Here is a 56,135-nt window from a genome sequence, read left to right as displayed (position 1 = left end):
AGGCCGTGGTGCCATTAGCGTGCCATTAGACGGGCACGAGCGCCCCGGCCGGGCCGTCGTCGTCTTCGTCGACCTGGCGCTGGCGTAGGTCGTGGAAGTGCAGCCCCGGCATGCCGAGCGCCTCGACCGCGTGCGGCCACCAGGCCAGGGCGGTGCGGGCCGGGCGCGTCGGCCTTGGTTAGGACGGTCTGTTTTGGCCCGTCCTGGCGGCTTGATCTGGCCCCACCGGTAGTGCTGCTTCGGCGGGCGGCTCCTGCGGGATCGGCCGGTTTTTGGGGTGCTGGATGGCTGGCTGGTGTGAGATGGTCTGGTGTGCGCGATGTTCCGGTTATCGACGTCGAGGCTGTCCGTGTGCGGCTGGCCAGGCGGTTTGGCCCGGAGGTGGCCGACTGGTGCGCGGGCCTGCCGGCGCTGGCGGATGAGGTCGCCCGCCGGTGGGGGCTGCGGCTCGGGGGGGTGTGGCCGAAGGGCGGGACGTCGGTGGTGATGCCGTGTGAGTCTGATGACGGCGAGCCGCTGGTGCTGAAGCTGACCCCGGACCTGAAGATTGCCGCTGACGAGGCGGCGGCGCTTGACGCGTGGATGGCCCGCCGGCACGTGGTGATGCTGCACGATGCGGACCTTGACCGCGGTGCGCTGCTGCTGGAGCGGGTGCTGCCGGGCACCCGGCTGGCGGATGAGCCTGACAGGTGGCCGCTGGAGGAGGCCGTGCCGGTGCTGTCGGGCTTGTGGCCGCGGCCCCCGCGCCTGGGTGGCGGGTCCGGGCTTCCGGAACTGCGGGAGCGGTCGGAGTTCGTGTTCGAGATGACCCGGCGGCGGCTTGAACAGCACCCGGCTGTTGCCGGGCGCGTGCCTCCTGACCTGGTGGAAGGCTCCCGGAACCTGGCCAGCGTGCTGGCTGCTGAGGGGCCGGTCCGGCTGCTGCACGGGGACCTGCACCCGGGGAACGTGCTGCGGGGCGGGGACAGGCGCGGGCTGGTGGCGATCGACCCGCGGCCGTGCCTGGGCGACCCGGCCTTCGACGCGGTCGACTGGGTGCTGGCCGACGGCGGCGGCGAGCAAGCGGTGCAGCAGCGTATTGACTGGCTGGCAGGCCGCGTGGACGGACTGGACCCGGGGCGGGCCTGGGCATGGTGCCGGGCGATGGCCGTGGTGCTGGCGGTCGCCCTGCTTATCGGCCGCGGTGATGACCCGGTGGGCGAGGCGATGCTCGCCCTGGCCCGGGCAGCCGCTGAAGGCAGTTAGCCCGAGGTGCTCAGGATCGAACCTTGTTGCATGGCATTTATGGCTGAACTATTGATGACTTGCCCGAATTGTTGCGCCCGGCGAAAGGTGTCCCCGGTGTCCCCGGCTGACCACTTCAGGCACGGTCCTGGCTGAGCTCGAATACGGCCCGGTCGCCCGGGCACAGCTCCCGAACGTCGCCTGGTATTCCAGCTCGTATCTCGTGGCTGGCGCCCTCGGGCTGAACCTCTAGCGTCAGCAGGTCGCTGTTGAGCGTGACCAGGATCGGGGCCTCCCGGAACTGCACGCGGAATGACAGGCCGCCGAGCCCGCTCGGGAGCCTGGGGTCGAAGTACAGGACACTGTCACGGATCTGGGCGCCCGCGTAGTGCCGCTGCACAAGGTCGAGTGTCCCGGCCATGACACCCAGGTGGATCCCTTCCTTCGTCGTGCCGCCCTGGATGTCGTCGACATCGCTGCCGAGCGCGACGAGAAAGCGGTCCCACGAGCTCTCCGGGTCGATGGCGGCGAGCACTCCCGCGTAGGTGACGAAGCTCAGCGTCGAGCCGTGCGACGTGCGCTGGTCGTAGTACTCGACGTTGCGCGCGGCGGTGTCGGGACGGTAGCCGTACCCGAGCCGCTCGAAGATCTCGCGCAGTTCCTCGTCTGAGAAGAGGTAGAAGAGCATCACCGTATCGGCCTGCTTGGCGATCTTGTAGCGGTCAGGGTCGTCGCCCTCCGCACGCAGGATCCGGTCGAGCCGCTGTATGCTGTCGTATTTCGCCCGGTAGACGTCCCAGTCGAGTTCTTCGAGGTCAACCCAGCCTTCGAACTGGCTGATGATGCCGTTCTCATGGATCGGGACGAACATCCGGCGGCTCATGTCCTGCCAGAGCGCCAGCTCATCGCCGGAGATGCTGAGCCGTGCCCGCAATCCTTCGGCGCTGCTCGCCGAAAGCAGCGACGGCAGCTTTGCCGCGATGTCGCACAGCCACGCCACCATGACGTTGGTGTAGGCGTTGTTGGCCAGCCCGCCCTGCTGTGCGCCCGGGTACTTCTCGTGGAACTCGTCGGGGCCCATCACGCCGTGGATCTCGTAGCGCTCCCGAGCGGGGTTGAAGTGAGCGATTGACGCCCAGAACCGCGCGATGTCCAGCATCATCTCCGCGCCGTAGTTCTCGAGGAACGCGTGGTCGTGGGTGGCCTGGAAGTAGTTCCAGATATTGAAGAAGATCGCGGCGTTAACGTGCCGCTGGTTGTGGCTGAGATCAGGCTCCCAGCGGCCTGACAACGGGTTGAGGTGGACGCGCTGGGTTTCCTCGATGCCCTCGCTCCCACTCTGCCACGGGAACATCGCCCCCCGGAACCCGGCCTCCCGGGCCGCCGCCCGTGCCTCCCCGATCCGGCGGTAGCGATACATCAGCAGGCCCCGCGCGACCTCGGGCAGCCGGACGTTGAGGAACGGGAACGCGTACATCTCGTCCCAGAACACGTGCCCGCGGTAGGCCTCGCCGTTCAGCCCGCGCGCGGGCATCCCGGCGTCGAGATCGGCGGTGTACGGGGAGCAAACCTGGAGCAGGTGCGCGGTGTGCAGCCGAAGCAGCAACTGGACCTGCTCGTTTCCTGACACGCGCCCGTCGCACGTCCGCCACAATTCTTCCCATGCGGCGCTGTGGCGGTCGAACGCCGCGGAGAAGTCGCTGTGGCGAGCCGCCGACCTGGCGGCCCGCATCAGCGTGTCGCTGACAGCCGGGTCCCGTGACGTGTAGAAGGCAACCAGCTTCTCGACCCTCGTCGCCTCGCCCTGGCGCACATCGAAGGCCAGGACCTGCTGGATGTAGTCCTCCATCTGGTCCAGCGTCCGCCCCGCCGGCAGCGACTCGCCGCCGCGAAACACGCGCGTGCGCGTCGCCTGGCTGATGTACAGATTCGACTGCCGGGTCTCGGCCTTCAGCGCGATGACCTCCGGCCCGAACGTCCGCGGGGAAATGGGGTTCAGATGACGGCCTTCGAGCCGCTGGTAGCGGGCGACGCCGGCGTTGCTCACCCGGGCGTCGAGCGCCGAGATGACCTCCACATGCCCGGACCAGTTCTCCGGGACGAGGGTCCACTCGATCCCGGCGTGATGCTGGTCCGCCATGCTGACGAACCGGCGGCTTGTCAGCGTCGTCTCCCGGCCGCCGCGGTCACGGAAGCGGAGGTGCCGAAGGACGGTCGCGTTCCGGATGTCGTATTCGTGCCGGTAGTCAAGCAGCTCGACATCTTCGAGCGTTATCGCATCCTCGCCTTCGATGCGCAGCTTGAGGACCAGCCAGTTCGGCAGGTTGACCAGATCCTCGTTGAGGACCGGCAGGCCGCCGATCATGGTCGTCTCGCGGTTGTAGCCTCCGTGCGCGTAGGTGCCCGGGTAGTGCACGTCGTCGGCGCCTTCCCACTCCGCCGCGCCACGCGTGCAGAGGTACCCGTTGCCGGTGGAGGTCAGCGCCTCCCGAAGTCCCTCGGCCTCTGAGTCGAAGCCTTCATAAGCGAGCAAGAAACCGTCCACGGCGCCTCCATCCCTGCCGTTCATGCTCCTGGACGGCATGGTCCAGGGCCGTAAGTCGCGCGGATCTGCCGCTCCGTTTCCTCTCGTGACAGGTAAACGTTCAGGTCCGTACCGGGTCCGGTACAGCGCTGAGCGCCCATCGCGTTCCCGTACTGGCAGGCCACGACATAGTCCCGGTATGCCAGGTACCCGTAGGCCAGTCCCGCGGCGAACGAGTCGCCAGCACCCGTCGTGTCCACGACGCGCTCCACCGGGACGGGATCAACGAAATCCTCGGTGACCCCGCCAGAACTGTCTTGGGAGAAGGACACGCAGCCATGCTCGTCGAGGGTCACGCACACCGCCCCGACGCCGCGGTCCAGGCAATGGTGCGCCAGGTCGCGCAATTCCTCGGTAATCTGCTTCTCCCCGGTAATCTGCTTCGGCGGATCAGCCGTCATCTCCGCCGACTCACCGAGCCACATTGAGCGCGCTTCATCCAGGTTCATCTTCAGGATGTCAACGTACGGAAGCCAGATGTCCTGGTCGGCCCACACCCTTGGCTGACGCTCGCCACTCCGGGTCAGGGTCGTCGTCGGGCCATGGGCGTCAAGCACGACGGTCGCGCCGCTGTGCTCCTTGATGTGCCGCAGCGTCGCCTGCCCCACCTCGTAGTCCGTAATCGGGACACAGACAAACACGTCCGCATCAAGCACCGCGGCGACGTCGGCCGGCAAGATCGGGTTCATGAAGCTCGTCTGCCGCTCGACGCGACGATTCTGGGTGGTATACCGCAACTCGACAACGTCTCCTTGGTCGGCCGACGATGTAATACCGGAGGTGTCGATGTTCGGGAACGATGCGAGGATCTGCTTGAGCGGACTCTCGTCTTTGCGGCGAACATGTGATACCGGGACGATCGTGTCGCCAGCATCCAGGAGCGCGGACAGGGCAACCGCCGTATACAACGCGCATCCGTACTTTTCGAAGCGCGCGCCGTCATCGGTCACGATCCGATCGCGAGGCATCGGCCCGAGCACTGCAACCTTGCGACTCTTCTGGCTCTTGGTGTCCGTCGTCATGAAAGCCTCCCGCTCTTGTCGCATTCGCCTCTGCGGGGGTCAGCACACTACAGGTCTGGTCCCCGGGGTCCGGGGCAGGGAAACCGCGCGGGACCGACGCGTTGTTGCGTCCGTGACGTGCCATTAGCGTGCCATTTGCACCCGGACACGCGGTATCTGACGGGTACTCACAGAGAGGCTGCACCGCTGGTCAAGCCGGTGATCCTCGGCCATCGGACGTTTCATCTCGAAGCCACCGGTCGAACCATGCACGCGTGCGCCTGAGCAGGTCGAGCTGGTGATTGCGCTCGGCGAACCCGTGTCCCTCACGCGGGTAGATGACGAATTCGTGCTCGGCCCCGTACCAGCTGAGCGCACGGTGGAAGTAGATCGCCTGGCTGACCGGCACGTTGGTGTCGTCCTCGCCGTTCACGATCAGCACCGGGGTGCGGATCTTCGACGCAAACGAGATTGGGCTCACTTGGTCGTGCGGGTGCGGGCCGCTGCCCTCCCAGCCGCAACTGCCGCTGAGCTCAGCTTCTAGGGTTCCCCCTTCGCCGGTCGCGACGAGCATCCCCCAGTCGCTGATCCCGGCGGCCATCATGGCTGCCTTGAACCGGTCGGTCTGCCCGATCGCCCAGGCGGCCATGAACCCGCCATGGCTGGCACCACCAATTCCAAGCCGGTCCGGGTCCGCGACCCCCTCGGCGATCAGCAAGTCGATCCCGCTGATGATGTCGCTCCATTCGCTGCCGCCGACGGAGCGCGCGACCGTCGCCGCGAAATCACGGCCATGACCCACCCCGCCCCGCGGGTTAGGCAGGAACACGGCGTATCCAGCACTCGCGAGCCACTGTCCCGAAGGATGCGGGGCGAGCATGAACTGGTCGGCATACCGGGCATCAGGGCCGCCGTGCACCAATGTGATGAGCGGGAACGGGCCGTCCGCGCGGTTGCGGCCGGGCGGCAATACGAGCAGGCCGTCGAGGCCGAGGCCGTCTGATGCCCGATAGGACAGGCGTTCTTGACTTCCCCAGCTGATCGCGCGCAGGGCCGGCTGGGTGTCACTGAGCCGGATGAGCTGGCCTCCGGGCGGTCCGGCATGGACGTTCACCGGCTCATAGGAGGTGCTGGCCAGCGCCGCGATCACCTCGCCGGAACGACACGCGGTGAGCGAGTCGACCAGGCCGTCAAGGGCGGACACGCGCTCGAACCGCAGCAGGTCAGGGTCGAGCCGGTAGATCGCGGTGTCGAGCCCGTCGGCGAACAAGGCGAGCGGCGGGCCGTCCGCGACCTGCGCCAGCTCAGTCGGGCAGACAGCCATGCCCGCGGTCAGGTCACGATGCACAGCGGCAGCCGCGGAGACGGCGACATCGTAGACGGCGTCGCCGCCAAACGGTACCGGCATTGCCAGGTAGGCCACGTGCCAGCAGCCGTCGGCCTGCCACCAGACCGGCGACCGCGCCGCAGTTCCGGTCCGCCCCAGATCACGGGCTGTCCCTGTCTCCAGATCGACCAGATGCAACTCGCTGGTGGTCGCGGCCCAGTCTGTCTCCGGGCTCGCCCAGCTGATCGCCGCCAGCGCGCCCCCGTCCGGCCGCGCCGACAGCGCCACGACGTGGCGGTCGCCGAGGCCGTCCACGGCACACAGCTCGCCTGTGGCCAGGTCAAGCACCCGCAGCCTGCCCCAGCGCAGCTGCTGTCCCCAGACGAACGCGTCGTCGCGCTCGGCGCGTCGGCGCTCGTCCTCCTCAGACGGCTCGTCCGCGGCCACCAGGGCGACCAGCGGGGCGTCCGCAAGCGGCCAGGCAGCAGAGATCTCGCCGCCCCAGTCCGTCAGGATCTCGGCCTCCCCGCCACCGACCCGCACCCGGTACAGCTGACTGGAGCCGGTGCGATCTGACAAGAAAAACACTGACGCCGAATCCGGCGCCCAGCGCGGATCAGAATCTGCCGCCGTACCCGCGGTCAGCTTCCACGGCGGTGAGCTGCCGTCAGCGGCGGCCACCCAGAGCGCGCACATACGACGCTCTCCCCCGAAGCCGACCGGAGCGACGACATACGCAACCCAGCGCCCATCTGGCGAGATCACCGGCTGCGACGGCACGGCCCCGTCCACCACCAGCTCCGCGGTTAGCTCCGGTGCGTCTTCACTCATGCAACGCGCCTCTCCGGCAAACATCTGCACATTCAGTAGCAGAGAGGCTGCCACAGCGGCCCTTGGGTCAGTCAACCTATTTGCAGTCCCCGGCCTTAGCTGGTGGAGGCCCTCGATCGACGGCGAGCAGGCGGCGGACAGCGGCGGAGACGGCCGCGGTGATGGGGATGACTGCCCGGTCCGTTGAGTTCGCCGGCTGTGAGCTTGGCGGTCTGCGGTGGACTGGAGGGAAGCTGTCAAGGACCCGGTTCGACAGCTGCAAGCTCCTGGGAGCCAGATTCGAGAACGTGACCCTGGACCACGTGGTCTTCGCCGACTGCAAGCTGGACTACGCGGCGCTCAGCCATGTCCGCACGGTGGGACCGGTGCTGTTCGTCCGATGCTCGCTGCGCGAGGCAGAGTTCCGCGGGTGCGATCTGACACGTTCGCTGTTCGAAGACTGCGACCTGGGACTGGCTGACTTCGGTCCAGGCGCCTACCGGGGGTGCGACCTGCGGGGCAACGACTTGTCCGCGATAAGCGGTGCGCAGCACCTGCGCCGCGTCGTTATCGACCGCGCCCAGCTGCTTCAGTAGCCGAGGCACTGGCGGCGGATCTCGAGGTTAGCTTCGGCGACGACGCCTGAGCCCGGCGATCTTGCCTGCGCTTCCGCTAGCCGTCCGCGTGACCCTGGCGCAGGCCGGCCCTGGCCATCACTTCGTCGGCTAGCTCGGCCGGGGTGAGCTTGTCCGAGCGCAGCATGAACGTCCCGCCCGGCTGGCGGGCCGCGGCAGCCACCATCTCATCCACGCCGGTCATGCCGAGCTTGCGGGCTCCCTGGTCCCAGGTTCCGCCGGGGTGCGTCACGCGGGCATTGAGCCGCTCGCGGAGCACCCCTGCGTCCAGCTCTAGGAAGACATGCAGGACCTCCTCGCCCGCGTCGGCTAGGCCACCGAGGATCTCGGACCGGTAGGCATCGCGGATCAGCGACATCGGCACGATGAGCGTCTCCGCATGGTGGATGCGCAGCGACACCGCCGTCGCGACGACCAGCTCCCGCCAGCTCGGCAGGTGCTGGAAATCACCGCCGGGCGGCAGCCACTTCCACAGCATGAGGCCGACGTCCTCCGGGTTATACACGACCGCGTCCGGAAGCCGCCGGTGCAGTTCCGCTGCGAGCGTCGTCTTGCCCGCGCCGAATGCGCCGTTAAGCCAGATGATCACCGGCCCAAGCTATCCGGATAATCCTCGGGCTGCCTTAAGAAACGGTCTCCCATCAAGTGAAGTCATGGCCCAGTGCCGCTTAGCTTGTTTCGGTACGGCGCTCTATCTCCGCCCGGCAAACACGGCAAATCGGGCGGATGGTGTCCCCGGCCTCCTGCCGTAGGTGCGGCAAGCCAAGGTATACCGAGTTGGGGAACAAACCGGACCAAATCGGGCGTGCTTTTGCTATATGTCTCTCCGTGCACCCTGTGCCCTCGGGGGGCGCCAACACGACCAGGAGTGCGGCCACCGCGCCCGCAAGCTGAAGCAATCGCCTACCGAGGGAGCGGAAGGCGCCTGCCAGCCTACGGTTCGGTCGCTGACGCCTGGAGCGCGTGGTGGTGGCGGACGACCTCGTAGATGATGAAGGTAAGAAACGTCTCGGCGAACTCCGGATCGAGTCGCGCGTCCTCAGCCAGGCGCCGAAGCCGTGAAATCTGGATACTCTCACGCTGCGGGTCGCTCGGCGGCAGTCCGTATTTGGCCTTCAGCCGTCCGACTTGCTGTGTGCACTTAAATCGCTCCGCCAGCAAGTGAATGATCGCCGCGTCCAGGTTGTCGATGCTGCCCCTGAGATCAAGCAACTGCTCTTGCGGCCCGTTGCCCGCTGCGTGTTCGCTCGTCACGCGCGTAGGGTATCGCGGTCAGAAGAGGTCCCCGCCCGTTAGCACATAGATGAAGGGAACCAGCGGGATCAGGCCGAAGATCGCCCACACTATCTTGGCGCCGGTGGACAGGTCGCGACGTGACAGCAGGTTGATCCACATGAGCACGACCGCCAGCGGGTGGAGAAAGCAGAGCAGGAGCTCCACAAGCTTCTTCATGACACCTCCAGGGGCAACAGTGTCTGCCTGCCCCGTGACGAAGGGGGCAAACGACCCGCACCCGGCCGTAACGGAGCCGTGCCGGGTCGGGTAGCCTCGAAGGCCTGGTCGCATGTTCTGGTTGCGATCATGGTGCGTTCGGGAGACCCGCACCCGTTGGGGAGAATAGATCTTGGCTTTCCCCTGTTTGCGATCTGGGACGTTGTTCTGGGTTTCGCGCTGAGTAAGGAGTGCTGCCGCGGTGTCGGTGACAGATGTTGAGAAGCGGCCTGCGGCAGGCGGAGCGCGCAGCGATGAGGTGCGCAACGAGGCTGGCAGGCGCCGGACATTCGCGGTGATCAGCCACCCGGACGCGGGCAAGTCCACGCTGACGGAGGCGCTTGCGCTGCACGCGGCGGCGATCAACACCGCGGGAGCGGTGCACGGCAAGGCGGGGCGGCGCGGTGTCACCTCCGACTGGATGGCGATGGAGAAGGACCGCGGTATCTCCATCACGTCGGCTGTGCTGAAGTTCGACTACGACGGGCATGTGCTCAACCTGCTCGACACGCCGGGCCACGCGGACTTCTCCGAGGACACCTACCGGGTTCTCGAGGCCGTGGACTGCGCGATCATGCTGCTCGACTCGGCCAAGGGCCTCGAGCCGCAGACGCTGAAGTTGTTCGACGTGTGCCGGTCGCGGCACGTCCCCGTGGTGACATTCGTGAACAAATGGGACCGGCCCGGGCGTGAGCCGCTTGAGCTGCTCGACGAGATCGAGCAGCGGATCGGTCTGCGGCCGACGCCGCTGAACTGGCCGGTTGGCATCGCGGGCGACTTCCGCGGGCTGATCGAGCGGACCTCAGGCGAGTACACCGCCTATACCAGGCAGCCGGGCGGCGCGCAGAAGGCGCTCGAGGAAGTCTTCAAGGACCCCGAGGAAGCCAGGAAGCGCGAGGGCGCCGCGTACGACGCCGCCGAGGAAGAGCTTGCGCTGCTCACGGAGATCGGCGCCGTCGTCGACATGCCGTCCTTCCTCGCCGGGGAGTCGTCGCCCGTGCTGTTCGGCGCGGCGCTGCCGAACTTCGGCGTGCGCCGGCTGCTCGACGCCATGTGCGACCTGGCGCCCGCGCCCAAGCCGCGTGCGGACGTCGAGGGCGACGAGCGGCCCGTCGAGGCGCCGTTCTCCGGGCTTGTGTTCAAGGTGCAGGCCAACATGGACCCGGCACACCGGGACCGGGTGGCGTTCGTCCGGGTTTGCTCGGGACGGTTCGAGCGCGGCATGGTGCTGACGCACGCCGCGACGGGACGGCCGTTCGCGACCAAGTACGCGCAGGCGATGTTCGGCCAGGAGCGGGAGACGCTGGAGACCGCGTTCCCCGGCGACGTGATCGGCCTGGTGAACGCGACCGCGCTGCGGCCGGGTGACACGCTGTACGCCGACCAGCCGGTCTCCTACCCGCCGATCCCGTCTTTCGCGCCCGAGCACTTCGCCGTCGTGCGGTGCCGGGACGCGGGCAAGTACAAGCAGTTCCGGCGGGGCATCGACCAGCTCGACACCGAGGGCGTGGTCCAGGTGCTCTCCTCGGACCTGCGCGGCGACCAGGCACCGGTGCTCGCGGCGGTGGGCCCGCTCCAGTTCGACGTGGTGATGCACCGGCTCGAGCACGAGTTCGGCGCCAAGTCGGAGCTGGCGCACCTGGACTATGAGCTCGCCAGGCTGACCGACGAGGCAGGCACGGAGGCGCTCAAGGGCGCTCGCGGCGCCGAGGTGCTGACCAGGCGGCTCGACGGTGCGCTGCTCGCCCTGTTCGCCGACAAGTGGCGGCTCAACGCCATCAAGCGCGACAACCCGTCACTGCGGCTCGACCCGCTGCTTGCAGGCACCGCCACCGAGTGAGCCGGGGCTCCGCGGAGCCCTTACCCCATCCGCGCCACGTCGATCTGGTCGAAGTCGCCGTAGGGATTGCGGACTCCGCCGCCGCCCGACCACTGCCACATCAGCGCGTACTTGCTCGACGACGACTGCCCGCCGAAGAACGTCGCGCAGGACGACGTGCCGCGCAGGCACCAGCCGTTCGGCGCGGCAGACAGGCTCGCGGTCTCCGGCGAATACGTCCACTCGTACGTGTTAGGCAGGCTGGCGTACGTGCCGTTGCCAAAGATGGATGGCCAGATCAGCGGGGAAGAGTAGACGCCCACCTTGTACTTGGAGTGCGAGGTCAGGTAGTTGGCGAAGCCGTTGAACACCGTCCGGTCGATGACTGCGGGCACGTAAAACTGCTTTTTTACGCCGCTGCACGGCGAGGTGTAGACGCTGTTCCAGCCGCTGTCCGGGGCGGGAGCGATGCCGGGCAACTCGATGTCGGCCCAGACCACCGGGTAGGGAATGTACTTGCCCTTGATCGCGGCGAGCGCCCATGACGCCTGCACCTTGCCCCACTGGAAGGCCTCGGTGGTGGTGCCGTTCCAGTGCGGGTCGACCCCCGGGCCTCCCATGTACCAGTAGACGCCGGTGCCGACGCCCACGTGATACGTCCGGAAGTTGGCGTTCGCCTGGCCTGCGTTGACCGGCGTCCAGGCGAGGAAGTTGCCGGTGCTGCAGCCGAGGGTGCGCGCCCAGTTCCCCGCCATGCCCATGTAGCCGCCGTAGCTGGTGCCGAGTACCGGTTCCTTGTACGGGCCGGTGCCGGTCACCGTCATGGGAAAGCTGTCCGTCCCGTACGCGAACCCGGACCCTGGGGTGACCGCGCCCGCGGCCGCGGGCGACGAGGTTGCCGCGGGCGACGAGGTTGCCGCGACCGCCGGGACCGTCAGCAAGCCGACAGCGGCTGCCGTGGCAAGCAGGCCGGTACTCAGCATCTTGGTAACCACGCGCATGTTGCCCTGCCAATCGTCGCGTCGGTCCGCTGCCGTCTCCTATGCCCCCTGAGACGCAGCCGCGGCAGCACTGGTTGGCCATGATATGCCGGCAATCACCCAAGCAGGGCGGGTGAGTAGGCGGGCGAACCCGGGCAAAGCGGGCGCGCGAGTCCGGAAAAGCGCAGGTCAGCGGGGGTGCTACTCGTGCTGCCCGCGTACTTCCTTGCCGCCGTCGCCGGGCACCGGGAGGTCAAGCTGGCTGATCGCCTGCCCGTAGGTGAGCGCGGCGAGCTTGGCGATGTTGCCGTGCGCGCCGATGGGCGCCGCGCACTCGGCGCCGATCGCGAGTGAGTCCAGGTCGCTGCGCGTCGCCTCCGGCCCGATGAAGCAGGGGGCGATGGCGAGCCGGCTGACCCCCATCTCCTTGAGCCGCAGTGCGCCCTCGTGCACCGACGGTGCGCTGTCCATGGACGCGGTGATGACCGGAAGCGCCAATCGCGCCGCGAGGAGGACCGAGGTGACGTTGGCGGCGGCGGCCGCGTCGGGTCCGCCGACCGTGGCGATAAGTACGCCGTCCGCAGAAGTCATGATGCTGAACAGCCGAACGCGGTCCTGGCGGGCGAGCCCGGCCTCGGCGAGCCGGATGTGCAGCGCCTCGGCGATCAGCGCGTTGGAGTTGATGAAGCCGCTGACGATTGCGTTGGTGCCGCTCGCCGCCACGGCCTCGCGCAGCCTGCGGATCACCGGCGGGTTGACGGTCGCGATCAGCGGGATCACCACGGCGCACGGAGCGCTGCTGTCCGTCCGCCGCTCGGCCGCGTCGGCGAGGACCGCGCGCAGGTCCGACGGGTCGTCGTAGCCGCCGCCGTCGATGCGGGCCGCGCGCACGTCCACGGCCGGGTTGTCCACCCGGAGTATGCTGGTTAGCTCGCCGGCCGGGCCGCCGCTGAGGTCGGCATCCCTGCCTGGCACGGCGAGGATGAGAGCCGGCGCGCTCTGCGGCAGGCTGGCCGGCACCGGGCGGCGGTGACGGCCGCCCTCGGTCCGTCGCGGCGGGCGCATGGCGGGCTGGCGAACAGGGAACGCCTCACGCTCAGGACCACGGGGCTCAAACCCGCGGGGCTCAAGCCCACCCCGCTCGGGACCGCCGCGGGCGGGCAGCTCGCCGGGGCTGAAGCTCGCTCGCTGTTCGAAATTGCCGGTTCTAGGAGGCAGGTCCGCCGTAAACTGCCGCGTGGGCAGCGCCGAAGCCGGCAGCGCCCCGCCCGACTGCCGCGAGGGCATGCCGTCGCTAGGCTGCCGCGTGGGGAGGCCTCCTGAGGGGTCGCGAACATCCGTCACGAGCAGGAAGCCTAGCCCTTAGACCTGCGTTCATGCCTCAAAAGTGCCGAAACAGGTGAAGAACGGAAGAGATCCGTTACCGATCCCTGGCGGACCGCGCGAGGATGTCCCGACGCCGTCGGGCGAGCCAAAAATAGGCCCCCCGGTTGGCGTGCCATCTTGCTACTGGCGAGTAACATGTAACTAGGCACCGAACACGCGGAGCGTTACATGAGCCACTACAAGAGCAATCTCCGGGACATCGAGTTCAACCTCTTCGAGGTGCTCGGCCGGCGGGAGATCCTGGGCACTGGGCCGTTCACCGAGGTGGACGAGGAGACCGCGCGGGACATGCTGGCCGAGGTCAACAGGCTCGCCCTGGGGCCGGTCGCCGAGTCGTTCACGGACGCCGACCGCAATCCGCCGGTCTTCGACCCGGCGACGAGCAGCGTGACGCTGCCCGAGTCGTTCAAGAAGTCGTTCCGCGCGCTGATGGACGCGGAGTGGTGGCGGCTTTCGGTGCCGCCCGAGCTCGGCGGCAGTGTGGCGCCGCGGTCGCTGCAGTGGGCGCTCGCGAGCTGCGTACTCGGCGCCAACCCCGCCCTGTGGATGTATTACAACGGGCCGACGTTCGCCGCCATCCTGTGGCACCTCGGCACCCCAGAGCAGAAGCGCTTCGCCGAGCTCGCCATCGAGCGCGAGTGGGGCGCGACCATGGTGCTGACCGAGCCCGACGCAGGCTCTGACGTCGGCGCCGGCCGGGCCAAGGCGGTGCGGCAGCCCGACGGCACCTGGCACATCGAGGGCGTCAAGCGGTTCATCACCGGCGCCGAGCACGACATGGCGGAGAACATCTTCCACCTGGTGCTCGCCAGGCCAGAGGGTGCCGCCGGCGGCACCAAGGGCCTGTCCATGTTCCTCGTGCCGAAGTACCTCGTGAACCCCGACGGCTCGCTCGGTGAGCGCAACGGCGTCAAGGTCACCAATGTCGAGCACAAGATGGGCCTGAAGGTCTCCACCACCTGCGAGCTGACGTTCGGCGGTGACCCGGGCCTGCCCGCGGTCGGCACCCTGATCGGCGACGTGCACGACGGCATCAGGCAGATGTTCATGGTCATCGAGCACGCGCGGATGATGGTCGGAAGCAAGGCGATCGAGACCCTGTCGACCGGCTATCTCAACGCGCTCGACTACGCGAAGAACCGGGTGCAGGGCCCCGACCTGACCAGGCAGCTCGACAAGACCTCGCCGCGGGTGACGATCATCCACCACCCCGACGTCCGGCGGATGCTCATGCTGCAGAAGGCCTACGCGGAGGGCCTGCGCGCGCTCGTCCTCTACACGGCCACCCAGCAGGACGCCGTCCAGCTCGCCACCGCGAGCGGCGCCGCCGACGAGGCCGCGGCGGCCCGCAACGACCTGCTGCTCCCCGTCGTCAAGGGCGTCGGCTCCGAGCGGGCGTACGAGATGCTCACGCTCTCGCTGCAGACGCTTGGCGGCTCCGGGTTCCTCCAGGACTACCCGATCGAGCAGTACATCAGGGACGCCAAGATCGACTCCCTGTACGAGGGCACCACCGGCATCCAGTCGCTCGACTTCTTCTACCGCAAGCTGGTCCGCGACCAGGGGGCCGCGGTCAGGTCGCTGCTCGGCGAGATCACGTCCTTCGCCGCGGCGAGCGACGCGGCGACGAGCGGCGACGGGCGGCTCAAGGCCGAGCGCGCGGCGCTCGCCGACGGCGTTGCCCAGGTCGAGGCGATGCTCAACGCGATGACCGGCTTCGTGATCGGCTCGTTCGAGCGCCCGGAGGAGGCACACAAGGTCGGCCAGCAGTCCGTGCGGCTGCTGATCGCCTTCGGCGACCTGATCATCGGCTGGCTGCTCGCCAGGCAGGCCGAGGTCGCGGGCCGTGCGCTGGACAACGCGGATGCGCTGCCCGAGACCGACCGGGACTTCTACGCGGGCAAGCTCGCGGTAGCCCGGTTCTTCGCCGCCACGGTGCTGCCCCGCCTGGAGAGCGACAGGAAGATCATCGAGGCGACGACCAACGACCTCATGGATGTCCCCGAGGGCGCGTTCTAAGTATTCGAAAAGCAGGATCCGGAACGGCGAGCTCTCTTTTCTGGCGTTGCTTCAGAGCGGCGTGACCGCCGAGGCCAGAAAAGAGAGCTCGTTCGCGGCTTAAACCGCCAGGCGAGTCATCTCGCTGGGCACGGTAAGCCAGCACCCGTTCCGCGTCTCTCCGGTCAGAACCTGAACTGGACCGCCACCCGCTGCGCCATGATCGGCGTGATGGTCCGGCTGATGATGTCGCGGTGCGCGGGATCGTCGCGGTAGGCGAAGAACCCGGCCTCGTCGTCGAAGTCGGCGGTCACGGCGAAATCGAAGTTCCCCGTGGCCACGCCGACGTCAGCGCCGAGGACGAATCCGCGTATCGACGGCACGATCGGCGGCAGCGAGGCGAGTTCGGCCGCGACGGCTGCCTTCTGCTCGTCGGTCGCCTCGGTGGTCCACTTGAACAGCGCGGTGTGACGGATCATGGGGAGAGCTTAGAATCCCTGCTCCTTCAGCTCCCGCAGCAGGTCGTCGACGCTCTTGCCGCCGGGAGGCGACGAAGGTGCGGGCCGCTGCCGCGGCGCACGAGGCGCCGCGACAGCCGGGGTCCGCAACAGCCAGGCGGCGAGGATGCCGCCGACGAGGCCGCCCAGATGGCCGATCCAGCTCACCCCGGGCGTGCCGGGAAGGGCCACCGCAAGGATCGTCCAATAGAGCACGCCGGCCACCAGGCCGACGCCGATGTCCACGGGGTTCCTGTCGAAGAACCCGCGCACCAGGACGTAGCCGAAGTAACCGAAGATGAGCCCGGAGGCACCGACCGTCAGCTCGTTGCTCGACTGGAACAGCCACACCGCGAGGCCGCTCGTCACCGCGATGATCAGCGACGCAAGCAGGAACCGCGGTATGGACCGGTACGCGGCGAGCACGCCGAGGACAAACAGCGGCACCGAGTTGCCCTCGATGTGCTGCCAGGAGAAGTGCAGCAGCGGAGCGGTGAAGATCTCCGGCAGCCGGCTCACGTGCTCGGGCAGGATGCCGAGCTCGGTGTCAAGCCGGTACCCGTCCGCCCAGTTGACCACCTGGAGCGTCCAGAGCACTACGAGGAACGCGCCCATCACTATGAGCGCGTCGCGGAACTTCCGCATCGTCATCGCCGACCCCTATCACGACCAGGTAAGCATCCGGAGTGGATCCTCCAGCATCGAGCCTACGTCGCGAAGCACCGCTGAGCCCAGTTCCCCGTCGACGATCCGGTGATCGAACGACAGGGACAGCGTGGTGACCTTCCGCACCGCGAGCTCGCCTGCGACCACCCACGGCATGTCCCGCACCTGCCCGAAGGCCAGGATCGCGGCCTCGCCGGGCATCAGGATGGGGGTCCCCGCGTCGACGCCGAACACGCCGACGTTGGTGATCGTGATCGTCCCGCCCGCCATGTCGGCGGGGGTGGCCTTGCCGGACCGCGCCGTCGTGGCAAGCTCGTCGATCGCCCGCGCGAGGTCCGCCAGCGGCAGCGTGTCGGCGCCCTTCACGTTCGGCACCAGCAGGCCGCGCTCGGCGGCGACCGCGAGGCCGAGGTTCACCGGCCGCTTCACGACGATCTCCTGCGCCGCCTCATCCCACGAGGAGTTGATCATGGGATGCCGCCGCGCGGCGACCAGCAGCGCCTTCGCCACGAACAGCAGCGGCGACACCCTGACCCCGGCGAACTCGGGCAGGTCGCGCGCCCGGCGCACCGCGGCCATCGTCTCTGTCACGTCCACCTGAAGGAACTCGGTCACGTGCGGCGCGGTGAACGCGCTCGTCACCATCGCCGCGGCGGTGTGCTTGCGCACGCCGCGCACCGGAATCCGCTCCTCGGCCTCGGCAGTGGCCGAGGTGCTGCCGGCCGCGCCGTGCGCCCGTCCGTCAGGCACTTGGCCCTCAGGCACCTGGCCGCCGGGCACCTGGTCCTCAGCTGCCGAACGGTTGCGGCTGGCACTGGCCGCGCGCTCGACATCGTCCCGGGTGACCGAGCCCTCCGGCCCGCTGCCCGACAGTGCGCCCAGGTCGACGCCGAGATCCCTGGCGAGCCGCCGCACCGGCGGCTTGGCCAGTGCCCGCGCCCTGCCGGGCGCGGGCTGTCCCTGCGCGGGCACCGCCGGCGGCGCCGGAATGCCTGGCGGAAGCTTGATCCCGGCCGGGAACGCCGGGCCCGGCCCGCCGCCCGGCGGTGCGGGCGGCGGTGCGGAGGGCGGTGCCGACGGCGTGGCCGGGTAGGAGCCGGGCCGCGTCGGCGGCTGCTTCCTTGCCCGGCGGCGCGTCGATCCCGGCTTGACGCCGTAGCCGACAAGCACGGGCTGCCGGACATTCTCCTGCGGGGCGTCCTTCGCTTCCTTCGTGTCAGTGTCCTGCGAGCCAGTCTCCGGTGGCCCTGGCTCCTGCGATGCCGCGTCGGCCTGGCCGCCCGGCTGCTGCGCGGGCTTGGCGGGCTCGGGCTCCGCGCCGTCCGCGCTCGGCACGTCAACCGCGATGATCGGGGTGCCGACGTCGACGGTCTGACCGACATCGACGAGCAGGGCGCTGACCGTACCCGCGTACGGGCTCGGCAGCTCGACCACGGCCTTCGCCGTCTCGATGTCCACGATGACCTGGTTGATACGCACCGTGTCGCCCGGCTTGACGTGCCAGGCGACGATGTCGGCCTCGGTGAGGCCCTCCCCGACGTCGGGGAGCCTGAACTCCTTTTGCGCCACTACCTCTCCTGCCAAGCTGCGGGTCGCCCTGTGGTGACCGTTGTCTGTGCCTCCCGCTCGGCTACAAACCAAGCCTCGCTCGCCACTGTGATCTCCCCAGGTCAGTAAGTGAATGTCCGGTCTACGGCGTCCAGGATCCGGTCCAGGTCCGGCAGGTAATGGTCCTCCGCCCGCGCGACCGGGTACGGGATGGCGAAGCCGCCGACCCGCAGCACCGGGGACTCGAGCTGGTAGAAGCACTCCTCGGTGACCCGGGCCGCGATCTCGGCACCGAGCCCGGCGTAGACGGGCGCCTCGTGAGCGATCACGCAGCGGCCGGTGCGGCGCACCGACTCACCGACCGTCGCCATGTCAAGCGGCGAGAGCGAGCGGAGGTCGATCACCTCGATCGACCGCCCGTCGTTGTCACCGGCGATCGCCGCCTCGATGCAGGTGCGCACGAGCGGACCGTAGCTGAGCAGGGTCACGTCGGTGCCGGGATGCACCACGCGTGCCTTGTCGAGCGCAAGGCCGTCGGCAAGCGGCGCGGCGGTGTCGACCTCGGCCTTGTCCCAGTAGCGCCGCTTGGGCTCGAAGAAGATCACCGGGTCGTCGCTCGCGATCGCGAGCTGGATCATGGCGAACGCGTCGGCGGGGTCGGCGCAGGCGACGACCCGAAGTCCCGCCGTGTGCGCGAAGAAGACCTCGGGGGATTCGCTGTGGTGCTCGACCGCGCCGATGCCGCCGCCGAACGGGATGCGGATCACGACGGGCAGGGCGACCTTGCCACCGGAGCGGTAGCGCATCTTGGCGAGCTGGCTGACGATCTGATCGGTCGCCGGGTAGACGAAGCCGTCGAACTGGATCTCGCAGACCGGCCGGTAGCCGCGCAGCGCGAGGCCGATCGCGGTGCCTACGATCGCCGACTCGGCGAGCGGCGTGTCCACCACGCGATGCTCGCCGAAGTCCTTCTGCAGCCCGTCCGTCACCCGGAAGACGCCGCCGAGCCGGCCGACGTCCTCGCCCATGATCATGACCTTCTGATCGGATTCGAGCGCGCGGCGCAGCCCCTCGTTGATCGCGCGGGAGAGCGTAATCCTTGTCATCGCCCGGCCCCCTCTTCTGCGAACCCAGCCAGGTAGGCCGCGTACTGTTCGCGCTCGGCGTCGAGGATCGTGCTGCTACCCGCGTACACGTTGTCGAAAAGCGCGAGCGGCGGCGGATCGGGCAGCGCGAGAACCGAAGCGCGCAGCTTGGCGGCGAGTTCGTCAGCCTCCGCCTCGATCTGCTCGAAGAAGGAGCCGTCGGCCTGGCCGGTGCGGACGAGCCAGGAACGGACCCGCTCGAGCGGGTCCCGCAGCCGCCAGGCCTCGAGCTCGCTCGCGAGCCGGTACCTGGTCGGGTCGTCGGTGGTGGTGTGCGCGCCCATGCGGTAGGTGAAGGCCTCGATGAGCGTGGGGCCGTTGCCCTCGCGGGCCGACCGCAGCGCCTGCTTAGTCACCGCGTAGACGGCGAGCACGTCGTTGCCGTCGACCCGGATGCCGGGGAAGCCGAAGCCGCTCGCCCGCTGGTAGATGGGGGCCCGGCTCTGCCGCTCTGGCGGCGCCGAGATGGCGAACTGGTTGTTCTGGCAGAAGAAGACGAGCGGCGCGTGAAAGACCGAGGCCCAGGCGAAGGCCTCGCTCACGTCGCCCTGGCTGGTCGCGCCGTCGCCGAAGTAGGCGATCACGGCCTCGTCCTCCGAGCCGTCCCGCTGTATGCCCATGGCGTACCCGGTGGCATGCAGCGTCTGGTCGCCGATGACGACCGTGTAGAGGTGGAACTTGTGCTCCTCCGGGTCCCACGCCCCGTGGGTGACCCCGCGGAAAAGCTCGAACACCCGCAGGATGTCCATGCCGCGGCACCAGGCGACGCCGTGCTCACGGTAGGAGGGGAAGGCCATGTCCTTGGGGGAGAGCGCCCGGGCGGAGCCGATCTGCGCGGCCTCCTGGCCGAGCAGCGGTGCCCACAGGGCGAGTTCGCCCTGGCGCTGCAGCGCGATCGCCTCGGTATCGATGCGCCGGACGAGGGCCATGTCTCGGTACATGCCCTTAATGTCTACGTCGTCGAGCGGGTACTCGGGGTGGTCGACCCGCTCGCCTTCGGGGGTAAGTAGCTGGATGGTCTCGATGGTCACGCGCCACTCCTTCTCGCCGTGGCCGTGCGACGGGATCGCCATCGCCGGCCTGACCAGGCTGGACGCCTCGTGGTTATACGCTTCATGGGCGTCTCGTCCCCACGAGGCCTGCCGCACCTAAGTTCACGCACCTGACGATATATGCCCCATACCCGCGTTCCCGATACGGCGGCGGCATTGGCCGCGGCGGGTTACGGGGGGTCATCCACCGGGAGAGGACAGCTACGTGGCCACAGTGATCGTCGACGTCATGCTGAAGCAGGAGATTCACGACCCGCAGGGCGAGGCGGTGCTCAGCGCGTCGCACCGGCTGGGCTTCGGCGCCGTGAAGGGGGTGCGCCAGGGAAAGCGGTTTGAGGTCGAGCTCGAGGGCCCAGCCGACGGCGCCGCACTCGCGGCTGTCGAGGAACTGGCTCGCGAGCTGCTCGCCAACCCAGTGATCGAGGAATTCTCGGTCCATGCCACAGAGTGACGTTCTGATCACGGATTGGCATTCTTGATTACGACGGCGTGTCGCTGGAAATCCCTGTTCATGTGAGAACGCAGTCGCCTTCCGGCACGCGAAAGACGCGGCCGAAAGTTCGGTTCTGCCTTGTGTTCGAGCGGGAGATGCTGAGCGTTCCTGTGATGCGCCAGGTCCTCGGGGACACGCTGCGCGGAATCGGAGTGAACGAGGAGTCTGTTTCCGACATCCTGCTGGCCGCCACAGAGGCCTGCACGAACGTCGTGCTGCACGCGGGACAGTCCGCACGCGCCTACACCGTGAAGGCCACCGTGGACAACGCCGCGTGCCGGGTCGAGGTCACCGATGCCGGGCAGGGGTGCCGGACGAGACGCGCCGCCGCCAGGCGTCAGCCGGGGGAAATCGGGCCCGCTGACCACGCAAACCTCGCGGAATCCGGACGCGGGTTCGCGATCATGAGGGCCTGCGTCGACGCGGTGACCCTCCATTCCGCACCAGGCGAGGGCACGCACGTCGTGCTCGACAAGCGCATCCACTGGGAGGCACCGCTGGCCCGCACCGCCTGAGCCAGGCCATCCACCACCGGGGGGCGCCGCGGGCACGGGGCGCCCCCGGACACGCCGTGCGGTTGGTCTGAGCAGGTCAGGTAGTCTTTCATCGTGCGGATAGGCGTTGTCACGTTTCCCGGTTCACTGGACGACACGGACGCGGCCCGCGCCGTGCGGTACGCGGGAGCAGAGCCGGTATCGCTCTGGCACTCCGATCGCGACCTGCGCGGCGTTGACGCGGTGGTCCTGCCCGGCGGGTTCTCCTACGGTGACTACCTGCGGTGCGGCGCGATCGCCCGGTTCTCTCCCGTCATGGGGGAACTGATCCCGGCGGCGCGGGCCGGGCTGCCGGTGCTCGGCATCTGCAACGGCTTCCAGATCCTGTGCGAGGCGCACCTGCTGCCGGGCGCGCTCACCAGGAACGCGGGCCTGCGGTTCATCCATGCCGACGTGCGGCTCGCGGTGACCGACGCACGGACCCCCTGGACTGCGGGCTACTCCGCGGGGCAGGTGCTCAACGTGCCGGTCAAGAACGGCGAGGGCGCGTTCGTGGCCGACGAGGCGACCCTGGACGAACTCGAGCGCACCGGCCGAGTCGTCGTCAGGTATGCCGACGGCGCGCCCAACGGCTCCGCACGCGACATCGCGGGCATCTGCAACGCCGAGGGCAACGTTGTCGGCCTGATGCCGCACCCGGAGCACGCCATCGACCCGCTGACCGGCCCGTCGGCGGACGGCCTCGGCTTCTTCACTTCGATCGTGGCCGCGTTCGCCGGCGCGGGACTTGGGGCGCGCGCGTGAGCGGCGAGGACACCATCGAGGTCGCCGGCGGGACGCCGGAGACGGCGCAGCCGTTCAAGGAACTCGGCCTCACCGAGGACGAGTACCAGAAGATCCGCGACATCCTCGGCCGCCGCCCCACCGCGGCGGAGCTGGCGCTCTACTCGGTCATGTGGAGCGAGCACTGCTCCTACAAGTCGTCCAAGGTGCACCTGCGCAACCTGGCGCCCACCGCCGACCAGTCGCAGTACCTGCTCGCGGGCATCGGCGCGAACGCGGGCGTGGTGGACATCGGGCAGGGCTACGCGGTCACCTTCAAGATCGAGAGCCACAACCACCCGTCGTTCGTCGAGCCGCATCAGGGCGCCGCCACCGGCATCGGCGGCATCGTGCGCGACATCCTGGCGATGGGCGCGCGGCCGATCGCGGTGATGGACGCGCTGCGCTTCGGCCCGGCCGACGCGCACGACACGGCCCGGGTGCTGCCCGGCGTCGTGTCGGGCATCTCCTTCTACGGCAACTGCCTCGGCCTGCCGAACATCGGCGGCGAACTCGCCTTCGACGCGAGCTATGCGGGCAACCCCCTCGTCAACGCGCTGTGCGTGGGACTCATGCGGCACGACGACCTCAAGGCGGCGGTCGCCACCGGGCTCGGCAACAAGGTCATCCTGTTCGGCTCGCGCACCGGACCCGACGGCGTCGGCGGCGCCTCCGTGCTCGCCAGCGCCACGTTCGGCGACGACGGCGGTAAGTCGGCCAAGCGCCCCTCGGTGCAGGTGGGCGACCCGTTCATGGAGAAGCTGCTCGTCGAGTGCTGCCTCGAGCTGTACGCGGCGGACCTGGTCGAGGGCATCCAGGACCTGGGCGCGGCAGGCGTCGCCTGCGCCACCACCGAGCTGGCCGCGGGCGGCGACGGCGGCATGTTCGTGGACATGGACGCGATCCCGCTCCGCGACCCCAACCTGACGCCCGCCGAGATCCTGATGAGCGAATCGCAGGAACGGATGATGGCGGTGGTCAAGCCGAAGCGCGTGGACGCGTTCCTTGCCATCTGTCGCAAGTGGGACGTCGAGGCCACGGTGATCGGCGAGGTGACCGGGGACGGCCTGCTCACTATGACCTGGCGGGGCGGCACCGTCGTCAAGATCCCGCCGCAGACCGCCGCCGACGGCCCGGTCTACCAGCGGCCGTACGCCAGGCCCGACACGCTTGACGCGCTCCAGGTCGCCGGCCCCGAGGGACTGCACCGGCCGGCGGACGGCGCGGCGCTGCGCGACACCCTGCTGCGGCTGCTCGGCTCGCCTGGCCTCGCCGACAAGCGCTGGGTCACCCAGCAGTACGACAGCCTGGTGCGCGGCAACACCGTGCTCGCGATGCCGGAAGACGGCGGCCTGCTCCGGGTGGCCGAGGAAACCGGCCTCGGCATCGCACTGGCCACCGACGGCAACGGCAGGTACTGCACGCTCGACCCGTACCAGGGCACCCAGCTCATGCTCGCCGAGGCGTACCGGAACGTCGCGATGACCGGTGCCGTGCCGGTCGCGGTCACCAACTGCCTCAACTTCGGCTCACCGGAAGACCCGGCCGTCATGTGGCAGCTCGCCGAGGCGATCCGCGGCCTGGCCGACGGCTGCAAGCACCTGGGCATCCCGGTGACCGGCGGCAACGTCAGCCTCTACAACCAGACCGGCGCGACCGCGATTCACCCGACCCCGGTGATCGGCGTGCTCGGCGTGCACGAGGACGTGCGCCGCCGCCCCGGCGCCGGCTTCACCGTGGACGGTGCCCAAGTAGTGCTGCTCGGCACCACCCGCGACGAGTTCGGCGGGTCCGCGTGGGCCGACGTGGTCCACCAGCACCTGGGCGGACGCCCGCCGGCCGTCGATCTTGACGCCGAACGGAAGCTGGCTTCGCTCGTCGTCGCCGCGGCGACCGAGGGCCTGCTGGCCAGCGCGCACGACCTCTCCGACGGCGGACTGGCCATCGCGCTCGCGGAGGCGTGCCTGCGCGGCGGGCGCGGCGTTGTTGTTTCCCTTCACGGCGATCAGTTCACCGAGCTGTTCAGCGAGTCGGCCGGCCGCGCGGTTGTCTCGGTCATACCGGGCCGCGAGGTGGAGTTCGGCGCTCTCGCCGAGGAGCATGACGTCCCCGCCACGGTCCTCGGTGTCGCCTTCGGCGACACCCTGACGGTCGGCGACACCTTCCAGATCCCGCTGCCTGAGCTTGAGCGCGTCTGGATCGGCACCCTCCCGGCTATCTTTGGCTAGCGTCGTCCGCGTCTTTGCTTAGCTAGTGACCACTTCGAGCGTCTTTGCTTAACCGGGCGTGGGACATTTGCCGCGAAGCGGACACAAATGTGGTCGCTGGTTAAGCAGAGTGATGATCCGGGAAGGTGTGGGCATGCCGGCGCGCAAGCCAGACCCGGCCGGTGAGGCCAGTGTGGCGGCTGTGGTCGCCGCGCTTGACTCGGGGGACGACCCGGAGCGGGGTGCCCTGCGGTCGGCCGCGCGATTCCTGTTGCAGGAGCTTGAGAGAGCACGCCCAGGCCGTTCGGTGGAGATCAGAGTGGTGCCGGTCGCGGCGGTGCAGGCGGTCGCCGGCCCGCGCCACACGCGAGGGACGCCGCCCAGCGTCGTGGAGACGGATGCGTTGACCTGGGTCAGGCTCGCGACCGGGCGGCTCGGCTGGGATGAGGCGGTGCGCAGCGGCTCGGTCCGTGCCAGCGGGTCGCGTTCTGATCTGTCCGCGTTTCTTCCGCTGACCTGACCAAATAGACTGATGCGGTGGCTAAGCCAGACGGGCGTCTTACGCACGATCTCGATCCCGCCGACCGCCCGCCCAGGGATGCCTGTGGCGTCTTTGGTGTCTGGTCTCCCGGTGAGGACGTCGCCAAACTCGGTTACTACGGGCTGCACGCGCTGCAGCACCGAGGTCAGGAGTCGGCAGGCATCGCGGTCAGCGACGGCAGGCGGATCGTGGTGCACAAGGAGATGGGGCTGGTCGCCCAGGTCTTCGACGAGCCCTCGCTCACCGCGCTGCGCGGCGACATCGCGGTCGCGCACTGCCGCTACTCGACGACGGGCGCCCCGGTCTGGGCCAACGCGCAGCCGACCTTCCGCTCGACGCGAGCGGTGTCCATCGCGCTCGGGCACAACGGGAACCTGACTAACACCCGCGAGCTTGCCGCGATGCTTCCCGCGGAAAACGGTTTCGCCGGGCTGCACGCCACCTCGGACACCGACGTGCTGACCGAGCTGATCGCTGTCGGGGCGGACGACGGCGGGGTCGAGGAGGCCGCGGCCCGCATCCTGCCGCTGGTGCGCGGCGCCTATTCGCTCGTGTTCATGGACGAGAACACGCTGTACGCGGCCCGGGACCCGCAGGGCTTCCGGCCGCTCGTCATCGGGCAGCTGGCCGGCGGCTGGGTGGCGGCGAGCGAGACCGCCGCGCTGGACATCGTCGGTGCCACCTTCCTGCGCGAGGTCGAGCCCGGCGAGCTGATCACCCTGGACGAGCGTGGCGTTCGGTCGCGGCGGTTCGCGCCCGCCGCGCCCAAGGTCTGCCTGTTCGAGTACGTCTACCTGGCCAGGCCGGACACCACCATCGGCGGCCGCGGACTGCACGCGACCCGGGTGGAGATCGGGCGGAAGCTCGCCGCCGAGGCGCCCGCGCAGGCGGACCTGGTCATCCCGGTGCCCGAGTCGGGCACGCCGGCCGCGATCGGGTACGCGGAGGCCAGCGGCATCCCCTACGGCCAGGGCCTGGTGAAGAACTCCTACGTGGGGCGGACCTTCATCCAGCCGAGCCAGACCATCAGGAAGCTCGGCATCAGGCTGAAGCTCAACCCGCTGCGCGACGTGATCGCGGGCAAGCGGATCGTCGTGGTCGACGACTCCATCGTGCGCGGCAACACCCAGCAGGCGATCGTGGCGATGCTCCGCGATTCCGGCGCGCTCGAAGTCCACGTGCGGATCGCGTCGCCGCCGGTGAAATGGCCGTGCTTCTACGGCATCGACTTCGCCACCAGGGACGAGCTGATCGCAGGGCATTGCAGCGTCGAGGAGATCCGCTCGACCATCGGCGCGGACTCACTTGGCTACGTGTCGCTGGACGCGCTTGTCGCCGCGACGGAACAGCCAACGGGATCGCTGTGCCGCGCCTGCTTCGACGGGCACTACCCGGTGCCGGTACCGGAGAGCGAACGCGGAAAGAGCGTGCTTGAAGCGGTCACGACCGCCTGAGCGGAAACACCGCAAGACCCCGTGGCGACTGTGCCCGCCAAGACAATAGGGCCCGCTGACAAGTCGGACCGCCGACCGCGAAGTTTCACCTCCGCGGTGGCGGTCGCATCGACTGGTGCTAAGCGCCCTCGGCCGACGCGGCAGAGCGCGTCAGCATGGTGGCATGCGTCGTTAACGGGACTGCGACCAGTCTTCCTCGTCGTCGTCCTCGTCCTCTTCGCCGTCGTCGTCGTCGAGGGCATCCTCGTCTTCGTACTCGGCATACGGGTCGTCGTGGTCGGCGCTCCGCGCTTCCGTTCCGACGCCCAGCTCCTGCCGCAGCCGGTTAAGATCCGTGCCTCCGCCGTTGTACTTAAGCTGGCGAGCAACCTTAACCTGCTTGGCCTTAGCTCGGCCGCGCCCCATTGGCTCGACCCCCTCGAACGTCCGGGGCCGTGCGACCCCGCGATGCCTCTGTCGCTGGCCTGTGTAAGGCACCTCTGTGACACACACAGAACCGCCGTAGATCCCCCTTGGGGACCTCGGCGCTCGCCAGCTTCCGTACAGGTATAACCGTACCCGGTTTGCGGCCCTGATGACTACGCCGATTGGCTCTCACTGTGCACTTGCGCCTCGTGTTGCCTCTGATACTGCTTCTCCGAGCATCAGACATCGCCGTGCGCATCCGCGCTGTATAGGGCCGTTGCGGGGTTGACGGGCGGTGCCTGTCGCACGATCGTGGTTAAGAAGAGACCTGTCGCACGATCGTGCTTAAGAAAGAGAAGTGTGGGGTTATATCACGATTCAGTCATGGTAGATTACAGTCAGTGTCTAGGGGGCTACAGCTGATGCGTCTTCGCTCTCCGCCAGGGGGGCGACGATGAGCTGCGCGGAACTAGAACGCGCGGGGCAGTTTTTCCGAATCTGGCCCGATGCGACGATAAGTATCGCTAGAATCACTGACAGTGACGCCGCCAGCGGTGCATCGGGGCGCATCCAGAGACAGAATCCATGCAGATAGTTGTCGACTAGTCACCGCTGGTAGTGGCAAGATGGACCTCGTGGGCCATATGGGGATATCAGTGACAAGCTCCCTGCGGGGTACCAAGGCCACACAACAACAACACGAGGATCGCTACACCGATCCAGGAGGAGAGGCCGCACCAATGTCCGCACGCACTCCAGAGGCCGAGCCGCTACTCACCCCGGCTGAGGTCGCAACGATGTTCCGGGTCGACCCCAAGACGGTGACGCGCTGGGCGAAGGCCGGGAAGCTGACTTCGATCCGCACGCTGGGTGGGCACCGGCGCTACCGGGAGACCGAGGTCCGTGCTCTGCTCGCGGGCATCCCGCAGCAGCGCTCCGAGTAGGGTTCCCGCCGCAGAGCATGGCGAGGAGGAGGCGCGAGAGATCGCGCCGCGTCAATGCTCAAGGTGGAACTCGTCCGGTGGGCTGGGGGGAACCGTCCCAGCGGGCGAGGGCAGTTCGCGCGAGTGATCTTGACGGGGTGGTCTAGATGCTGGCGCCGGCGGCACTCGCCGCGCTGGGACCGGTCCGGACCTTAAACCGGGCACAGACTTTATTTAGGGGGATCGAACGATGCGTGATCCAGAGCTGGTGGCCCGCGCTGAACGCGCGGCCGCGCGCCTGGGATCGGCCTGGGAGCGGTGGAGAGCGCTCCAGGGCATAGGCGAAACGCCGGCGCAGCCGGTGGTCGGATATGTGGGTTACGCCCTCAAGGAACCATGGGGGCAGCCGCGTGCTGTCATAGGGTTCAGCGCGGATGAGGCGGAGCGGCTCGCGGAATTCCTTGAGCGCGGCAGCGGTGATCTCGCCGTCATCGACCTCGGCGCCGCCGACCGGGCGCTGGCCGTTACGAGCCAGTTATCTGGTTCCCAGCGTCGCCACAGGTTCCTACCAGGAAGCGGTGTAAGACTGAAGATGTCTGGGCTCGGGACGGCCAGGCCCCGGCCCGAGCCCAGACTGTTTCCTGCTTAGCTTTGCCCGGTACCCTGCCCGACGGGGACGACGGGGACGGTGCAGTACATGCACCGGGACGCCGCGATCGGGATCGTGCTGAGGCACTCCGGGCAGTCCCGTGTGGTCACTTCCGCGCGCTTGGCGAACCGTGCGGCGATCTTCGCCATCGGCGCGACGATCAGGAAGTAGACGATCGCGGCGATGACCAGGAACGCGATGATCGCGTCGAGGGCCAGGCCGAGCTTGAATGTGCTGCCGTGCACCTCGAAGGACAGCGTGGAGAAATCGGGCTGGCCGCCGATCGCCGCGATCAGCGGCGTGATCAGGTTGGCGACGATCGCCGTCACGACGGCGGTGAACGCGGTGCCGATAACGACCGCGATCGCCAGGTCGATTATGTTGCCGCGGGTGATGAAGTCCCGGAAACCCTTCACGTGGCTGACCCCCTGGGTGGTTGGACTATTCAGGCGGCGACCCTTGCCGGCTGAGTGACGACCTTTGGCTGGCATTTACATGTGCCCGCTCGCTTGATGAAGATACCGATGACGAAGCCGGAGCATAAGCGTCTCGTCATGCGGTACTTCGCGAGACGACCGTCATAGTGATGTTTGTCACATAACTCGTTTATACCCGGCATACCCTCATCTGCCCCTTGCGTCCCAGGGTCATCGCGGCAGTCTCGGTCCGCGACCGCATCCGCGAGGCGCTGCGCGGCGATCTCCGCGAAGTCGTGATCCCGTTCGGCTACGCAGGGGAAGCGGCGCGCCTGCACGGCCGCGACCGCACCGGAGGCGAGCCCGCCGAACGGCTCCCAGATCACGTCGCCCTCGTCCGTGGCGGCGTGCAGTATCCGCCGCATGAGCTCGAGCGGCTTCTGGTTGAGATGCGCCGCCGACAGGCTGCCCGGGTTGTAGACACGCGGCGCGGCCCGGCGCATCGTCCCCTTGAGCCGCTCGACGCCGTGCAGCGGCGCGAGCCGCCAGACGTTGGTGAGCCCGTGCGTGTGCCGCCATTTGAACCGGAGCGCGTCCCACCCCTTGGCAGTCACCGGGGCGCGGCCGTCGAGTGAGTAGTAGGGCCAGCCGGATTTCGCGCCGTGGGCATTGGCATATGCGGCGAGCCGCTCGACCATCTCTCCCGGCGGCCAGTACCAGAGCCAGTCGGTGGTGAGGTACTTGCGGGTGGCCGCGTTCGCCACCCCGCACGCCTCGTTCGCCCGGTTTAGCGCCAGACCCGACCGCAGCCACTCGTGCCGCATCCACCGCTGCACATCCATCGGGCCGTCGGGCCCGCTCACCTCGAACCTCCGCTGGTAGAACACGCACACCTCGGAGACAACCGGGAAGCGGCGGATCGTCCTGCCGTTGACGTTGCCCGCGATGTGGCGGACCCCCTTGTCCCAGGTGATGGTCTGCACGTAATCCCAGCCGTGCCGGGCAAGCAGCGGGTGCACGGTGGCCCAGCCGACCTCGGTGTTCCAGAACCACAGTGTCGTGGCCGGACCGGACAGCCGGCTCCACGCTTCGATGTGCGGCAGGTACCAGTCGGCGAGTCCCTCGGTGCCGACCGTGTCGCCGGGAAATCCCCGCACGCCGTAGGCGCCGTCGCTGATGATGGCCGCGGGAACCGGCCAGTCCCCGTACGCGTCGAGCGCGTCGCCCCGGTGCAGCAGGTAGGGAGGCGGTGCCAAGCCTGCCTCCCTTCGCGGTGCGCGGGGCGCCGGGGTTGACCCCACAACCAGTGAATCCAGAGTAGCCTGCTGGCCGAAGTATGTTCGGCTAGAGACGCGATCGGGCGTCATGCCGGCGCACGCTGTTCGGCTTCGCGGGCGTCCGGTATCGCGGCGGCTTTTACGGTTTGATGGCGGTTGCTTAGCGGGAGGACACGATGGACGCGGTGGATCAGGCGATCCTGCGGCGGCTGCAGCGCGATGGCAGGCAGACCAACCGCGAGCTCGCCGAGGCGCTCGGGATCGCACCGTCGACCGCGCTTGAGCGGACCCGCGCGCTGCGTGCCCGCGGCGTGATCACCGGCTTCCACGCCGCGGTGGACCTGGCGGCGCTCGGCCGCGGCGTTCAGGCGCTGATCTCGATCCGCATCAGGCCGCAGTCACGTGAGGCCATCGAGACCGTTAGGGACAACATGGCCAAGCTGCCAGAGACGCTCGGCGTGTTCGTGGTCACGGGCAACGAGGACGTCCTTGTCCACGTGGCGGTGCCGAGCACCCAGTACCTGCGGGACTTCGTGCTCGACAGGCTGGCCCGCCGCAAGGAGTTCGTGGATGTCAGGACCACCGTCGTGTTCGACTACGTCCAGCCCGTCGAGCAGTCCGAACTTCCGGATGGCATGACGCGGTAATTGCCGAACCTTCTTCGGCTTGACCGCCGGTCGGCCGCAATGAACTGAACGAGTGGCGGCTCTGTGGGGCTTAGCCATGCAACCGTTCGGCTGATGAATTATTTTGCCGTACTTCTGCATAGCATCCGGCCGTGCAACGAAACAGTCTTTCAGCGATCTTCGTCATCCTGGCGGCAGGGGTGTTGTGGGGGACGGTCGGCCCCGCCGAGATCCTCGCGGACTCTCCGGCGGGGCCTGTCGCGCTCGGCGGCGCCAGAATCCTGTCGGGCGGGCTGGTGCTGGCCGTCATCGTGCTGGTCCGCGATCCTGGCGCGTTCGGCGCGCTGCCGAGGACGGCCTGGCCGGCGATGCTTGCCGCATCCGCCGCGACGGCCACCTTCCAGGGAACGTTCCTGACCTCGGCCGCGCGCACCGGCGCGGCGGTGGCCACGGCCGTCACGTTCGGCATCGCGCCGGCGAGCACCGGCCTGTGCGAGCGGATAGTGCTTGGCACCCGGCTCTCCCGCGGCTGGCTGGCCGGTACCGCCTGCGCGATCGCCGGCTGCGCGTTCATTTCGCTGCCGCAGGGCGGCGGGCCCGCCCGCGCGGACTTTCTCGGCATCGCCTGCGGCGTGGTGGCCGGGGGATGCTTCGGTGTCTACACCGTGTCGGCGAAGCGCCTGATCGACGGCGGGGTGAACATGCTGGCCGCGGTTCCTGTCACGCTGCTGCTCGGCGGCGCCGCGCTGGCTCCGTGGACGCTGGCCGACCTTAAGGAACTGGCGGAACCGCGCTCGCTCGGCCTTGTCGCCTGGCTCGGGCCGGTCACCGTCGCCCTGGCTTACTGGCTCTACGTGACGGGACTGCGCCACCTGGCCGCCGCGACCGTCGGCACTCTCTCGCTCGCCGAACCGCTCGTGGCGACGGCGCTGGGGATCGGGATCCTGCATGAGAGCCTGTCCCTGCCGATCGCCGTCGGCGCGCTGCTGCTGCTCGGCGGCCTCATCCTCGTCTCGGTCTCCTGGCCCGCTTCCGGAAGACGGGTGCTCCTGAAAGGATCGCCGTCATGAGAAGGACCGCTGAGACCCCGGCCGACAGGCAAAAGCGGGTCTGGGACAAGTCGGCGCCGCGCTATGACAAGCAGATCGCATTCTTCGAGAAGCTCATCGGTGGCGGCAGGGAATGGCTCACTTCGCGCGCGCGTGGCCGCGTTCTTGAAGTCGCCGTCGGCACCGGCCGCAATTTGCCCCATTATCCGGCAGAGACGCCCGTTACCGGAATTGAGCTCAGCCCCGGCATGGTCGCCATCGCCCGCCGGCGCGCCGCGGATATCGGCCGTGACTTCGACCTTCTGGAGGGCGACGCCGAGCACCTGCCCTTCGGTGACGCTTCCTTCGACACCGTGGTCTGCGCGCTGTCGCTGTGCACGATCCCCGATCCCGCTGCGGCGATCGGCGAGATGAGGCGCGTTCTGGTCCCTGGCGGCCGGCTGCTGCTGCTCGACCACATCGGCAGCAGTTGGCCCCTCATCCGCGCGGCGCAATGGCTCGTCGAGCGATTCACCATCGCGACAGCAGGCGAGCACTTCACCCGCCGCCAGCTCCCCCTCGTTCAGGCAGCCGGATTCCAGATCGTCGAAACCGAGCGGCTTAGGGCCGGCACCGCGGAGCGCATCCACGCGGTCAAGCCCGCCTGACCTTGTCTTTCTGGGGCTACTGGGACAACCGTTGCATTATTCGCAGTCGATGTGAAAATTGGGTCAATTGCACCCGTGGGGTGCGGCATTACCAGAGGAACGGGAGTCCCTCATATGCGGAGAATGGTTGTCTGGCGGCCCTGGCGACGGCGCTGGGCACTCGTACTCGCGGCCGCGATCATGGCCACATCGGCGGCCGCCATCGCGGTACCGCAGGCCGCGAGCGCGGCAAACGCGCCCTGGGTCACCAGGACATTCAGCGTGAGCTACGACGGCCACGGCATGGTCAGCTACAGCGCGCAGGGGATCAGCGGCGACACCGGCTGCAAGGTCACCGCGAACGAGCTTCTCGATTACGGCTTCGACCAGCTCTGGACGGTCGTGGTGAAGTTCAAGAACCTCGGCAAGGGCAAGTACGAGACCAAGATCGTGTCGGCGCATCATGTCAGCGGGCCGGAGTCCGCCGGCGACACATCGACCCTGCAGGGCCAGCAGGTACAGCTCAAGAACGAGAACTGCGCGGAGGGAACCATCGACCCCGACGTCGGGAAATTCGACTGCACGAGCAAGTCTATGAAGCTCATGGCCTTCCCCAACCCGCAGATGGAGATCAGGCGTTCCGGCGCGAACCTCGTGCTGCTCGGCGACGCCTTCCTCGACGGCACCCTGAAGTACACGGGCAAAGACACGATCCCGTACGACGCGAAGTACCTGAAGGGCTGCGCCAGGTACGACAGTGACATCACGTACGGCTCGGACATCGTGCCCGGGATCGAGGCGACGGCGAAGATCGCCTTGCCGGTGGCCAAGCTGGCCGTGCTCGGCAAGGGCAAGTTCATAGACGTCAATGTCGCGCTCGGCAAGAACACCCAGCTTGCCAGGCAGAACACCTGCGACTCGGTGTGGGCGAAGCCGAACACATGCGTGATCTACAAGCAGTCGCTGGCCGGGAAGTTCAAGCTCGGCCGGGTGAAGTAAGCCCTTGCGCAGTGACGGGGACCTTGCTGGTCCCCGTCACCGCGGCAAGACGCCGAGCTGCTCGGATGCCCAGTACTCCCGCAGCGACGAGACAAGCCCGCCCTCGAAGGTGAGCACCGCGATTTCCTTCATGTGCTTGCGCTCACCCTTGACGAGGTCGTCAAACCGCGCCTCCCACTCGGCGATCAGCGTGTCGCGCTCGCTGTCCACGTAGAACTCCACCAGTTCGCACGTGATGTTCGCCTGGTCGCGCACCACCTTGGACTCCCAGTAGGCGCGGATCGCGTCGCGGTCGGGGATCGGCTCGCCGAGCACACGTTCGTGATAGGTCGCGGCGGGCGTGAAGATCGTGCAGATCAGATCCGGGTCCTGGGTTTCCCACGCCCGGATGTAGGTGGCGAGGATGTCCCGCGCATGCTCCCTGGTCAGCCCCATCAGGCTCCCTCCGCACGTAGGGCACTAGACGAGTCGCTCAGTTGCTGCGCTTGCTGCGCTGCGCCATGGTCAAGCTTGTGGGGCGCCAGGGGGTCGAACCCTGAACCAACGGATTAAAAGTCCGCTGCTCTGCCATTGAGCTAGCACCCCGAGGTGTCACCGCTCCCGCCACCCGAGGGAAGCTCCCGGGCTGCGCCGACACTCAGAACCGAAGCGTATCGAAGGACAGCGGCACGCGGACATAGCATGCCGATCCCTGGCGAGTACGCCACCCGCCACGGCAATGATCGCATCCGGCGGTAGCGATCAGGGTAATGCCCGGGAGAATCCTGATGACAAGCCATATCTCGACTGGGCATGATCAGTGTTATGAGCGAGAACAACGGCAGCGGGGGCAAACGGCTGCTAAGGCTCCGGGACGGCCGGATGGTCGCCGGAGTCTGCGCCGGGATTGCCGCGCACTTCAAGATCGACGTGAACCTGGTACGGCTTGGCTTCGGGATCTTCACTGTCTTCTACGGGATCGGCGTCCTTGCCTACCTCGTCGCCTGGGCGATCCTCCCGGAGGAGGGGGAAGACAACTCGATCCTGGAGACGTTCGTCCGCAAGCTGTAGCGGCCGCGGACCGTGGAGAGGCGGCGGCGGGGGACGCGGTATCTTCTTACTAGGCGCGTGGAGCGCGGTCGAGGGCGCAAGCGCTCGGCCGCACGCGCACCCGAGGAACAACGCTTTGGCGAACAGGCCGCCCGTACCCTATGCTGTGTCAGTCCCCGACGGCGGACTGATGCAGCTGCGGCGGTGCCCGTCGAAGCCCCCATCGTCTAGTGGCCTAGGACACCGCCCTTTCAAGGCGGCGACACGGGTTCGAATCCCGTTGGGGGCACGCAAGCGGTCGTCTCGCAGGCGCGGCAAGCACAGTCGCGTCGGTGATATGCTCTTGCGAGCGAGGAACACGAAGCCTCGCACAGCAAGGTCCTGTAGAGCAGTCGGAGTGCTCGCCACCCTGTCAAGGTGGAGGTCGCGGGTTCAAATCCCGTCAGGACCGCAGCGGTTAAAGCCTTGAGCTATATCGCCGAGGTCAGGTAGCTCAGTCGGTACGAGCGTCCGCCTGAAAAGCGGAAGGTCGGCGGTTCGACCCCGCCCCTGACCACCAGTTCAGAGGCCCTACGGGAAAAGAGTTACGCTCCCATTTGTGACGGACTCCACAGCGCGCCGCCGTGGGCACGGCGAGGACGCGAGCTACTTCGATGCGGCCAAGAACCGCTACGTCGGCCGCACCAAGCAGGAAGTCAGGGACAAGCTCAAGGCGCTGCACGCCGGGCTCGACCGCGGCCTGCGCACCTCCGCCACTCACACCGTTCGGCAGGCCGTGGCCGACTGGCTCGAGGGCGGTCTGCCGGGACGGTCGGAGCGCACCCGGTCCGTGTACAAGGAAGCCTTGACGCCGCTCATGGGACAGATCGGGAGCAGACCGCTCAAAGCGCGGTTGTTCCCCTCAAGGCGACAAGCACCACCGCGACCCCAGGTGTTCGCGATGACCCCCCAGTGTGGTCCGTGCCGGGCAATCGGCTAGAAAACGTCAAAAAGGAAAGCGTTGCCCCTCATGCGATCGTCGCAAACGCGCCATCGCCATGGGTACGCGCACGAAGTCCGTCGCGACCTCCGGCCAGGTCGGCATCCCGCCGGCGACCTCTCCTGCCAATTCGTGACACGCTAACACCCTGTGGACCCAGCGCTAACCGGCAGCGCTCATGGGGTTGCCGGACTCACGGATGACGAGTGAAGCTCGCGCGGTAGGCACTCGGCGCCAGGCCCACCCGTTTGAGGAAATGCTGACGCAGGGACTCGCCTGACCCGAGCCCGCTTCGGCGCGCGACCAGGTCCATCGAGAGTGTGGTCGACTCGAGGAGCTCACGGGCCCGGTTGACCCGTTGGTGCAGGAGCCACTGGAGCGGGCTCATCCCGGTCTCTGCATGGAAGCGACGAGTCAGGTTGCGCACGCTGGTGTGGGCATGGGCGGCGAGGTCCGTGAGCGTTACCTCGTCCGCCAGCCTCTCCAGCACCCAGGCGCGGGTGGCGGCGGAGCCGCCGGCGTCATCGTCCGCCCCGGCAGCACCATCATCGCCGTCGCCGCCACAGAGTGCCCACAGGCTTCACTTCGGTTAGTGGAGCGCCAGCCCGCAGCTGCCGCTCCACCGAGGCTAGGCGCCGCCAGTCTGTCGCTGCCGCGCCTAACCGATGGTTAGTACGGCCTTGCCGGTGATGCGTCGTTCGGCGAGGGCCTGGGCAGCCTCCGACAGCTTGGTCCAGGCGTCGACGAGCCCGAGGACCGGGTCGAGCCGGCGGGCGGCGACGAGGCCGGTCAGAATCGCCAGGTCGGGACCGGGCGGCTCGGGGTGGGCATAGGACAGGTAGCTGACCAGCCGGGCGCCCTCGTGGCCGAGGAAATCGTAGATGTTGATCGGGGTCTTGTCCGGGTTGCCGGAGCCGACGACGACGGTCCCGCCCGGTGCGACCTTGGCCAGCGCGGCGGCCAGCGACGCACCGCCCACCCAGTCGGTGACCAGGTCGTAGAGGCCGTCGGCGTCGGACGGGGAGGCGACTACCGACGTCGCACCGCGGCGGAGCAGCTCCTTCGCATGCTGAGCCCGGGCGACGGCGGTGACCTGGGCGCCGGCGGCGACGGCAAGCTGCACCTGCATCCCGCCAAGGCCGCCGCTGGCGCCGGTCACCAGCACCCGGCGGCCGAGCAGGTCGCCGCCCAGGCGCAGGGTTCGCAGCGCGGTCAGGCCGGCCAGCGGCAGCGCGGCGGCCTGCTCGATGCTCACCTCGTCCGGCAGCGCCGAGAGCCGCGCGGTGGGCACCGCCGCCAGCTCGGACCAGCCGGCCTGCTCGACGAGCGCCACCACGCGGGTGCCCGGCGGCGGGCCGGAGCCGTCGGCGGCCTGCTCGACGACGACGCCGGCGATGTCCTGGCCCGGGCGCCAGTCATCGGTGCGGGCCGCGAGCAGGGCAAGCTCACCCCTGTTGACGGAAAAGGCCCGCACCGCGACGAGCGCCTCGCCGGCCGCTGGACGGGGATCGTCCACGTCGGCGATGCCAGCGCCGGCGGGCGTGTTGACGATAGCTTTCATGCCGTCCAGTCCACCAGCGGAACAGGCGGGCACCAAGAGCAGTTGTACCGCGCAGCGATCACGAGTCGTGATGGATGCGAGGTCGAAGTGGAGATCAGGCAGCTGGCCTGCTTCGCCGCGGTGGCCGAGGAGCTGAGCTTCGCCCGGGCAGCGCAGCGGCTGCACATCGTGCAGCCCGCGGTCAGCCAGCAGGTCCGCCGGCTCGAACGCGAGCTCGGCGTACGGCTGTTCGAGCGCACGTCGCGACGGGTGCAGCTGACGGCGGCAGGCGAACGGCTGCTGCCCGAGGCACGCAGCGTCCTGTCGGCCGCGGGCAGAACCCGGCAGGTAGCCGCCGAGATCGCCGTCGGCGACGCGGGCATCCTCCGCCTGGGCACCAGCCAGGGCCTCGGCGGACGGCTCGACGAAATCCTGTCCGAACTGGCGCGACGCGCCCCGGGGGTGCGGGTCCGGCTGGTCGCGGCCACCGCCGGGGAGCGGCTGGAACAGGTTCGCTCCGGCAGGCTGGACGCCGCGTTCGTGCGCAACGCCCGTGCAGTTGCGGGCGTCGAGCTGCTGCCGATGTGGGACGAGCCGCTTGCCGTGGCGCTGCCTGCCGCTCACCCGCTCACCGCTGAACCGGCCGTCACGCTGCCGCAGTTGCGCGACCTGCCGTTGCGGATCGTCCCGCGACAGGACAACGCCGGGTTCCGTGACCTGATCGAGCGGGCCTGCATCGATGCCGGTTTCGATCCATTGCCCGGGCCGGCGTTCACCAACCCGCAAGACACCCTCGCCGAGATCGGCACCGGGCCGCCGTCCTGGACCGTGCTCTACGAGTCCGCCGCCGCCCAGCTGACGGTTCGCCGGGTTGCGTTCCGGCCCCTGGACGGACTGACCGCGCACACCCACCTCGCCGTACCGCCTGGCCCGCCCTCGTCCACGCTGCGGCTGCTGCTCCGCGCCTGCCCGACAGCCAGCTGAGCCTGACCTAAGTGTCTCGGATCACGCGCCGGCAGGCCCGGGCTGGATCCAGCGCGCGAGTCGCGCCGTGCCATGCGACGAGCCAGGCGTGCTCCTAAAGTAGAGCCGCTCGAAGGTGCTGGGCCAGAAGCGTTCGCGGCAGGGACGGCCGAGATCGGCCCGGTCGACATCGTCCTCGCCAATGCGGGCATCCCGCCAATGGCGGTCCAAGAGCGGCCGGGCGCCTGGCGGAATGTCATGGACTCAACGGCATCGGCGGCTCGACTCGCGGCGGGCTCGGCTACGCCGCCGCCAAGCACGGGGTTGTCGGCCTGATGCGCTCGTAGGCCAACACCCTCGCCGAGCACGATATCCGCGTTAACAGCGTGCATCCCACTGGGGTGAACACCCCGATGGCGGTCAACGAGGTCGCGGCCGGGTTCATTGCGATGGACCCGCAGCTATCGAATGCGATGGCCAACGCCCTGCCGGTGCCGATGGTCGAGCCGGAGGACATCTCGAACGCCATTCTCTGGCTGGTGTCCGACGACGCCCGGTACGTGACCGGCGTCACGCTGCCCGTGGACGCCGGCTTCAGCAACAAGAAGTGACGCGAGCCACAAAGGGCAAATCCTGCTGTCGCCGAGAACATGCGGCCCGAAGCGGTCTGTCTGCTTGCCCAGCTAACCGGAGCGCGAAAGTCAAAGTCGTTACGGCAGCGACCTCTAGATTCATTGAGGTACTGACGATATCGTTGGGGTACTGACGAATTGACTTCGGTCTGGATCCCCGGCACTACGAAAGAGATCAAGATGCAGTTCTACCGCGATGGCTACCGCCCGGGAGACCCCGATGTCCTTCCTGCCTCGCCGCTGGCGGTAGCAAATGAGGGCAGCCTTCTAGCGGAGGTCGATGTGCTGATCGTGGGCACCGGCCCGGCCGGCACGGTGATCGGCGCGCAGCTCGCCGCCTTCCCGGGCCTCAGCACCCGGATCGTCGAGCGCCGAGAGGGTCCCCTTGAGGTGGGCCGGGCGGACGGCGTCGCCTGCCGAACTGTTGAGATGTTCCAGGCTTTCGGGCTCGCGGATGCCTTGCTCCGCGAGGCGTACTGGGTGAATGAGGTCCGCTTCTGGGGGCCCTCAGACGCCGACCGCTCGCGCATTGTGCGCACGGGCTGGGTGGAGGACACCCCCGACGGACTGAGCGAGTTCCCCCACGTGATCGTCAACCAGGCCCGCATGCAGCAGTACCTGCTTAACTACATGGCGCGGTCCGCAAGCCGCCTGAACCCCGACTACGGCGTGGAGTTCGTCGGGCTCGAGGTCGGCACCGGCGACCACCCCGTCACCGTTACCCTGCAGCGTACCGATGGCGAGGAGTTCGTCGTGCGAGCAAAGTACGTCGTGGGGTGCGACGGCGCTCGCAGTGCAGTGCGGGGGGCAATCGGCCGAGAGCTGCACGGTGACGCGGCCAACCACGCCTGGGGCGTCATGGACGTGTTGGCGACGACCGACTTTCCGGACTGGCGCACGAAGAACGTCGTCCAATCCGCCGGCAAGGGCAGCCTGCTGATGATCCCTCGTGAGGGTGGCAACATGGTGCGCTGCTACGTCGATCTCGGCGAGGTGTCCGCCGATGACGCCGGCCGGGTCCGCGGTACTACGGTGGATCGGCTCATTGAGGTGGCGAACAACATCCTGCATCCCTATTCGATGGACGTGCGGTCCGTGGCCTGGTCGTCGGTCTACGAGGTGGGTCAGCGGATCACCGACAAGTTCGACGACGTGCCCGCCGACGGGGACGCAAGCCGCACGCCGCGCGTGTTCATCGCTGGCGACGCGTGCCATACGCACTCCGCGAAGGCCGGGCAGGGCATGAACGTGTCCATGCAGGACGCCTTCAATCTCGGCTGGAAGCTGGCCGCCGTCCTCGAGGGCAGGTCGGGTCCGACGCTCTTGCACACCTACTCGGCAGAGCGGCACGCGGTCGCGCAGGATCTTATCGACTTCGACAAGTTCTGGTCGGCGTTCATCGCCCAGCCCACGCTTGACCCGGCGCACCCGGAGATCGGCGGCGTGACCGCCTCGGAGATGCAGGCAGAGTTCGCCCGCCAGGGCCACTACACCGCCGGGCTCGCGACGACGTACAGCCCTTCCGTGCTCACTGGCGAGGGGAAGCATCAGGCGCTCGCGCGGGGGTTCGAGATCGGGACGCGATTCCACTCGGCACCGGTCGTCCGTCTCGCCGATGCGCGGGCGATGCAGCTCGGGCATACGCAGCGGGCCGACGGCCGATGGCGGATCTTCGCGTTCGGGGGCGACGACGCCACGGAGCTGCTTGACCTAGTGGAGTGGCTGGGCGCGCGGCCGGAGTCGCCGGTGGTGCGATTCACGCCGGCCGGCGCGGATCTCGACAGCGTGATCGACGTGCACGGCGTGTTCCGCTGCGGCCATCATGAGGTCGACTCGACCGTCCTGCCTGAGATGTTGCTGCCGCGGTCAGGGCCACTGGGACTGCAGGACTGGGAGAAAGCGTGGGCAATCGACCCGCGCAACGACATCTTCGCCGAGCGTGGGATCGACGGTCGTGGAGCGATTGTGATCGTGCGACCCGATCAGTACGTGGCCAACGTACTCCCGCTGACCGCACGCGCCGAGCTCGCCGCCTTCTTCGCCGGGTTCCTCGTCGACCAGCGAGCCGCGGTCATGTCATGACCGATGTCGTCACGGATGACGGCGCAGAGCCGGAGCCGTACCGCCATACGGGCTATCTGCTGCGCCGTGCGCAGCAGCTGCACGTTGCGACCTGGGCTCGCATCGTGTCCACGGACATCTCGACCGTGCAGTACTCCATCCTGGTGGTCCTGGACCGCGCGGGCGAGTTGAGCCAGCGCGAACTCTGCGACGAGGTCGACTTGGATCGTTCGACGATGGCGGATCTCGTCGCTCGTATGGAGCGGCATGGTCTCATCGCCCGTCGTCGTGACCCCGCGGATGCAAGGCGCAAGACTGTCGCCCTCACCGATCACGGACTGGCCGAGCGGATGCGGCTGCAGCCCCTCGTCGACCAGGTGGAAGACGCACTCACAGGCGCATTCAAAGGCCCTGCCCGTGACTGTCTGCGGGACACGCTGCGCATGATGCTCGCACAGCAAGACTCCGCGGCACGCTGACGCCGCTCGACAACACCCGGCCTTGGCCAGCTCCGCAAGGGGCCGAGCCGGTAGGTCCCGAAAGCGTCTCTTACCGCGCCAAGCGCCTTAGCCCAGCAGCGCAACCGCGTCCGCTAGGTGCGGCAGCACAGATCAGCGGCATGCCGGGACGGGACCAGCACTGCCGACAGCCAGCGGGAATAGCCGCTGAGCATCGTCAGCACCGGAAGCTGCGCCGGCCGGCGTTCCTGCTCCGGCCCAGCCAGGACCGTGACCGGCGGGAACAAAAGTCGCACTGCGCCAGCTCGCCCGGCTCATAGTCGGTCCGGCTGGCCGGGCCCGGCGGCAGGTAAGCCGGCCGCAGCTCCCACACCCGGTCCTTCAGCACGGTCAGCGCGCGCTCCCACCCGATCCGCTCCGTGATCACCGTCGCCGGCATCGTCGGGTATGCCTGCAAAAGCTCCCGGATCCGCCGGGTCGAACGCATCGACCGCAGACTCTGCCGACTTCCGCTGCTACCTCGGCGCCCCGTCACTTGCAAGAGCCGACCGCACCCTTCTCCCGGCTCACCACCGAGCCAGGAGATCCCAGAGGGGGTTAACTTTCAACCGCCGCTGCATGATCAGTATTGGACCCTCGCCGACAACCCCGCCGCAAGAAGGTGGATATCGCGCGGCGCGCTTCAAGCTATACAGCCACGATCCGTGATGCGAGCTAGGGCAGCTATGAGCCGACTAGAGCCACCACACCCGGAACTGCCGGTGGTCGCGCTGTGCGCCCCCTCGCCTTGCAAGGCGGGAACGGGGCATGTCGGCCGTCCGGATTCCTAGTGTCCGCTGGTTACGGACCTTCGGCTCTTCCGGCGTCGGCCGGGCGGTGGCAACGATGATGGTATGACTGCTATCGCGATGGGCTACGAGTCGCTGCTCAAGGTACGCAAGGGAGCGGTGGACATCGTGGATGTCCCCGAGTTCGGGTTCGTAGCGGTGACCGGGACTGGTGAGCCCGGCGGCGCCGAGTTCACCGAGGCGGTGCAGGCGCTGTACAGCGTGAGCTACGGCGCGCACTTCCGGCTGAAGAAGCTCACCGGCGAGGCGCCGCGGGTAATGCCGCTGGAAGGGCTGTGGTGGGTGGACGACCCAGCCCAGCAGGACATCGTCGCCGCGGTGGCGCGAGGCGAGGTCACCATGGCCGACAGCGATCGCGGCAGCTGGCGGTGGCAGGCGCTGATCATGCAGCCGGACCCGGTCGACGCGGAGCTGATCGCCGCCGCAACGGCCGAAGCGGCCAGCAAGAAGGACCTGCCCGGGCTGGCCCGCCTGGGGTACATCCGGTGGGCTGAGGGCCGGTGCGCTCAGCTGCTGCACATAGGGCCGTACGCTGCCGAAGCGCCGTCGATCGCGGCACTGCACGAGGCTATCGCGGAAGCAGGCTACCGCCCCCACGGCCGCCACCACGAGATCTACCTCGGCGACCCGCGCCGTAGCGCGCCGGAGAAGCTGCGGACGATCATCCGGCATCCCGTCGAGCCCCTGTGAGGCCTGGCATGACCGGTATCACCAGCGGCGGTGGTCTTTGGCTTCGTCGCCGACCAGTGGAACGACCCGGCCGTGGCCCTTGTGCTTAGTCACGGGTATCCCTGCTAACCGTTGCGGGGCACTGGCGTGTCCGGCCCGAAAGCCGGGTGAGTCTGATCTTTCGCGCTGGACGGATGACCGGTGCAGAGGTGGCGAGCAGGCCCGCCGCGACGGCGGCTAGGGCCAGGAGCGGCAGGTGCCCGCCGAGAATCTGATGGGACGATCGGCCCTAGCTAGCTGATCTGCAAGCTGCCTAGTTTCGTTGTATGAACGGCTTGCCCCGACGTAAGCACCTCCTCGGGAAGTTCCGTGCCGACGCCCACAGCAACCGCGGACCATAGGGCGGGAGACTGTAGAGGTGGCCTGGCTCGGATTCCAGCCGCTGGAAGCGGTCTTCGCAGTGGTCGGAGTGGTCACGGTTGCCCTCGCCTGGCGGATGGGTGATTCGGCAGGTCCCAAACACCACTCTCTCGCGTCCAGCGATCGCCGCTTCCGGCCGCAGCGCGGCTAAAGCTGATGGTCACCTGCAACGAGGCCGACGCCAGCCACGCCCAGGTGTCTCGGAGGCAGGCAGTCCACGGCCGGCAGCCCTGAGCGGGCCGTCGGCCGTGGACTGCGATTCCGGTGAACTTACGGTTCCAGGCTGAACGGGATGGAGTCGCTGTGCCCGGCCGGCCGCTCAGTGCGGCCGAACTGGTCATAGATCTTCACCCAGTGCACCGAGGGGAACTGCTTCAGTGTCGGCATGATCTCGTTCGCGGTGGTAAACGTGGACCCGCCGCTGCTGATCTTGCCGGTCAGCTGGATCCTGGCCACCCCGTCACGGATGGACAGGTTCTTGAACCCCGTAGCCCGGGAGCTGACGAACCTCATCCCGCCGGCTAGCTCCGCCTGGGTCGGCCCGGCGAACAACCGCTGCATCGCGCCGAACGCGGTCTTCGGCGGGATCACCCGGCGGCTAACCGCCTGGACGTAGGGCTGCCTGCCGCTCGCGAACCGGTGCACGTTCAGGAAGTAGTCCCGAACGAAGACCGTCGCGTACGGTGTCCGCAGGTCGATGACCACCCGGCTCGGCCCGGTCAGGGTGAACACGTGGAAGGGCTCCGTACGTGCCACGCCCACGCCGAAGGAGAGCACGGACTCGAAGTCGCCCGCCTGGACCACCTGGATGATTCCAGGCAGCGCGAAGGTCCGCGAGGTCGGCCCGTAGGTCACCCGGCCCTGGTCATTGTGCCCTGCGGCGGGCACAAACCGGACCAGCAGCTTGGCGCTGCCCACCACACTGACTGGCCGGCCGGAAGGATCCCCGATCACCTGGGACACGTACCGGACCGTGTGCTGGCTGGGCACGCCGCCCTTGAACGTGAACACCAGTCTGTCGTAGCCGGTGTGGTGCGCTGCTGTGATCTTGGTGAGGACGGGTGCGACAGGTGCCGGCGCCGCGGTCGCCGCCTCGGCTGTCGCCGCAGTCATGGTGCCCAGGCCGAGCCCGATGAGGGCGAGCGACGCGAGAGCAGAACGAAGTTTGAACATCTGAACCTCTCCTTCGCTGTCTCGATGGAGGTTCTGGCAACTAGAGCGCTGGCCTCCTGGCCCGGAGGAAGCCCACCGCCAGCATGACCAGTCCGAAGAACACGATCGCGCCCCCGGCGCAGGCATTGCTCCAGATCGTCCGGGTCGTGTCCATCGCCCCGACAATCACCCAAGGTGCGACGATCGTCCAGATACCGATGGCCGGGACGACGAAGGTGAGCCCGTGCATCCGGCCATAGGCCGCCGTCAGCGCGATGACAAGGGCCGCGAGGGCGCCTCCGGCGATCAGGTTGCTGACCGTGATGGCGGTAAGCGCACTGAAGCCCACGATCCAGGGCGATGCGGCCAGGAAGACGGCGCCGAGGAAGGCAAGCCCCGCCGCGCCTTCCGCGATGGGTGATGCCGATGCGGCGTCGTAACGCCTCCTCAGCTCGATGAGATCCGGGTGCGTAGCCATGTGCGTCTGCTCGATCATGGCGGCTCCCCACCTTTCTGAGATCCGATCCCACTGTTGCACTACCGTCATAGCCCACCGCATCCTGTGACGTAATGGCCGTATAGTCCTGATTTTGTTGACTATTGGATTCCGGAGTGGAACGAAGGTCCTTCGGCCTGCTAGCGTGCAATTTGCACCTTCCGCCTAGCGCGGTTTCGCGTGTCAGTGACGTCCGTTTCCGCACCCATAGGGGTCGCAGTTGTCAAGTGGCCGTGGTGAATTGACCCGGTGACCTGGTCGCGGTTGCCGGGTTGGGATGGGACTGCTGTTGCCGCGTTTCCTCGTCGCTGCCGGTTTGTGCCGTCGCCCGGGCGGGGGTCAAGCTGGAGCGCCCGCAGGGCTGCGCCCGCTGCGAGGGCGCAGGCGAGGACGAGCGAGCTTGACGCTGCCGTGCGGCGGCCGATGATCGGGAGCGAGGAACGGGTGGAGTTTCCTGCTGGGTTGTCGTGTGCGGGGCCGGTTACCGGGCGTTCCCCGGGGTGATGCGCTGGTCGTCGGAGTGGTCTCACATGCACCCATTCGGCTCCTGCCCTAAGGGCCGGGCGGTCGCCATGACCGTGTTATCCGGGGACCGGGCTGCTCAGTCAGGTCATCGAGCGCGGCGTGGCCGGCTCATGCGAAAACGCGAGCTCGCCCGGGGCTGGCGGCCCTCCCCGCTAGCTGGGCGCACCGCCGCCGCTGGCGTCGGTGAGCAGGCGATAGACGCGGGTGAGGAGCTTGCGGGCGATCGCGGTGGTGGCGATCTTCTTGCCGCGGCGGCGGGCGAGCGCCTGGTAGGCGGGGGCGAAGTCCGGGTGCCGCTTGGCGGTCTGCGCGGCCTCGCACGCCACCCACCGGACCCAGGCCGGCCCCTGCTTGGAGATGTGCCCGTGGCGGATCGTGCGGTCGCTGCCGCGGACCGTGGGGGTGAGCCCGGCCCAGGACGCGAGCTTGCGGGCGGACCCGAACCGGCTGATGTCGCCGATCTCGGCGAGCAGGACCAGCGCGGTGAACGGGCCCACGCCGGGCAGCTGCGTCAGGATCTTGACCCGCGGGTCGGCCTTCGCCCGCTGCTGTACCTCCTGGTCCAGCCGGTCAACGGGCTGCTGCAGGGCGTCGATGAGCGCCAGGGCGTCGTCGATGACCTCGCGGGAGACGGCGGGCAGTTCCAGTGAGGCAAGCCACTGGCGGCCCGGGCCGCTCCAGCAGCCCGCCGGGCGGCCATGGCCGTGACCGGCCAGGACCGCGTGGATCCGGTTGCGCAGCAGCGTCCGCAGCCGCACCAGCTGCGCCCGGTGCCGCAGCATGGCCCGCAGCTGGCGGATCTCCGGCGGGGCGATCCATGCCTCCGGCAGCAGGCCGGCGCGCAGCAGCTGCGCGAGGATCGCGGCACCGGCCTTGTCGTTCTTCAGCCGCGCCGAGGCGATCGCCTTGCACTGCAGCGGGTGCACCATGTGCGGCTCGAAGCCGTAGCCTTCGAGCAGCTCCAGCAGCCACCCCCAGCCGAACGCGGCCTCGTACGCTGCCGGCGTGCCCGCCGGCAGCCCGCCGATCACCGACAGGATCGGCTTGACGCCGTTGGGCACGTTGCGGTTGGCGAGCACCTCGCCACCCTCGTTGATCACCGCCACCTGGCAGCGCTTGCGGTGCACGTCGATTCCGACGTAGACAGACATAGCCGGGCCTCCTTCCCCGAACTCGTTTGACACCCGGAAACTACGTTCACCGGGCTTGAGCAGGGAAACGGGGGTCCGGCCCCCGAACGGCCCGGCCCCCATAGGGTCAGGTCTGCACAGCGCTTAGCGCGGTTGACCTGAAAGCGGAAGGTCGGGCATGGGTTCGGCTAGGTCGCGGGCGCTCGCCGCATCGCTGTGGCACCAACGGGCTCTGCTCGTTACCCGCCTTGCCTGCTGGCCATGCGGGTGGCGTCTTGGGCATCGATGACGGCGATCGCGGCCATGTTCGCGATGTCGGTGACGTCGGCGCCGCGGCTCAGCACGTGTACCGGCTTGGACATGCCGATCAGGACCGGCCCGATTGCCACGGCTTCGCCAAGGTGCTGCAGCAGCTTGTACGCTACGTTCGCTGCTTCGAGGCTCGGGAAGACCAGCACGTTGGCCTCGCCCACGAGGTCGCAGAACGAGTAGTCCTCGTCGCGCAGCGTGGGCGACAGCGCGACGTCGGCCATCATTTCACCGTCGACCATCAGGTCGGGTCGCCGCGTCTTGACCAGTTGCGTGGCGGCGGCCATCTTCACTGAACGAGGGTGGTTGGTGGAGCCGAAGTTGGAGAAGGACAGCAGCGCAACCCGTGGCTCGAGGCCGAAGTTCCGTGCCCGCTCCGCCGCCATGATGGCGATGTCGGCCAGTTCCTCGGCGGTGGGATCGAAGTTCACTGTCGGGTCGGTGAGGACGACGGCACGCCCGTCACCGGTGATCATCACGTACAGCCCGGCCACTCGTGAGACCCCGGGCGCGGACCCGATCACTTGCAGGGCGGGCCGGATGACGTCGGGGTAGTGGTAGGTCAGGCCGGCGACGAAGGCGTCGGCGTCGCCCGCCTGGACCATCATGGCCCCGAAGTAGTTCGGCTGGCGGAGCAGCGCAGCTGCCTCGCGCAGGGTGATTCCTTTCCGCTGCCGCCTTTCGTGCAGTGCGGCGGCGTAGCTGGCGGCCCGCTTGGTCGTCGCGGGGTCGACGATCTCGATGGGGACGGAGACTCGCAGCTCCTTCATCGCCGACCGGATTACCTCTTCGCGCCCGAGCAGGATCGGCAGCCCGATGTGTTCCTGCTGGATCCTGGCTGCCGCCAGGATGATCTTCTGTTCTTCTCCTTCGGAGAAGACCACCCGCTTGGGCGCCGTCTGCGCTTTGCGAGTCACATGGCTCATCACCTCGCGGCCCCGGGTCAGCCGGTTCGCCAGCTGCTCGGTGTAGGCGGCCAGATCGAGTGTGTTGCGGGCGACGCCCGAGGCCATGGCGGCCGCGGCCACCGCTGGAGCGACGCGAAGCGGCACTCGCGGGTCGAGCGGCTTGGGGATCAAGTATTCCGGGCCGAATTCCAGGCGGTCGACGCCGTAGGCACGCAGTACCGAGTTCGGAACGTCTTCCTTGGCCAGGTCGGCGAGGGCCCGCGCTGCGGCGACCATCATCCCGTTGTCGATCGTCCGTGCTCGCACATCGAGCGCACCGCGGAAGATAAACGGGAAGCCGAGCACGTTGTTGACCTGGTTGGGATAGTCCGACCGTCCAGTCGCGATCAACACGTCGCCGCGAGCGGCCCGAGCAGCGGGGTAGCTGATCTCAGGATCGGGGTTGGCCAGCGCAAAGACGATCGGCGCATCGGCCATCGACAAAACCATCTCTTTCGTCACCAGGCCGGCAACCGACACCCCGAGAAAGATATCGGCTCCGTCGATGGCCTCGGCCAGGGTGCGGGCCGGGCGGTCGGTGGCGAACCGGGCCTTGTAGGCGTTCATCCCTTCGGTGCGGTCGCGGTAGATAACCCCCTTGGTGTCGGCGAGCACGATGTTCTCCCGCCGCATGCCCAGGCTGACGAAGAACTCGCAACAGGCGATCGCCGCGGCCCCGGCGCCGCTGACAGCCATCCGGACTTGGGTGATGTCCTTGCCCGTAAGCTCCAGTGCGTTGAGCAACGCGGCGCCGCTAATGATTGCCGTCCCGTGCTGGTCGTCGTGGAAGACCGGGATGTCCATTGCTGCGGACAGCCGCTGTTCGATCTCGAAGCATTGCGGCGCGCTGATGTCTTCGAGGTTGATGCCGCCGAAGGTCGGTTCCAGTGCCTTGACGATCCGCACCACGTCATCCGGGTCGGTGGCGTCGATCTCAATGTCGAACACGTCAACATCGGCGAACCGCTTAAATAGCAGAGCTTTGCCTTCCATCACCGGCTTGCCGGCGAGCGGCCCGACGTTGCCGAGCCCGAGGACGGCGGTGCCGTTGGTGATGACGGCCACCAAGTTCGCGCGAGCGGTGTAGCGGAACGCCTCCAGCGGGTCCTGCTGAATGTCTAGCACCGGGACTGCCACGCCTGGGGTATAGGCCAAAGCGAGGTCGTGCTGGGTGGCGCAGGGCTTGGTGATCGCGATCGCGATCTTCCCGGGTCGGCCGGAGGCATGGTACTCGCGGGCTTCCTCTTGCAGCATGGCTACATCGTCCAATCATGATGCGCACCACCGGTGGTGCCTTGTTCCTCTTTTAAGGGCCGCGAGTCCATTCCGGCTAGGGTCCAAAGGCCCGGACCCGGTGGCAGGGCCGGGATCCGTTCGTCACGCGTCCCCCGCCACCGAAGTTCATTGCCGACGGCAAGTACCCGCTCAACCAAGCCGCTCCCGGCCTAACTAACGGTCAGGGATCCCCCGGGCCGGGACGGTAACGTCATCCTCTTCCGAACGGCTTGTCGCGACTGTGTCACGACCGCGGCGCCTCCCGGTCGGCAGCGGCAGGCGCGTTCGCTCCGTTCGGCGCCGCGGCTCACAATCAGACCAGGCCGTGCTGATAGGCGGCTGCGACCGCCTGGACGCGGTCCCGCAGGCCGAGCTTGGTCAGCAGCCGGGACACGTGGGTCTTCACCGTGGCCTCGGTCACCACCAGCGTGCCGGCGATCTCCGCGTTGCTCATGCCCTGGGCCAGCAGGCGCAGTACCTGCGTCTCGCGTCCACTCAGCGTATCGAAGCGGGGCGGAACGGTGGGCTCGGTGAGGGAAGGTAGCGCCCGCTTGATGAGATCGCGGGTGATCGCCGGGTCGAGCAAGGCGTCCCCCGAGGCAATGACGCGCACGGCATGAACCAGCTGCTCCGGCGTGGAGTCTTTCAGCAGGAAGCCGCTGGCACCGGCGCGCAGCGCGTGGGCTACGTGCTGCTGGCTGCCGAATGTGGTGAGGATGAGCACCTTGCAATCGCGCAGCTGCCTGGTGGCGGCGATGCCGTCCATTCCTGGCATCTGGATGTCCATCATGATCACGTCGGGGCTCAGCTTGCGTGCCTGCTCCACAGCCGCGGTGCCGGTGCCGGCCTCACCGATGACCTCCATGTCCGGCTGGGCGGAAAGGATCATGGCGAATCCCTGCCGCATCAGCGGCTGGTCGTCGGCGATGAGGATCCTGATCGTGCTCATGGGATCTCCCCGAGTCGCAGGGTGGCACGCAGGGCGTAGCCGCCGCCGGGCACCGGCCCTGCGAAGACCTCTCCGCCGAAGAGGGCGGCGCGGCGGCGGATGCCGTCAAGGCCATGGCCGCCGGATCCGAGGTCAGCGGGTGCCGCCTTCGCTGCCGCGTTGGTAACCCGCAGGTCGAGGACCGTGCCGGTGCGGGTGACGTCGACGCGCGTGGCGACGTGCCCGGCATGCTTGATCACGTTGGTGAGGGCCTCCTGGACGATACGGTACGCGGTGCTCGAGGCCGTGCGCCCGAGCGGCGCGCCCACGTCGATGTGCACATCGACGGGAAGCCCGCTTGCCCGCAGCCGGTCGCCCAGGGCCGGCAGGTCGGCCACGCCTGGCACGGGACCGAAGCCTGCCGAGCCGGCGGTCTCAGGTCCGTTCTCCTCCCCGGCCGGCCGCAGGACGTCAACCAGCCGCCGCATCTCCGCCATTGCCTCGCGCCCGCCGGCGATCATCGCGGTGAGCACAGGCCGGGCAGGGCTTTCCTCAGGGATGCTGGCTTGCACCGCGCCTGCCTGGACGACGAGCAGGCTCACGTGATGTCCGAGCGCGTCGTGCAGCTCCCTGGCGATCCAGACCCGTTCCGCGAGAACCGCCTGCGCGGCCGTTAGCCGCTGCTCGCCGGCGGCCCGTTCGAGCAGCCTGCGGTGCTCGCCGATGTACAGGCCGATCGCCGCTGCCACCGCGCACGTCATGACTGCCGCGAGGAATTCGGCGGGATTGCCCGCGGCCGCCGCGACCGCACCGTACGCGGTGACGACCGCGGCGGCCGCCGCCGCGGTGACCCGCCAGGTGGAGACGGTCCCCAGCGTGTAGAGGGCGATCGCGGGCAGCAGCGGCCCGATGGTGCTCCTGTCCGCGATGACCGCCGCGGCAAGGGCGCACGCCGCCGTGACGGCCAGGACGGGCAGCGGGCGGCGCCTGCGGAACGCGAGCGCCGCCAAGCTGGCGAACTCGGCGGCGCACGCACCCCAGGCGCGCGCCGGGTCGCCGCCGCCGTGCGCGGCCACGAGCGCTCCGACGACGGCGAGCGCGGCGAGCGTGCCGGAGACCGCGAGGTCCCCGGCACGCCGCCACCGCATGTCCGCCACCGGGTCAGGCATCCCGGCGGGCGGTGCGCCACGCGCCCGCCACGCAGGCCACGGCCACCCACCCGGCCAGGACGGCAACGGCTGTCGCCACTGGCATGGAAACGGTATAGGCGCCTCCCACCACGGTGGGAACGAACCGCTCGCCGGCTGCGTTGGGGAGCAGTTCGCGCACCTGCCCGAGGCTCGTTGCGTGCTCAAGCACCCGGGACAGGGCCAGGTTCCAGCACAGCAGCAGCCCGATCGCGATGCTCCGTGAGGACAGGAGCGAGGAGAGCCCGACCGCAAGCAGCGTCGTGACGGCGATCGATACCGTGGCCGCGAGCGCGCTCGCGGCCAGCGTGCCCGTCGCGGGAGCCGTTCCCTGACCTGCAAGCACTACCGCGCCGGCCGTTGCCACGGCGAGCGCGGGAATCGTGAACGCCAGCACCACCAGGAGAGCCGCAGGCAGCCGGACGGCGAACAGCGCCCACCTCGACCGGCCCGAGGCGACCAGGTCGCGCAGCACCCCGGCGGCCGCGTCACCGCCTCCTGCCGCGGTGCCGATCATCACTGCCGCGACCCCTCCCAGGTAACTCACCAGCATGATGGCGTTCGCGAGCCCGCGCGTTCCGCCGGCCGGCCCGAAGTGCGCGGGGTCGCTGGCATGCCGAACCGCCCCGAATCCGTAGAATAGTAGTTGCGCCGCGACGAACAGAAGAGCGGACCACACCATCAGCGCGCGGCGCCGACGGAGCTTGAGCAGGTCCGCCAGGATCATCCTGATGCCCGTGATCATTTCGCCTCCAGACGTGATGTGATCTCAAGGAAACGATCCTCGAGCGTGGCCCGCACCGGTTCCAGCCGCTCCACGGCGATCCCTGCCTCGACCATGGACCTGTTCACCTCGGCCACGGTGACTCCGGGGGCCGGGGTCACCTTAAGCAGGTACTCTTCGCCGGGCACTGTCCGGGCATCCACCACGTGCCGCCGGAGCACGGTCACCGCGCGACCGGGGTCATCGCAGACAATGAGAACTTGACGCCCGCCGTCGCGGGCGATCTGAGCCACTGGGCCCTCGGCAATCAGCCGTCCGCGGTCCAGGATGGCGACCGTGTCGCAGGTCTTCTCCACCTCGTCAAGCAGATGCGAACTGACCATGACGGTGCGGCCCTCGTCGACGAGTGACCTGATCAGATGGCGCATCTCGAGGATGCCTGCCGGGTCGAGACCGTTCATCGGCTCGTCAAGGATGAGCAGCCTCGGGTCACTCAGCAGGCAGCGGGCGATGCCGAGCCGCTGCCGCATCCCCAGGGAGTAGTCGCTAACTCGGTCGTCCGCCCGGGCGGTGAGCCCCACCCGCTCGAGCAGCGGCACCACCCGGCCGGGGGCTGACGCGTCCCGGACAGCCGCCGCGACCATGAGATTCTCCCGGCCGGTCAGGTGTAGGTGGAACCGGGGCTCTTCCACGATGGCCCCGACACCAGCCAGCGCGCTCGCACGCCCCTCCGGCATCGTGAGGCCTAGCAGCCGGACCGTCCCTGACGTGGGCCGTGTCAGCCCGAGCACCATCCGGATCAGCGTCGTCTTGCCGGCGCCGTTCGGGCCGAGCAGCCCGAACGCGCTCCGCGCCGGGACCTGGAGATCCAGTCTCGCGACCGCCGTCCGGTCACCGAACCGCTTGGTCAGCCCGTCTGTCTCAAGCACCGTACTTCCGTGTGTCTCTTCCATGGGCAAGACGCTAGTGACGATCCGTGTGGCGGCCATCGGGCGCGGGACCGAACCTCGGTGTCGTCTTACGGCTGAGCCGGGAACCACTCCACCGTTCGGATGACTGTCAGGAGGCGCCGCCGCGGGCCAGACGAGTGGCGGGGACGAGGCGTACCATTCAGGATTCCCTCCCAGGCAGTACCGGAAGTGCCATCTCCGGCCCGACGACGCGCAAGGTCGCGGTCTTTAGTGTCGTGATTGCCATCGGGTCCTGCCCCTGCAGTCACGTGCACGGCCGAGCCCGGCGCTTGATGACGAAGGAGATGCTTGATGAGGATCGCCGGGGTGGTTGCCGGAGATGCCGCCTTCGCTTGGCGATCCGTTTACGCGGTGCGGTGGTACTCGTTAGCCGCGTACGGCGGCCGGGAAAGGCGCGCTCGAGGGTAGCAGCTGCCTGAAGCAACCCGGCACAACTGCGGGGACGAACAGCTTTCCCGGGACCAACGACGGTCACGGTGATTGCGCGTGTGGCCGCTGTCCCGCCTGATGGACGGGATGTATCGGTCCTGTTAGCCCAGATTTTGCACCTTCCGCCTGGCGCGGTTCCGCTCGTCAACGACATCCGTCTCTTCAGGTCCGCACAGCGCTTATCGAGCTTCGTTGCACCGGGGCATCATGAGGATGGTCAGCGAGAGTGACCGCAGGTCCACGCCTTGCGCGCCCAAGCGCGCTTTTAGGTGCCCGAAGGTCACCTACCGACGGCACCATCGCCCCTGCCCGTCCCTGCGGGCACGCCCGAAGATAACACCATGGCAGCAATCCTTTCCTACATCGGGGCCGCAATCACCGGCCTGTGGGGAGTCGCGCACGCCGTCCCGACCCGGCAGGTAGTCGCTGACTTCCGGGACACCTCGATCGACAACCGTCGCGTCCTACTGCAGGAATGGCTGGCCGAGGCAATCGCCATGTGGGCTCTTGCCGCGCTGGTCATCGTGGTCACGGCCGTCGGGGGCGGCACAGCGGCCGCCGACTGGACCGACCGCATCACTGCCGGGGCCCTGATCATCCTGGCGATCCTTACGAGCCTGACAGGGGCGCGCACGCCAGTCATCTGGTTCAAGGTCTGCCCTGTGCTGCTCGGCGGTTCCGCCGTCCTGCTCCTGCTGGCTAGCTTCAGTTGAACACCGCGGCGTGACTCCGCAGGGTCGCTGTGCTGCCTGGCGGACGGGTGTATTGGGTCCTGCTAGGGTTTGATGTTGCACCTTCCGCCTAGCGCGGTTCCGCTCGTCAGTGACATCCGTTTTCGCAGGTCCGCATAGCGCTTGGCGCGGTTGACCTGAAAAGCGGAAGGTCGGCGGTTCGACCCCGCCCCTGACCACCTCTCACTTTCGCCTTGTCAGCTCTCTCACCTGCGCATATGGCAGGAAGAGAGAGTTCCTGATGACGATGGCCGCGCCCAATGGGTTCGGGGCTGCGAAGCGGCCTACTATGCCGCTATGGATACGGTGCTGTCTAATAGCGCGGTGACCGCGGCCGGGTCGTTCGGTACCGCGCCGGACGTGACGATCCCGGCACAGTGGGCCGCCCCGTCGCTGTACGTCAAGACGCTCATCCAGGGCGACGGCGCGACAATGACCGCCGCCGACGGCATGATCGGCAACTACGTCGCCTACGACTGGTCAGGCAAGACGCACAAGCTCATCGGCTGGTCCTACACCGCCGGCAAGCCGTCGCTGTTCACCGGGACGCTCCTGCCCGGCCTGGCGAAGGCACTGATCGGGCAGAAAGCCGGCAGCCGGATCCTGGTGGTCATGCCGCCCGCGGACGGCTTCGGCAGCGCCGGCAACTCCAAGGCGGGCGTCGGCGCGGCGGACACCCTCGTGTTCGTCGTCGACATGGAATCCGTGTTCAGCACTGCTGGCGTGCCGGGCACCCAGGTCTCCGACGGCGGCGGCTGGCTGCCCACGGTGACCGCCCCGGCGGCAAGCAGCAGCTCGGGCCCGGTCGTCACGATCCCCGCCGGCGCCACGGCACCGACGGCCTTCCAGGTCAAGACCCTGATCAAGGGCACAGGGCCAGCGGTGACCAAGGGCGAGAACCTCGCCGTCCAGTACACCGGGGTGAACTGGCGGACCGGCAAGGTCTTCGACTCCTCGTGGGCGCGCAACGCGCCGTTCACCGCGGTGATAGGGGAGGGCCAGGTCATCAAGGGCTGGGACCTCGGCCTCGTCGGCCAGACCGTCGGCAGCCGCGTGCTGCTCGTGATCCCGCCGGCCGACGGCTACGGCAAGACCGGCGCCTCCTCGGCGGGCATCAAGGGCACCGACACCCTCGTCTTCGTGGTCGACATCCTGGCCGCTGCCTAGGCCACCTTTTGCTGCCAGGTCTTTGACGTTAGTTCTGAGTTCTGGGGTTAGTGGCCTGGCGGGCATTGCCGTGACAGGTGGCGGCTGGTGATGCCGTCGGCGATGGCGGGTCAGGCCGCCACGGTGGGGACGCGTGCCCTTCCTGGGCGATGAGCACGGCCTGGATCGTGTCCAGGTTGACACTTGTCCCGGCGGCCGGCCGCCGCTCGTGATCGAGGCCGGGGAACGGCTCGAGACTCTGGCAGGCTGGGGCTTCTGCAGCCGTAGCGTCCTGGCTTGCCTCAGGCAGCGTTGGTGCGGGCGGCGATCCGGCGTAGGCGCTCGTCGTCGGCGCACCGATCCCGCCCGGCGCGCCGACGACTACAGGGCGAACGTTGACTGATGCGGCACTAGAAGCTGCATCGATTCCTCACGCTAGCAAGCGAGAATGCCATTGGCGCCCGCTAGAGAGATGGTCGTGAACGTGCGGCTTGAAGAAACCTTGCCGCGGTCCCGGGATTGTCCAGTCATCGATACTGTCAGTAATTGTGCTGCAATGCACGGTCCGGGCCAAGAGCGCCGAACGCCGAATCGGAACACGCTGTGGGGTGGTTGCCCGGACAACGCCGGCGCGCGCATATCGTCCGCGTCGGTATTCACGCGCGTCACCATGCCGCTCTCCTGCCGGAACCTCGGGATTTGGTCAAGCCTGCCGCACGCTCACTGCCGTGGGCCCGCCTCGATGCCCGTGCGAAGCCCTGCAACTCGGGCGGCTAGCGCGGACTTTACGGTCGGCCACTCGTCGGCGACCACTGAGAACATGGCCGAGTCCCGCAGCCTTCCTTCTTCTCCCGGGGCCCACGAGGCTGACCAGTTGCGCAGCACGCCCTCAAAGTGCGCGCCGAGCGCGCTGATCGCCCGCCGTGACCTCTCGTTGCGGGCATCGGTCTTGAGGTCGACGCGGACCACGCCGAGCGTCTCGAACGCGTAGGTGAGCAGCAGGAGCTTCGCCTCGGCGTTGATGCCCGTTCCCTGCGCGGACGCGGCCAGCCAGGTGAAGCCTATCTCGACCGCGCGCAGGCTGTCCCGGTCCGGCCACGTCCGCAAGTCCCAATAGGCGGTGCAGCCTACCGCTTTCCTGTCGGCCAGACTGACCTGCGCGAAGGGCGTCAGCCCTGACCGCCGCAACTGAACCGACACGTAGTCCCGCACCTCTGCGGCACGCGGGACCCAGGTGTACCCGTACGCGATGCGGTCCTCCTCCACGGCGGCCGTCAGGTCGGGCACGTGGCCCTCCGACAGCGGTTCAAGCCGCACCAGCGAGCCGGGCAGTAGGGGAACATCCAGTGACGCCATGCGAGTCCTCTCATCGTTCCTGGCATTGGCCGTGTTCTCATCCACGTTGAGACGCCCCCAGCTGGCAGGCAGACTGACCGTGAATG

Annotated in this window: 51 protein-coding genes, 4 tRNA genes and 2 pseudogenes; 27 read left to right on the top strand and 30 right to left on the bottom strand. The window is 68.3% G+C overall.

The annotated features are described in order from the left end of the window. The first annotated feature begins 312 nt into the window (after positions 1-312). Positions 313-1,245 carry an aminoglycoside phosphotransferase family protein gene (locus tag EAS64_RS29415; protein ID WP_187366266.1) on the top strand — a complete coding sequence of 311 codons (933 nt, stop codon included), beginning with the start codon at positions 313-315 and terminating at the stop codon, positions 1,243-1,245. Positions 1,246-1,360: 115 nt separating this feature from the next. Here EAS64_RS29415 and EAS64_RS29410 read toward each other — a convergent pair whose 3' ends face one another. The 3 genes from EAS64_RS29410 to EAS64_RS29400 all read right to left on the bottom strand — a co-directional run bounded on the left by EAS64_RS29410 (position 1,361) and on the right by EAS64_RS29400 (position 6,967). Continuing rightward, entirely contained in the window at positions 1,361-3,769 is a 2,409-nt protein-coding gene (locus EAS64_RS29410; protein ID WP_222849710.1) for a glycoside hydrolase family 65 protein, read from the bottom strand. 20 nt (positions 3,770-3,789) lie between these two features. After that, a complete protein-coding gene (locus tag EAS64_RS29405; protein WP_145858333.1) occupies positions 3,790-4,830 on the bottom strand; it encodes a carbohydrate kinase family protein in 1,041 nt (346 codons plus the stop codon). 190 nt (positions 4,831-5,020) lie between these two features. Then, positions 5,021-6,967, bottom strand: coding sequence for a S9 family peptidase (locus tag EAS64_RS29400; RefSeq protein ID WP_145858332.1), 1,947 nt, complete (start codon positions 6,965-6,967; stop codon positions 5,021-5,023). 161 nt (positions 6,968-7,128) lie between these two features. Here EAS64_RS29400 and EAS64_RS29395 point away from each other — a divergent pair, with 161 nt between their 5' ends. Next, a complete protein-coding gene (locus EAS64_RS29395) occupies positions 7,129-7,542 on the top strand; it encodes a pentapeptide repeat-containing protein (protein WP_342782090.1) in 414 nt (137 codons plus the stop codon). Positions 7,543-7,618: 76 nt separating this feature from the next. Here the strand turns inward: EAS64_RS29395 and EAS64_RS29390 are convergent, their stop codons facing one another. The 3 genes from EAS64_RS29390 to EAS64_RS29380 all read right to left on the bottom strand — a co-directional run bounded on the left by EAS64_RS29390 (position 7,619) and on the right by EAS64_RS29380 (position 9,033). Continuing rightward, positions 7,619-8,170, bottom strand: coding sequence for a P-loop nucleotide/nucleoside kinase family protein (locus EAS64_RS29390; RefSeq protein WP_145858328.1), 552 nt, complete (start codon positions 8,168-8,170; stop codon positions 7,619-7,621). Between the two features lie 344 nt (positions 8,171-8,514). Next, positions 8,515-8,835 carry a chorismate mutase gene (locus EAS64_RS29385; protein ID WP_145858327.1) on the bottom strand — a complete coding sequence of 107 codons (321 nt, stop codon included), beginning with the start codon at positions 8,833-8,835 and terminating at the stop codon, positions 8,515-8,517. 18 nt (positions 8,836-8,853) lie between these two features. Then, a complete protein-coding gene (locus tag EAS64_RS29380; protein WP_145858326.1) occupies positions 8,854-9,033 on the bottom strand; it encodes a hypothetical protein in 180 nt (59 codons plus the stop codon). Between the two features lie 247 nt (positions 9,034-9,280). Between EAS64_RS29380 and EAS64_RS29375 the strand changes: the two genes are divergently transcribed. Continuing rightward, entirely contained in the window at positions 9,281-10,912 is a 1,632-nt protein-coding gene (locus tag EAS64_RS29375; protein ID WP_145859081.1) for a peptide chain release factor 3, read from the top strand. Between the two features lie 20 nt (positions 10,913-10,932). Here the strand turns inward: EAS64_RS29375 and EAS64_RS29370 are convergent, their stop codons facing one another. After that, positions 10,933-11,892 carry a hypothetical protein gene (locus tag EAS64_RS29370; RefSeq protein WP_145858324.1) on the bottom strand — a complete coding sequence of 320 codons (960 nt, stop codon included), beginning with the start codon at positions 11,890-11,892 and terminating at the stop codon, positions 10,933-10,935. A 180-nt stretch (positions 11,893-12,072) separates the two neighbouring features. Continuing rightward, on the bottom strand, positions 12,073-12,936 hold the full coding sequence (locus EAS64_RS29365) for a sirohydrochlorin chelatase (protein ID WP_145858322.1): 864 nt from the start codon (positions 12,934-12,936) through the stop codon (positions 12,073-12,075). 489 nt (positions 12,937-13,425) lie between these two features. On the opposite strand from EAS64_RS29365, the gene EAS64_RS29360 reads away from it, so the two are divergent. Next, positions 13,426-15,276, top strand: coding sequence for an acyl-CoA dehydrogenase (locus EAS64_RS29360; protein WP_145858320.1), 1,851 nt, complete (start codon positions 13,426-13,428; stop codon positions 15,274-15,276). Positions 15,277-15,440: 164 nt separating this feature from the next. Here EAS64_RS29360 and EAS64_RS29355 read toward each other — a convergent pair whose 3' ends face one another. The 5 genes from EAS64_RS29355 to pdhA form a co-directional block, all read right to left on the bottom strand. Beyond that, positions 15,441-15,734 carry a Dabb family protein gene (locus EAS64_RS29355; RefSeq protein ID WP_145858319.1) on the bottom strand — a complete coding sequence of 98 codons (294 nt, stop codon included), beginning with the start codon at positions 15,732-15,734 and terminating at the stop codon, positions 15,441-15,443. A gap of 9 nt (positions 15,735-15,743) precedes the next feature. After that, positions 15,744-16,403 (bottom strand): rhomboid family intramembrane serine protease, encoded by a 660-nt coding sequence (locus EAS64_RS29350; protein ID WP_145858317.1) that lies wholly within the window; start codon positions 16,401-16,403, stop codon positions 15,744-15,746. Between the two features lie 12 nt (positions 16,404-16,415). Then, on the bottom strand, positions 16,416-17,987 hold the full coding sequence (locus tag EAS64_RS29345; RefSeq protein ID WP_145858316.1) for a dihydrolipoamide acetyltransferase family protein: 1,572 nt from the start codon (positions 17,985-17,987) through the stop codon (positions 16,416-16,418). A gap of 101 nt (positions 17,988-18,088) precedes the next feature. Next, positions 18,089-19,072: an alpha-ketoacid dehydrogenase subunit beta gene (locus EAS64_RS29340; protein ID WP_145858314.1), complete on the bottom strand. Its 984-nt coding sequence runs from the start codon at positions 19,070-19,072 to the stop codon at positions 18,089-18,091. After that, complete coding sequence (gene pdhA, locus EAS64_RS29335; protein ID WP_145859079.1) at positions 19,069-20,184, bottom strand: pyruvate dehydrogenase (acetyl-transferring) E1 component subunit alpha; 1,116 nt, start codon at positions 20,182-20,184, stop codon at positions 19,069-19,071. Before pdhA ends, EAS64_RS29340 begins: the two co-directional genes overlap by 4 nt. A 184-nt stretch (positions 20,185-20,368) precedes the next feature. Here pdhA and purS point away from each other — a divergent pair, with 184 nt between their 5' ends. The 6 genes from purS to purF all read left to right on the top strand — a co-directional run bounded on the left by purS (position 20,369) and on the right by purF (position 26,174). Then, positions 20,369-20,614, top strand: a complete 246-nt coding sequence (gene purS / locus EAS64_RS29330; protein WP_145858313.1) for a phosphoribosylformylglycinamidine synthase subunit PurS — start codon at positions 20,369-20,371, stop codon at positions 20,612-20,614. Between the two features lie 137 nt (positions 20,615-20,751). Then, positions 20,752-21,171, top strand: coding sequence for an ATP-binding protein (locus EAS64_RS29325; RefSeq protein WP_145858311.1), 420 nt, complete (start codon positions 20,752-20,754; stop codon positions 21,169-21,171). A gap of 99 nt (positions 21,172-21,270) precedes the next feature. Beyond that, entirely contained in the window at positions 21,271-21,954 is a 684-nt protein-coding gene (purQ, locus tag EAS64_RS29320) for a phosphoribosylformylglycinamidine synthase subunit PurQ (protein WP_145859077.1), read from the top strand. Further along, positions 21,951-24,200, top strand: coding sequence for a phosphoribosylformylglycinamidine synthase subunit PurL (purL, locus tag EAS64_RS29315; RefSeq protein WP_145858310.1), 2,250 nt, complete (start codon positions 21,951-21,953; stop codon positions 24,198-24,200). The genes purQ and purL overlap by 4 nt, the downstream gene beginning before the upstream one ends. 133 nt (positions 24,201-24,333) lie before the next feature. Continuing rightward, entirely contained in the window at positions 24,334-24,699 is a 366-nt protein-coding gene (locus EAS64_RS29310; protein ID WP_145858308.1) for a sterol carrier family protein, read from the top strand. A gap of 17 nt (positions 24,700-24,716) precedes the next feature. After that, positions 24,717-26,174, top strand: coding sequence for an amidophosphoribosyltransferase (purF, locus tag EAS64_RS29305; RefSeq protein ID WP_145858306.1), 1,458 nt, complete (start codon positions 24,717-24,719; stop codon positions 26,172-26,174). Positions 26,175-26,345: 171 nt separating this feature from the next. Here the strand turns inward: purF and EAS64_RS29300 are convergent, their stop codons facing one another. Further along, positions 26,346-26,579, bottom strand: coding sequence for a DUF3073 domain-containing protein (locus tag EAS64_RS29300; RefSeq protein WP_145858305.1), 234 nt, complete (start codon positions 26,577-26,579; stop codon positions 26,346-26,348). Between the two features lie 740 nt (positions 26,580-27,319). Between EAS64_RS29300 and bldC the strand changes: the two genes are divergently transcribed. Continuing rightward, positions 27,320-27,523: a developmental transcriptional regulator BldC gene (bldC, locus tag EAS64_RS29295; RefSeq protein WP_013133571.1), complete on the top strand. Its 204-nt coding sequence runs from the start codon at positions 27,320-27,322 to the stop codon at positions 27,521-27,523. Positions 27,524-28,147: 624 nt separating this feature from the next. Here the strand turns inward: bldC and mscL are convergent. Both mscL and EAS64_RS29280 read right to left on the bottom strand, forming a co-directional pair. Next, positions 28,148-28,567 carry a large conductance mechanosensitive channel protein MscL gene (gene mscL, locus EAS64_RS29285; protein WP_222849708.1) on the bottom strand — a complete coding sequence of 140 codons (420 nt, stop codon included), beginning with the start codon at positions 28,565-28,567 and terminating at the stop codon, positions 28,148-28,150. A gap of 29 nt (positions 28,568-28,596) precedes the next feature. Beyond that, positions 28,597-29,823 carry a DNA methyltransferase gene (locus tag EAS64_RS29280; protein ID WP_222849707.1) on the bottom strand — a complete coding sequence of 409 codons (1,227 nt, stop codon included), beginning with the start codon at positions 29,821-29,823 and terminating at the stop codon, positions 28,597-28,599. A 197-nt stretch (positions 29,824-30,020) separates the two neighbouring features. On the opposite strand from EAS64_RS29280, the gene EAS64_RS29275 reads away from it, so the two are divergent. The 4 genes from EAS64_RS29275 (at position 30,021) to EAS64_RS29260 (ending at position 33,144) form a co-directional block, all read left to right on the top strand. Further along, entirely contained in the window at positions 30,021-30,491 is a 471-nt protein-coding gene (locus EAS64_RS29275; RefSeq protein ID WP_145858299.1) for an Lrp/AsnC family transcriptional regulator, read from the top strand. A 131-nt stretch (positions 30,492-30,622) separates the two neighbouring features. After that, positions 30,623-31,540 carry a DMT family transporter gene (locus tag EAS64_RS29270; protein WP_222849706.1) on the top strand — a complete coding sequence of 306 codons (918 nt, stop codon included), beginning with the start codon at positions 30,623-30,625 and terminating at the stop codon, positions 31,538-31,540. Further along, positions 31,537-32,166: a class I SAM-dependent methyltransferase gene (locus EAS64_RS29265; RefSeq protein ID WP_145858298.1), complete on the top strand. Its 630-nt coding sequence runs from the start codon at positions 31,537-31,539 to the stop codon at positions 32,164-32,166. Before EAS64_RS29270 ends, EAS64_RS29265 begins: the two co-directional genes overlap by 4 nt. Positions 32,167-32,280: 114 nt before the next feature. Then, complete coding sequence (locus EAS64_RS29260; RefSeq protein ID WP_145858296.1) at positions 32,281-33,144, top strand: hypothetical protein; 864 nt, start codon at positions 32,281-32,283, stop codon at positions 33,142-33,144. A gap of 36 nt (positions 33,145-33,180) precedes the next feature. Here EAS64_RS29260 and EAS64_RS29255 read toward each other — a convergent pair whose 3' ends face one another. Next, positions 33,181-33,579 carry a nuclear transport factor 2 family protein gene (locus tag EAS64_RS29255; RefSeq protein WP_145858294.1) on the bottom strand — a complete coding sequence of 133 codons (399 nt, stop codon included), beginning with the start codon at positions 33,577-33,579 and terminating at the stop codon, positions 33,181-33,183. Between the two features lie 78 nt (positions 33,580-33,657). Continuing rightward, positions 33,658-33,729: transfer RNA gene (locus EAS64_RS29250), tRNA-Lys, on the bottom strand. Between the two features lie 219 nt (positions 33,730-33,948). Here EAS64_RS29250 and EAS64_RS29245 point away from each other — a divergent pair. From EAS64_RS29245 to EAS64_RS29225, 5 genes are all read left to right on the top strand, one after another. Continuing rightward, positions 33,949-34,194 carry a PspC domain-containing protein gene (locus tag EAS64_RS29245; RefSeq protein ID WP_145858292.1) on the top strand — a complete coding sequence of 82 codons (246 nt, stop codon included), beginning with the start codon at positions 33,949-33,951 and terminating at the stop codon, positions 34,192-34,194. A gap of 195 nt (positions 34,195-34,389) precedes the next feature. Next, a tRNA-Glu gene (locus tag EAS64_RS29240) sits at positions 34,390-34,462 on the top strand. A gap of 88 nt (positions 34,463-34,550) precedes the next feature. Beyond that, positions 34,551-34,624: transfer RNA gene (locus EAS64_RS29235), tRNA-Asp, on the top strand. A gap of 31 nt (positions 34,625-34,655) precedes the next feature. Next, positions 34,656-34,732 (top strand) — tRNA-Phe (locus EAS64_RS29230). A gap of 39 nt (positions 34,733-34,771) precedes the next feature. Further along, positions 34,772-35,152, top strand: coding sequence for a hypothetical protein (locus EAS64_RS29225; protein ID WP_145858290.1), 381 nt, complete (start codon positions 34,772-34,774; stop codon positions 35,150-35,152). A 193-nt stretch (positions 35,153-35,345) separates the two neighbouring features. Here EAS64_RS29225 and EAS64_RS29220 read toward each other — a convergent pair whose 3' ends face one another. Beyond that, positions 35,346-35,642, bottom strand: coding sequence for a helix-turn-helix domain-containing protein (locus tag EAS64_RS29220; protein WP_246115913.1), 297 nt, complete (start codon positions 35,640-35,642; stop codon positions 35,346-35,348). 168 nt (positions 35,643-35,810) lie between these two features. Further along, positions 35,811-36,713: a zinc-binding dehydrogenase gene (locus EAS64_RS46210; RefSeq protein WP_145858285.1), complete on the bottom strand. Its 903-nt coding sequence runs from the start codon at positions 36,711-36,713 to the stop codon at positions 35,811-35,813. Between the two features lie 87 nt (positions 36,714-36,800). Between EAS64_RS46210 and EAS64_RS46205 the strand changes: the two genes are divergently transcribed. The 4 genes and pseudogenes from EAS64_RS46205 to EAS64_RS29195 all read left to right on the top strand — a co-directional run bounded on the left by EAS64_RS46205 (position 36,801) and on the right by EAS64_RS29195 (position 40,827). Next, on the top strand, positions 36,801-37,676 hold the full coding sequence (locus tag EAS64_RS46205) for a LysR family transcriptional regulator (RefSeq protein ID WP_145858284.1): 876 nt from the start codon (positions 36,801-36,803) through the stop codon (positions 37,674-37,676). A gap of 338 nt (positions 37,677-38,014) precedes the next feature. Further along, positions 38,015-38,266, top strand: a pseudogene (locus EAS64_RS46910) (SDR family oxidoreductase); the annotation flags it as partial. Between the two features lie 201 nt (positions 38,267-38,467). Then, complete coding sequence (locus tag EAS64_RS29200; protein WP_145858282.1) at positions 38,468-40,369, top strand: FAD-dependent monooxygenase; 1,902 nt, start codon at positions 38,468-38,470, stop codon at positions 40,367-40,369. Beyond that, positions 40,366-40,827 (top strand): MarR family winged helix-turn-helix transcriptional regulator, encoded by a 462-nt coding sequence (locus EAS64_RS29195; protein WP_145858281.1) that lies wholly within the window; start codon positions 40,366-40,368, stop codon positions 40,825-40,827. The genes EAS64_RS29200 and EAS64_RS29195 overlap by 4 nt, the downstream gene beginning before the upstream one ends. 128 nt (positions 40,828-40,955) lie before the next feature. On the opposite strand, the pseudogene EAS64_RS29190 reads toward EAS64_RS29195, so the two are convergent. Continuing rightward, a pseudogene (locus tag EAS64_RS29190) lies at positions 40,956-41,360 on the bottom strand (IS21 family transposase); the annotation flags it as partial. 339 nt (positions 41,361-41,699) lie between these two features. Between EAS64_RS29190 and EAS64_RS29185 the strand changes: the two are divergent. Then, positions 41,700-42,344: a GyrI-like domain-containing protein gene (locus EAS64_RS29185; RefSeq protein WP_222849703.1), complete on the top strand. Its 645-nt coding sequence runs from the start codon at positions 41,700-41,702 to the stop codon at positions 42,342-42,344. 669 nt (positions 42,345-43,013) lie between these two features. Here EAS64_RS29185 and EAS64_RS29180 read toward each other — a convergent pair. The 8 genes from EAS64_RS29180 to EAS64_RS29145 all read right to left on the bottom strand — a co-directional run bounded on the left by EAS64_RS29180 (position 43,014) and on the right by EAS64_RS29145 (position 52,369). Continuing rightward, on the bottom strand, positions 43,014-43,916 hold the full coding sequence (locus tag EAS64_RS29180; protein ID WP_187366264.1) for an AMIN-like domain-containing (lipo)protein: 903 nt from the start codon (positions 43,914-43,916) through the stop codon (positions 43,014-43,016). A gap of 40 nt (positions 43,917-43,956) precedes the next feature. After that, complete coding sequence (locus EAS64_RS29175; protein WP_187366263.1) at positions 43,957-44,391, bottom strand: SPW repeat protein; 435 nt, start codon at positions 44,389-44,391, stop codon at positions 43,957-43,959. Between the two features lie 677 nt (positions 44,392-45,068). Continuing rightward, entirely contained in the window at positions 45,069-46,067 is a 999-nt protein-coding gene (locus EAS64_RS29170; protein WP_187366262.1) for an IS110 family RNA-guided transposase, read from the bottom strand. Between the two features lie 218 nt (positions 46,068-46,285). Continuing rightward, complete coding sequence (locus tag EAS64_RS29165; protein ID WP_246115912.1) at positions 46,286-48,556, bottom strand: NADP-dependent malic enzyme; 2,271 nt, start codon at positions 48,554-48,556, stop codon at positions 46,286-46,288. A 334-nt stretch (positions 48,557-48,890) separates the two neighbouring features. After that, positions 48,891-49,526, bottom strand: a complete 636-nt coding sequence (locus tag EAS64_RS29160) for a response regulator (RefSeq protein ID WP_145858270.1) — start codon at positions 49,524-49,526, stop codon at positions 48,891-48,893. Next, positions 49,523-50,653 (bottom strand): sensor histidine kinase, encoded by a 1,131-nt coding sequence (locus tag EAS64_RS29155; protein ID WP_246115942.1) that lies wholly within the window; start codon positions 50,651-50,653, stop codon positions 49,523-49,525. The genes EAS64_RS29160 and EAS64_RS29155 overlap by 4 nt, the downstream gene beginning before the upstream one ends. A gap of 13 nt (positions 50,654-50,666) precedes the next feature. Continuing rightward, positions 50,667-51,437, bottom strand: a complete 771-nt coding sequence (locus EAS64_RS29150; protein WP_145858266.1) for a hypothetical protein — start codon at positions 51,435-51,437, stop codon at positions 50,667-50,669. Beyond that, the gene (locus EAS64_RS29145) at positions 51,434-52,369 is read right to left on the bottom strand and encodes an ABC transporter ATP-binding protein (RefSeq protein ID WP_187366261.1); all 936 of its coding nucleotides are present in this window, start codon (positions 52,367-52,369) and stop codon (positions 51,434-51,436) included. Before EAS64_RS29145 ends, EAS64_RS29150 begins: the two co-directional genes overlap by 4 nt. 788 nt (positions 52,370-53,157) lie before the next feature. Between EAS64_RS29145 and EAS64_RS29140 the strand changes: the two genes are divergently transcribed. Next, complete coding sequence (locus EAS64_RS29140; RefSeq protein WP_145858262.1) at positions 53,158-53,529, top strand: hypothetical protein; 372 nt, start codon at positions 53,158-53,160, stop codon at positions 53,527-53,529. Positions 53,530-53,844: 315 nt separating this feature from the next. Then, a complete protein-coding gene (locus tag EAS64_RS29135; protein WP_145858260.1) occupies positions 53,845-54,714 on the top strand; it encodes an FKBP-type peptidyl-prolyl cis-trans isomerase in 870 nt (289 codons plus the stop codon). A gap of 699 nt (positions 54,715-55,413) precedes the next feature. Here EAS64_RS29135 and EAS64_RS29130 read toward each other — a convergent pair. Beyond that, the gene (locus tag EAS64_RS29130) at positions 55,414-56,049 is read right to left on the bottom strand and encodes a GNAT family N-acetyltransferase (RefSeq protein ID WP_145858258.1); all 636 of its coding nucleotides are present in this window, start codon (positions 56,047-56,049) and stop codon (positions 55,414-55,416) included. Between the last annotated feature and the right edge of the window lie 86 nt (positions 56,050-56,135).

The organism is Trebonia kvetii (assembly GCF_007827045.1).
Lineage (GTDB): Bacteria > Actinomycetota > Actinomycetes > Streptosporangiales > Streptosporangiaceae > Trebonia > Trebonia kvetii.
The sequence above is the reverse complement of the archived record's forward strand: the minus strand, read 5'-3'. Positions and strand labels throughout refer to the sequence as shown.

What these genes read in the sequence shown, in the direction of transcription:
- EAS64_RS29355 (WP_145858319.1), bottom strand. Translation starts at nt 15,734, where the DNA reads ATGATCCGTCACACCGCGCTGTTCAAGTGGACCACCGAGGCGACCGAC.
- EAS64_RS29170 (WP_187366262.1), bottom strand. Translation starts at nt 46,067, where the DNA reads ATGTCTGTCTACGTCGGAATCGACGTGCACCGCAAGCGCTGCCAGGTG.
- EAS64_RS29405 (WP_145858333.1), bottom strand. Translation starts at nt 4,830, where the DNA reads ATGACGACGGACACCAAGAGCCAGAAGAGTCGCAAGGTTGCAGTGCTC.
- EAS64_RS29245 (WP_145858292.1), top strand. Translation starts at nt 33,949, where the DNA reads ATGAGCGAGAACAACGGCAGCGGGGGCAAACGGCTGCTAAGGCTCCGG.
- EAS64_RS29160 (WP_145858270.1), bottom strand. Translation starts at nt 49,526, where the DNA reads ATGAGCACGATCAGGATCCTCATCGCCGACGACCAGCCGCTGATGCGG.
- EAS64_RS29310 (WP_145858308.1), top strand. Translation starts at nt 24,334, where the DNA reads ATGCCGGCGCGCAAGCCAGACCCGGCCGGTGAGGCCAGTGTGGCGGCT.
- EAS64_RS29155 (WP_246115942.1), bottom strand. Translation starts at nt 50,653, where the DNA reads ATGCGGTGGCGGCGTGCCGGGGACCTCGCGGTCTCCGGCACGCTCGCC.
- EAS64_RS29255 (WP_145858294.1), bottom strand. Translation starts at nt 33,579, where the DNA reads ATGGGGCTGACCAGGGAGCATGCGCGGGACATCCTCGCCACCTACATC.
- EAS64_RS29275 (WP_145858299.1), top strand. Translation starts at nt 30,021, where the DNA reads ATGGACGCGGTGGATCAGGCGATCCTGCGGCGGCTGCAGCGCGATGGC.
- EAS64_RS29180 (WP_187366264.1), bottom strand. Translation starts at nt 43,916, where the DNA reads ATGTTCAAACTTCGTTCTGCTCTCGCGTCGCTCGCCCTCATCGGGCTC.
- EAS64_RS29130 (WP_145858258.1), bottom strand. Translation starts at nt 56,049, where the DNA reads ATGGCGTCACTGGATGTTCCCCTACTGCCCGGCTCGCTGGTGCGGCTT.
- EAS64_RS29265 (WP_145858298.1), top strand. Translation starts at nt 31,537, where the DNA reads ATGAGAAGGACCGCTGAGACCCCGGCCGACAGGCAAAAGCGGGTCTGG.
- EAS64_RS29400 (WP_145858332.1), bottom strand. Translation starts at nt 6,967, where the DNA reads ATGAGTGAAGACGCACCGGAGCTAACCGCGGAGCTGGTGGTGGACGGG.
- EAS64_RS29195 (WP_145858281.1), top strand. Translation starts at nt 40,366, where the DNA reads ATGACCGATGTCGTCACGGATGACGGCGCAGAGCCGGAGCCGTACCGC.
- EAS64_RS29260 (WP_145858296.1), top strand. Translation starts at nt 32,281, where the DNA reads ATGCGGAGAATGGTTGTCTGGCGGCCCTGGCGACGGCGCTGGGCACTC.
- EAS64_RS29300 (WP_145858305.1), bottom strand. Translation starts at nt 26,579, where the DNA reads ATGGGGCGCGGCCGAGCTAAGGCCAAGCAGGTTAAGGTTGCTCGCCAG.
- EAS64_RS29165 (WP_246115912.1), bottom strand. Translation starts at nt 48,556, where the DNA reads ATGCTGCAAGAGGAAGCCCGCGAGTACCATGCCTCCGGCCGACCCGGG.
- EAS64_RS29145 (WP_187366261.1), bottom strand. Translation starts at nt 52,369, where the DNA reads ATGGAAGAGACACACGGAAGTACGGTGCTTGAGACAGACGGGCTGACC.
- EAS64_RS29150 (WP_145858266.1), bottom strand. Translation starts at nt 51,437, where the DNA reads ATGATCACGGGCATCAGGATGATCCTGGCGGACCTGCTCAAGCTCCGT.
- EAS64_RS29350 (WP_145858317.1), bottom strand. Translation starts at nt 16,403, where the DNA reads ATGACGATGCGGAAGTTCCGCGACGCGCTCATAGTGATGGGCGCGTTC.
- EAS64_RS29395 (WP_342782090.1), top strand. Translation starts at nt 7,129, where the DNA reads ATGGGGATGACTGCCCGGTCCGTTGAGTTCGCCGGCTGTGAGCTTGGC.
- EAS64_RS29140 (WP_145858262.1), top strand. Translation starts at nt 53,158, where the DNA reads ATGGCAGCAATCCTTTCCTACATCGGGGCCGCAATCACCGGCCTGTGG.
- pdhA (WP_145859079.1), bottom strand. Translation starts at nt 20,184, where the DNA reads ATGGCGATCCCGTCGCACGGCCACGGCGAGAAGGAGTGGCGCGTGACC.
- EAS64_RS46210 (WP_145858285.1), bottom strand. Translation starts at nt 36,713, where the DNA reads ATGAAAGCTATCGTCAACACGCCCGCCGGCGCTGGCATCGCCGACGTG.
- EAS64_RS29360 (WP_145858320.1), top strand. Translation starts at nt 13,426, where the DNA reads ATGAGCCACTACAAGAGCAATCTCCGGGACATCGAGTTCAACCTCTTC.
- EAS64_RS29370 (WP_145858324.1), bottom strand. Translation starts at nt 11,892, where the DNA reads ATGCGCGTGGTTACCAAGATGCTGAGTACCGGCCTGCTTGCCACGGCA.
- bldC (WP_013133571.1), top strand. Translation starts at nt 27,320, where the DNA reads ATGTCCGCACGCACTCCAGAGGCCGAGCCGCTACTCACCCCGGCTGAG.
- EAS64_RS29135 (WP_145858260.1), top strand. Translation starts at nt 53,845, where the DNA reads ATGGATACGGTGCTGTCTAATAGCGCGGTGACCGCGGCCGGGTCGTTC.
- EAS64_RS29185 (WP_222849703.1), top strand. Translation starts at nt 41,700, where the DNA reads ATGACTGCTATCGCGATGGGCTACGAGTCGCTGCTCAAGGTACGCAAG.
- EAS64_RS29200 (WP_145858282.1), top strand. Translation starts at nt 38,468, where the DNA reads ATGCAGTTCTACCGCGATGGCTACCGCCCGGGAGACCCCGATGTCCTT.
- EAS64_RS29365 (WP_145858322.1), bottom strand. Translation starts at nt 12,936, where the DNA reads ATGCGCCCGCCGCGACGGACCGAGGGCGGCCGTCACCGCCGCCCGGTG.
- EAS64_RS29175 (WP_187366263.1), bottom strand. Translation starts at nt 44,391, where the DNA reads ATGATCGAGCAGACGCACATGGCTACGCACCCGGATCTCATCGAGCTG.
- EAS64_RS29380 (WP_145858326.1), bottom strand. Translation starts at nt 9,033, where the DNA reads ATGAAGAAGCTTGTGGAGCTCCTGCTCTGCTTTCTCCACCCGCTGGCG.
- EAS64_RS29340 (WP_145858314.1), bottom strand. Translation starts at nt 19,072, where the DNA reads ATGACAAGGATTACGCTCTCCCGCGCGATCAACGAGGGGCTGCGCCGC.
- EAS64_RS29325 (WP_145858311.1), top strand. Translation starts at nt 20,752, where the DNA reads ATGCTGAGCGTTCCTGTGATGCGCCAGGTCCTCGGGGACACGCTGCGC.